The 56271-nt window shown below is 73.4% G+C and carries 49 protein-coding genes (1 of these 49 only partly in view); 16 read left to right on the top strand and 33 right to left on the bottom strand.

From position 1 onward, the window contains the following. The 3 genes from mqnC to ACIGZJ_RS18680 all read right to left on the bottom strand — a co-directional run. Positions 1-124, bottom strand: the 5' portion of a protein-coding gene (mqnC, locus tag ACIGZJ_RS18690) for a cyclic dehypoxanthinyl futalosine synthase (protein ID WP_396458229.1). 1100 nt of this gene lie to the left of the window's left edge; only the first 124 of its 1224 coding nucleotides appear in the window; its start codon is at positions 122-124; its stop codon lies beyond the left edge, outside the window. A 120-nt stretch (positions 125-244) separates the two neighbouring features. Continuing rightward, on the bottom strand, positions 245-1966 hold the full coding sequence (locus tag ACIGZJ_RS18685) for a serine/threonine-protein kinase (protein ID WP_396458228.1): 1722 nt from the start codon (positions 1964-1966) through the stop codon (positions 245-247). A 135-nt stretch (positions 1967-2101) separates the two neighbouring features. After that, entirely contained in the window at positions 2102-2998 is an 897-nt protein-coding gene (locus tag ACIGZJ_RS18680) for a menaquinone biosynthetic enzyme MqnA/MqnD family protein (RefSeq protein WP_396458227.1), read from the bottom strand. 389 nt (positions 2999-3387) lie between these two features. On the opposite strand from ACIGZJ_RS18680, the gene ACIGZJ_RS18675 reads away from it, so the two are divergent. Beyond that, positions 3388-3591 (top strand): cold-shock protein, encoded by a 204-nt coding sequence (locus tag ACIGZJ_RS18675; protein ID WP_057227626.1) that lies wholly within the window; start codon positions 3388-3390, stop codon positions 3589-3591. Positions 3592-3861: 270 nt separating this feature from the next. Here ACIGZJ_RS18675 and ACIGZJ_RS18670 read toward each other — a convergent pair whose 3' ends face one another. Then, positions 3862-5208, bottom strand: coding sequence for a dicarboxylate/amino acid:cation symporter (locus ACIGZJ_RS18670; protein ID WP_396458226.1), 1347 nt, complete (start codon positions 5206-5208; stop codon positions 3862-3864). A 419-nt stretch (positions 5209-5627) separates the two neighbouring features. Here ACIGZJ_RS18670 and ACIGZJ_RS18665 point away from each other — a divergent pair, with 419 nt between their 5' ends. Continuing rightward, on the top strand, positions 5628-6842 hold the full coding sequence (locus tag ACIGZJ_RS18665) for an MFS transporter (RefSeq protein ID WP_396458225.1): 1215 nt from the start codon (positions 5628-5630) through the stop codon (positions 6840-6842). A 194-nt stretch (positions 6843-7036) separates the two neighbouring features. On the opposite strand, the gene ACIGZJ_RS18660 is transcribed toward ACIGZJ_RS18665, so the two are convergent. The 4 genes from ACIGZJ_RS18660 to ACIGZJ_RS18645 form a co-directional block, all read right to left on the bottom strand. Beyond that, positions 7037-8089 (bottom strand): LacI family DNA-binding transcriptional regulator, encoded by a 1053-nt coding sequence (locus tag ACIGZJ_RS18660; protein WP_396458224.1) that lies wholly within the window; start codon positions 8087-8089, stop codon positions 7037-7039. 110 nt (positions 8090-8199) lie between these two features. Continuing rightward, on the bottom strand, positions 8200-8541 hold the full coding sequence (locus tag ACIGZJ_RS18655; protein WP_396458223.1) for a DUF4229 domain-containing protein: 342 nt from the start codon (positions 8539-8541) through the stop codon (positions 8200-8202). Between the two features lie 132 nt (positions 8542-8673). Beyond that, complete coding sequence (locus ACIGZJ_RS18650) at positions 8674-9201, bottom strand: GNAT family N-acetyltransferase (RefSeq protein ID WP_396458222.1); 528 nt, start codon at positions 9199-9201, stop codon at positions 8674-8676. Between the two features lie 22 nt (positions 9202-9223). Next, positions 9224-10600 (bottom strand): MFS transporter, encoded by a 1377-nt coding sequence (locus ACIGZJ_RS18645; RefSeq protein WP_396458221.1) that lies wholly within the window; start codon positions 10598-10600, stop codon positions 9224-9226. Positions 10601-10723: 123 nt separating this feature from the next. Here ACIGZJ_RS18645 and ACIGZJ_RS18640 point away from each other — a divergent pair, with 123 nt between their 5' ends. After that, positions 10724-11695: a GlxA family transcriptional regulator gene (locus tag ACIGZJ_RS18640; RefSeq protein WP_396458220.1), complete on the top strand. Its 972-nt coding sequence runs from the start codon at positions 10724-10726 to the stop codon at positions 11693-11695. 398 nt (positions 11696-12093) lie between these two features. Here ACIGZJ_RS18640 and ACIGZJ_RS18635 read toward each other — a convergent pair whose 3' ends face one another. Then, positions 12094-12597, bottom strand: a complete 504-nt coding sequence (locus ACIGZJ_RS18635; protein WP_396458219.1) for an ATP-binding protein — start codon at positions 12595-12597, stop codon at positions 12094-12096. 578 nt (positions 12598-13175) lie between these two features. On the opposite strand from ACIGZJ_RS18635, the gene ACIGZJ_RS18630 reads away from it, so the two are divergent. Both ACIGZJ_RS18630 and ACIGZJ_RS18625 read left to right on the top strand, forming a co-directional pair. Then, complete coding sequence (locus tag ACIGZJ_RS18630; RefSeq protein ID WP_396458218.1) at positions 13176-13760, top strand: sigma-70 family RNA polymerase sigma factor; 585 nt, start codon at positions 13176-13178, stop codon at positions 13758-13760. Then, positions 13757-14935, top strand: coding sequence for a zf-HC2 domain-containing protein (locus ACIGZJ_RS18625; RefSeq protein ID WP_396458217.1), 1179 nt, complete (start codon positions 13757-13759; stop codon positions 14933-14935). The genes ACIGZJ_RS18630 and ACIGZJ_RS18625 overlap by 4 nt, the downstream gene beginning before the upstream one ends. A 42-nt stretch (positions 14936-14977) precedes the next feature. Here ACIGZJ_RS18625 and purU read toward each other — a convergent pair whose 3' ends face one another. Both purU and ACIGZJ_RS18615 read right to left on the bottom strand, forming a co-directional pair. Further along, the gene (gene purU / locus ACIGZJ_RS18620) at positions 14978-15844 is read right to left on the bottom strand and encodes a formyltetrahydrofolate deformylase (RefSeq protein ID WP_396458216.1); all 867 of its coding nucleotides are present in this window, start codon (positions 15842-15844) and stop codon (positions 14978-14980) included. Positions 15845-15967: 123 nt separating this feature from the next. Beyond that, positions 15968-16483 (bottom strand): hypothetical protein, encoded by a 516-nt coding sequence (locus ACIGZJ_RS18615; protein WP_392940826.1) that lies wholly within the window; start codon positions 16481-16483, stop codon positions 15968-15970. A gap of 173 nt (positions 16484-16656) precedes the next feature. Between ACIGZJ_RS18615 and ACIGZJ_RS18610 the strand changes: the two genes are divergently transcribed. Then, the gene (locus ACIGZJ_RS18610; protein ID WP_396458215.1) at positions 16657-17955 is read left to right on the top strand and encodes an ABC transporter substrate-binding protein; all 1299 of its coding nucleotides are present in this window, start codon (positions 16657-16659) and stop codon (positions 17953-17955) included. Positions 17956-18082: 127 nt separating this feature from the next. Here ACIGZJ_RS18610 and ACIGZJ_RS18605 read toward each other — a convergent pair whose 3' ends face one another. Then, positions 18083-19198, bottom strand: coding sequence for a hypothetical protein (locus ACIGZJ_RS18605; protein ID WP_396458214.1), 1116 nt, complete (start codon positions 19196-19198; stop codon positions 18083-18085). 174 nt (positions 19199-19372) lie between these two features. Further along, the gene (locus ACIGZJ_RS18600; protein ID WP_387942166.1) at positions 19373-20749 is read right to left on the bottom strand and encodes a transcriptional regulator; all 1377 of its coding nucleotides are present in this window, start codon (positions 20747-20749) and stop codon (positions 19373-19375) included. A gap of 306 nt (positions 20750-21055) precedes the next feature. On the opposite strand from ACIGZJ_RS18600, the gene ACIGZJ_RS18595 reads away from it, so the two are divergent. Then, positions 21056-21763: a bifunctional DNA primase/polymerase gene (locus ACIGZJ_RS18595; RefSeq protein WP_396458213.1), complete on the top strand. Its 708-nt coding sequence runs from the start codon at positions 21056-21058 to the stop codon at positions 21761-21763. A 512-nt stretch (positions 21764-22275) separates the two neighbouring features. On the opposite strand, the gene ACIGZJ_RS18590 is transcribed toward ACIGZJ_RS18595, so the two are convergent. Next, positions 22276-22968 (bottom strand): metal-dependent transcriptional regulator, encoded by a 693-nt coding sequence (locus ACIGZJ_RS18590; protein ID WP_396458212.1) that lies wholly within the window; start codon positions 22966-22968, stop codon positions 22276-22278. Between the two features lie 221 nt (positions 22969-23189). Here ACIGZJ_RS18590 and ACIGZJ_RS18585 point away from each other — a divergent pair, with 221 nt between their 5' ends. The 3 genes from ACIGZJ_RS18585 (at position 23190) to ACIGZJ_RS18575 (ending at position 25948) form a co-directional block, all read left to right on the top strand. Then, complete coding sequence (locus ACIGZJ_RS18585) at positions 23190-23954, top strand: SIS domain-containing protein (RefSeq protein WP_396458211.1); 765 nt, start codon at positions 23190-23192, stop codon at positions 23952-23954. A gap of 213 nt (positions 23955-24167) precedes the next feature. Next, positions 24168-25058 carry a DUF4231 domain-containing protein gene (locus tag ACIGZJ_RS18580; protein WP_396458210.1) on the top strand — a complete coding sequence of 297 codons (891 nt, stop codon included), beginning with the start codon at positions 24168-24170 and terminating at the stop codon, positions 25056-25058. A 23-nt stretch (positions 25059-25081) separates the two neighbouring features. Further along, positions 25082-25948, top strand: a complete 867-nt coding sequence (locus ACIGZJ_RS18575; RefSeq protein ID WP_396458417.1) for an alpha/beta fold hydrolase — start codon at positions 25082-25084, stop codon at positions 25946-25948. 7 nt (positions 25949-25955) lie between these two features. Here ACIGZJ_RS18575 and ACIGZJ_RS18570 read toward each other — a convergent pair whose 3' ends face one another. The 6 genes from ACIGZJ_RS18570 to ACIGZJ_RS18545 all read right to left on the bottom strand — a co-directional run bounded on the left by ACIGZJ_RS18570 (position 25956) and on the right by ACIGZJ_RS18545 (position 33665). Continuing rightward, positions 25956-26933, bottom strand: coding sequence for a 2-hydroxyacid dehydrogenase (locus ACIGZJ_RS18570; RefSeq protein ID WP_396458209.1), 978 nt, complete (start codon positions 26931-26933; stop codon positions 25956-25958). Between the two features lie 132 nt (positions 26934-27065). After that, on the bottom strand, positions 27066-31058 hold the full coding sequence (fxsT, locus tag ACIGZJ_RS18565; RefSeq protein ID WP_396458208.1) for an FxSxx-COOH system tetratricopeptide repeat protein: 3993 nt from the start codon (positions 31056-31058) through the stop codon (positions 27066-27068). After that, entirely contained in the window at positions 31055-32398 is a 1344-nt protein-coding gene (locus ACIGZJ_RS18560) for a TIR-like protein FxsC (protein ID WP_396458207.1), read from the bottom strand. The genes fxsT (ACIGZJ_RS18565) and ACIGZJ_RS18560 overlap by 4 nt, the downstream gene beginning before the upstream one ends. Positions 32399-32830: 432 nt before the next feature. Continuing rightward, entirely contained in the window at positions 32831-33061 is a 231-nt protein-coding gene (locus ACIGZJ_RS18555; RefSeq protein ID WP_396458206.1) for a hypothetical protein, read from the bottom strand. Beyond that, positions 33058-33306 carry a hypothetical protein gene (locus ACIGZJ_RS18550; RefSeq protein WP_392940801.1) on the bottom strand — a complete coding sequence of 83 codons (249 nt, stop codon included), beginning with the start codon at positions 33304-33306 and terminating at the stop codon, positions 33058-33060. The genes ACIGZJ_RS18555 and ACIGZJ_RS18550 overlap by 4 nt, the downstream gene beginning before the upstream one ends. Next, a complete protein-coding gene (locus ACIGZJ_RS18545; RefSeq protein WP_396458205.1) occupies positions 33303-33665 on the bottom strand; it encodes an ATP-binding protein in 363 nt (120 codons plus the stop codon). The genes ACIGZJ_RS18550 and ACIGZJ_RS18545 overlap by 4 nt, the downstream gene beginning before the upstream one ends. Before the next feature lie 358 nt (positions 33666-34023). On the opposite strand from ACIGZJ_RS18545, the gene ACIGZJ_RS18540 reads away from it, so the two are divergent. Beyond that, the gene (locus ACIGZJ_RS18540) at positions 34024-34218 is read left to right on the top strand and encodes a DUF397 domain-containing protein (protein ID WP_396458204.1); all 195 of its coding nucleotides are present in this window, start codon (positions 34024-34026) and stop codon (positions 34216-34218) included. A gap of 55 nt (positions 34219-34273) precedes the next feature. Here the strand turns inward: ACIGZJ_RS18540 and ACIGZJ_RS18535 are convergent, their stop codons facing one another. The 11 genes from ACIGZJ_RS18535 to pdxH all read right to left on the bottom strand — a co-directional run bounded on the left by ACIGZJ_RS18535 (position 34274) and on the right by pdxH (position 49069). Then, positions 34274-35743, bottom strand: a complete 1470-nt coding sequence (locus ACIGZJ_RS18535; RefSeq protein WP_396458203.1) for a glycoside hydrolase — start codon at positions 35741-35743, stop codon at positions 34274-34276. A gap of 185 nt (positions 35744-35928) precedes the next feature. After that, entirely contained in the window at positions 35929-36672 is a 744-nt protein-coding gene (locus ACIGZJ_RS18530; protein WP_396458202.1) for an aminoglycoside N(3)-acetyltransferase, read from the bottom strand. Positions 36673-36842: 170 nt separating this feature from the next. Continuing rightward, positions 36843-39233 carry an FxsB family cyclophane-forming radical SAM/SPASM peptide maturase gene (locus ACIGZJ_RS18525; protein WP_396458201.1) on the bottom strand — a complete coding sequence of 797 codons (2391 nt, stop codon included), beginning with the start codon at positions 39231-39233 and terminating at the stop codon, positions 36843-36845. Positions 39234-39296: 63 nt separating this feature from the next. Then, a complete protein-coding gene (locus ACIGZJ_RS18520) occupies positions 39297-39428 on the bottom strand; it encodes a hypothetical protein (protein ID WP_392940790.1) in 132 nt (43 codons plus the stop codon). A gap of 293 nt (positions 39429-39721) precedes the next feature. Continuing rightward, positions 39722-39931 (bottom strand): hypothetical protein, encoded by a 210-nt coding sequence (locus ACIGZJ_RS18515; RefSeq protein ID WP_396458200.1) that lies wholly within the window; start codon positions 39929-39931, stop codon positions 39722-39724. Between the two features lie 213 nt (positions 39932-40144). Next, on the bottom strand, positions 40145-41215 hold the full coding sequence (locus tag ACIGZJ_RS18510; protein WP_396458199.1) for an aKG-HExxH-type peptide beta-hydroxylase: 1071 nt from the start codon (positions 41213-41215) through the stop codon (positions 40145-40147). Between the two features lie 106 nt (positions 41216-41321). Continuing rightward, a complete protein-coding gene (locus ACIGZJ_RS18505) occupies positions 41322-42515 on the bottom strand; it encodes an FxsB family cyclophane-forming radical SAM/SPASM peptide maturase (RefSeq protein WP_396458198.1) in 1194 nt (397 codons plus the stop codon). A 71-nt stretch (positions 42516-42586) separates the two neighbouring features. Continuing rightward, positions 42587-46597, bottom strand: coding sequence for an FxSxx-COOH system tetratricopeptide repeat protein (gene fxsT / locus ACIGZJ_RS18500; protein WP_396458197.1), 4011 nt, complete (start codon positions 46595-46597; stop codon positions 42587-42589). Continuing rightward, the gene (locus ACIGZJ_RS18495) at positions 46587-47951 is read right to left on the bottom strand and encodes a TIR-like protein FxsC (RefSeq protein WP_396458196.1); all 1365 of its coding nucleotides are present in this window, start codon (positions 47949-47951) and stop codon (positions 46587-46589) included. Before ACIGZJ_RS18495 ends, fxsT (ACIGZJ_RS18500) begins: the two co-directional genes overlap by 11 nt. A 132-nt stretch (positions 47952-48083) precedes the next feature. Next, positions 48084-48281 (bottom strand): FxSxx-COOH cyclophane-containing RiPP peptide, encoded by a 198-nt coding sequence (fxsA, locus tag ACIGZJ_RS18490; protein WP_392940780.1) that lies wholly within the window; start codon positions 48279-48281, stop codon positions 48084-48086. A gap of 155 nt (positions 48282-48436) precedes the next feature. Next, the gene (gene pdxH / locus ACIGZJ_RS18485; protein ID WP_392940843.1) at positions 48437-49069 is read right to left on the bottom strand and encodes a pyridoxamine 5'-phosphate oxidase; all 633 of its coding nucleotides are present in this window, start codon (positions 49067-49069) and stop codon (positions 48437-48439) included. A gap of 417 nt (positions 49070-49486) precedes the next feature. Between pdxH and ACIGZJ_RS18480 the strand changes: the two genes are divergently transcribed. Continuing rightward, the gene (locus tag ACIGZJ_RS18480) at positions 49487-50587 is read left to right on the top strand and encodes a citrate synthase 2 (RefSeq protein WP_392940778.1); all 1101 of its coding nucleotides are present in this window, start codon (positions 49487-49489) and stop codon (positions 50585-50587) included. A 132-nt stretch (positions 50588-50719) separates the two neighbouring features. Next, positions 50720-51838, top strand: coding sequence for a phosphoserine transaminase (gene serC / locus ACIGZJ_RS18475; RefSeq protein WP_392940777.1), 1119 nt, complete (start codon positions 50720-50722; stop codon positions 51836-51838). Between the two features lie 189 nt (positions 51839-52027). On the opposite strand, the gene ACIGZJ_RS18470 is transcribed toward serC, so the two are convergent. Further along, positions 52028-52795, bottom strand: coding sequence for an SDR family oxidoreductase (locus ACIGZJ_RS18470; RefSeq protein WP_396458195.1), 768 nt, complete (start codon positions 52793-52795; stop codon positions 52028-52030). Positions 52796-52880: 85 nt separating this feature from the next. Here ACIGZJ_RS18470 and ACIGZJ_RS18465 point away from each other — a divergent pair, with 85 nt between their 5' ends. Both ACIGZJ_RS18465 and ACIGZJ_RS18460 read left to right on the top strand, forming a co-directional pair. Next, the gene (locus ACIGZJ_RS18465) at positions 52881-53477 is read left to right on the top strand and encodes a TetR/AcrR family transcriptional regulator (RefSeq protein WP_396458194.1); all 597 of its coding nucleotides are present in this window, start codon (positions 52881-52883) and stop codon (positions 53475-53477) included. Positions 53478-53588: 111 nt separating this feature from the next. Next, positions 53589-54833, top strand: coding sequence for a hypothetical protein (locus tag ACIGZJ_RS18460; RefSeq protein WP_396458193.1), 1245 nt, complete (start codon positions 53589-53591; stop codon positions 54831-54833). Between the two features lie 73 nt (positions 54834-54906). Here the strand turns inward: ACIGZJ_RS18460 and thpR are convergent, their stop codons facing one another. Then, complete coding sequence (thpR, locus tag ACIGZJ_RS18455) at positions 54907-55494, bottom strand: RNA 2',3'-cyclic phosphodiesterase (RefSeq protein WP_396458192.1); 588 nt, start codon at positions 55492-55494, stop codon at positions 54907-54909. A gap of 45 nt (positions 55495-55539) precedes the next feature. Between thpR and ACIGZJ_RS18450 the strand changes: the two genes are divergently transcribed. Further along, on the top strand, positions 55540-56058 hold the full coding sequence (locus tag ACIGZJ_RS18450) for a GNAT family N-acetyltransferase (RefSeq protein ID WP_396458191.1): 519 nt from the start codon (positions 55540-55542) through the stop codon (positions 56056-56058). Positions 56059-56271 lie beyond the last annotated feature (213 nt).

The raw sequence follows: 56271 nt of genomic DNA, 5'->3' as shown, positions 1-56271 counted from the left end.
GCGCCGAGCGGTACAGCTCCAGCGCCTCCTCCGGGCTGATCCGGCCGCCACCGGCGGCCCGGTCGAGGATGGCCTGCAGGTCGGTGCTGGGCGCATCGAGGGTGATCGCTGCGAGCTCGGACACCTGGCGGCCTTCTCTCTCTCGGGTACTGCTGCGTGTTCTGGAGGTACTGCTGAAACCACTGCTGAAACCACTGCCGGCTACGGCCGAACCAGCCTACGCCAGCCCTTGCGCGCGCCTGCGTCAGCCCGCGTGCCGCAGCGTCCCGGACGGGTTCCCGGCCGGCGGGTCGGCGGAGGTGAAGCGGATCGTGCCGTCCTTCTGCAGGGTGAGCGTCTCCGAGTTCGACCCGCCGGTGCACGCCCCGGGAAACGAGGAGCCGACCAGCCGCGAGGTGAAGACCAGCTTCTCGGGTGACACCGAGTCGAGCCTCCAGGCACCGTCACAGGTGACCGAGAGCGAACCGGCGATGACGACGGTGTTGTGGCTGGTGGTGTTCTCCTGGCCGATCGCGGCCGGGCCGATGGTGAGCGTGGTGACACCGGCGGGCAGCCGCTTCTCGGTGGTCATGTCCCCGCTCCAGGCGCCGAGGAACGCACTCGGCACCACACTCGGGCCGGACCCGCCCCCGGCAGCCGACGGGGGCGCCGGAAGGACGGTCGTCGAACTGGACGAGGACGTCGTCGACGAGGAGGTGACCGACATGCTGAACGAGGCGCTGACGGTCGTCGCCGTGGTGGGCCCGCTCTCCGGATCCGGGCCCGGGCCCGCGTTCGACCGCAGCCCCTGGTAGATCCCGTACCCGAGGGCCGGGACGACCAGCGCGGACACCAGAATGGCCACCACCCCGGACCGGGTGCGGCTGCCGCCCGAGGGCCGGGCTCCGGTGGGAATGCGGTCCACCGGCGAGGCCGCCCCGGTCGGGACGCGGTCCACCGGCGAGGCCGCCTCGGTCGGCGTACGCTCCACCGGCTCGGCCGACTGGTCACCCCCGGCACCGGACCCGACACCGGACCCCGCGCCAGACCCGGACCCGGCGCTCACACCCGCGGCGCCCGGCTCCCCCGCCTCCAGGTCCAGCAGCTGGACGGCGCTGCGCCCCACCGCCGCCGCCAGCGCGGGCGGCAGCCAACCGCCCCGCCCGAGCCGGACGGTGGCGCCGCCGCCGTCCAACCGCGCCCGCAACTGCTCGGGGGTCGGCCGGACGGCCGGGTCCTTGGCCAGGCAGCCGAGCACGACCGAGCGCAGCGGCTCGACCAGCCCGGTCAGGTCCGGCTCCTCGTGCAGCACCCGGTAGAGCAGGACCGCGACGCTCACACCCTCCCCGAACGGCTGGATGCCGGTGGCCGCGAAGGCGAGCACCGCACCGAGCGAGAAGACGTCGCTCGACGGCCCGGCAGACAGTCCGGCCGCCTGTTCCGGCGACATGAAGCCGGGTGAGCCGACCACATAACCGGACTGGGTGAAGCCGCTGGTCGCGTCCAGCGCGCGGGCGATGCCGAAGTCGATCAGCCGCGGCCCGTCCAGGGTGAGCAGCACGTTGGACGGCTTGACGTCCCGGTGCACCAGCCCCAGCGCGTGCACGTGCGCCAGCGCCTCGGCGAGCCCGACGCCGAGGGTCCGCACGGCCGGCTCGGGCAGCGGCCCGAACTCCCGGACGGCGGCGCCGAGCGCGGGCCCGGCGACATAGCCGGTGGCCACCCACGGGTGCTCGCCCTCGGTGTCCGCGTCCAGCACGGGCGCCGTCCAGGCCCCGCCGACCAGACGGGCGGCGGCGACCTCCTGCCGGAAGCGGGCGCGGAACTCGGCGTCCTCGGCCAGCTCCCCGCGGACCAGCTTGACGGCCACCGTGCGCCCGCCCGCCGTCCGGCCGAGGTAGACCCGGCCCATGCCACCCGCGCCGAGTCGGCGCAGCAGCCGGTACCGGCCCACCTCGCGCGGATCGTCCGACCCCAGTGCCTGCATCCCCCGCACGCTCCCCTCGCCCGCCCGGCGTCCACCGCCGAGGCCGTGTGCCGACGCTACCGGGCGGCCGGGGCCTGACGGAGGGTGGTTTGCCCCCGCCGCCGTCAGACCACCATCGCCGTCAGAGCACAGCCGTCAGACCACCGCCGGCACCGGCTCCAGCAGCCGCACCGCGACGTCGGGGGCGAAGCCGCTGTCGTGGCCGACCCGGCGGGCGAACTCCGCGACGCCCGCCAGCTGCCGCTCACCGAGCGAGAAGTCCAGCGCCTCGCTGAAGTAGCGCTCCAGCACCCCGGCGTCGAACTCCTCCCAGCGGGCCGCGTGCTCGGCGACCTCACGGGCCTCCACCAGCGAGAGGTCCCGGGACTCCAGGAAGGCCCGGTGCACCGCGGCCGTCAGCTCGGGGCTGCGCTCGACGAACTCGCGGCGGGCGGCCCAGACCGCGAAGACGAAGGGCAGACCGGTCCACTCCTTCCACATCTCGCCGAGGTCGTGCACCGCCAGCCCCTGCGCGGCCGCCTGCCCCAGGTAGGCCCGCAGCGCCGGGTCGCCGATCAGCACGGCGGCGTCCGCCTCGGCGAGCATCGCGTCCAGGTCGGGCGGGCAGCCGAAGTACTCCGGCCGGACCCCTTCGCGCTCCTCCAGCAGCAGCCGCGCGAGCCGGACCGAGGTCCGGCTGGTGGAGCCGAGGGCGACCCGTCGGCCGTCCAGCTCGGCGAGCGGCAGCTTGCTGACGATCACGCAGGACATCACCGGTCCGTCGCTGCCGACCGCGATGTCGGGCAGGACCAGCAGGTCGTCCGCGTGGCGCAGGTACTCCACGCAGGTGATCGGACCGATGTCCAGAGAACCGCTCACCAACTGGTCACTCAACTTCTCGGGAGTGTCCTTGGTGAGATCGAGATCCAGCAGATTGCCGGTCCTGGCCAAGCCCCAGTAGAGGGGGACGCAGTTCAGGAACTGAATATGTCCGACCCGCGGCCTGACCGGCGTCTCCGAGGTCTCCTGGACTACCGCAACCGGTTCTGCCACTGCCGTCACTCCCTTGCTGTTCGTGCCCTCCCCGCAGGGTATGCCCGGCTCTCCCGACGGCCCGCACCGGCCTTGCGACACGCCCTGCGAGCCCCTTCAGGGCACCGCTCCGGGGCCCGACAACCGGTCTGTACAGGCCTTACGACACGCCTTGTCCGGACCGCAAGTCACCCCTGGTCGTCACAGCGCACGCATGCTAGCGTTGCCCTCAGTTGCAGTTTGATTCCCCTTGCAGTACTTGAAGCCTGCGGAGCATGTAACCGCAGGCTTTTTGTAGTTTTTCAGCAATATCGAAAAACTCCGGACCCGTCCGGAGGCAGGGCGATCAGCGCAGCGGACCGGGTGCCACACGGTGTGGCCCCCAATACGTCCCTCGCAAGGAGAACGGCATGGCTCAGGGAACCGTCAAGTGGTTCAACGCTGAGAAGGGCTTCGGCTTCATCGCCCAGGAGGGCGGCGGCCCCGACGTCTTCGTCCACTACTCCGCCATCAACGCGAACGGTTTCCGCTCGCTGGAGGAGAACCAGGCGGTCAGCTTCGACGTCACCCAGGGCCCGAAGGGCCCGCAGGCGGAGAACGTTACCGCTATCTGATCATCCTCTGATGTTCTGATCGCTCGGGACCCCTCGGGTCCGCCGACGGCCCCCGCGGCCGTCACCATGAGCACAAGAGAAGTACCCAAGGGGGCCCGCCTGTCGGTGGGCCCCCTGCCTTGTGTCGGCAACCCCGCGCCCCTGCGCCCCCCGCGCCGCTGCGCCCCCGCGCCCGCGGCCCTGTGCCGACGACCCTCCGGCCCCGCCTCCGGCCACCACACGAGAAGGCCCGCCCCCCCACCGGGGACGGGCCTCTCGAAGCGTCGGCCGTCAGGCGGCGACGACCCCCGCCTTCCCGGTCTGCGCCGGGATGGCGGCCGCGGGCTGGTCCTCGTAGAGGTCGCCGGCCGGGTTGTTGTACGCGGCGAGGTCGAGGGTCTTCTCGCGGGCCGCGACCAGGATCGGCACGAGCGCCTGACCGGCGACGTTGGTCGCGGTGCGGATCATGTCGAGGATCGGGTCGATGGCCAGGAGGAGGCCGACGCCCTCCAGCGGGAGGCCCAGGGTGGAAAGGGTCAGCGTCAGCATCACGATCGCGCCGGTGAGGCCCGCGGTGGCGGCGGAGCCGATGACCGAGACGAAGGCGATCAGCAGGTAGTCCTTGATGCCGAGGTCGATGCCGTAGACCTGGGCGACGAAGATCGCGGCGATCGACGGGTAGATCGCGGCGCAGCCGTCCATCTTGGTGGTGGCGCCGAACGGGACGGCGAAGGAGGCGTACTCGCTGGGGACGCCGAGGCGCTCGGTGACGCGGCGGGTGACCGGGAGGGTCCCGACGGAGGAGCGGGAGACGAAGGCCAGCTGGATGGCGGGCCAGGCGCCCTTGAAGAAGTTCAGCGGGTTGAGGCCGCCGGCGAACTTCAGCAGCAGCGAGTAGACGACGAACAGCACCAGCGCGCAGCCGATGTAGATGTCCGCGGTGAGGGTGGCGAAGGGCTTGAGCAGGTCCCAGCCGTACTTGGCGACGGACTTGCCGATCAGGCCGAGGGTGCCGAGCGGGGAGAGCCGGATGACCCACCAGAGGGCGGTCTGGGTGAGCTCCAGGACCGACTCGCTGAGCTTGAGGACCGGCTCGGCCTTGGCGCCGAGCTTGATGATCGCGGCGCCGACCACAACCGCCAGGAAGACGATCTGAAGCACGTTCACCTGGGTGAACGCGTCGACGATGTTGGTCGGGAAGATGCCGGTCAGGAAGTCGATCCAGGTACCGGTGGACTTCGGCGGCTTGAGGCCCTCGGTCTTGAGGTTGGTGCCCTCGCCCGGGTTGGTGAGCAGGCCCAGGCCCAGGCCGATCGCGACGGCGATCAGCGAGGTGATCAGGAACCAGAGCAGGGTGCGGACGGCCAGCCGGGCCGCGTTGGTGACGTTCCGCAGGTTGGCGACGGAGACCACGATCGCGGTGAAGACCAGCGGCGGGACGGCCAGCTTCAGCAGCTGGACGAAGATCTTGCCGATGGTCTCCAGGGTGGTGGCCAGCCAGGAGATGTCAGCGGTGCGGGCCAGGTAGCCGAGGCCGACGCCGAACACGAGGCCGGCGACGATCTGGACCCAGAACGGGGTCTTGCGGATTCTGGCGAGCACGGACGGCGACGAGGTCGCCTCGGGCGCTGTGGACATGACGGTGCGGCTCCGGGGGAGGGCGTTGCTGACGGTGAGGTGAGGCGGGGAAGGCGGCACGGCGCGGGGGCCGGGCGGGGAGGGCTGGGCCCCCGGTCAGGGGCGTGCCGCCTGGATACAGCTCATGGCGCGACAACGGCGCGGGCTGTCCACAGCACCGGACAGACGGGACCCGCGGGCGGCGCCGGGCATCGAGCCCAGGCCGTGCATCCGGGGTGCGTCTGAGGTGGTCATGGCCGACACGTTAGCAGTAAAGGTTTGAGATGTTCAAAGTAGTTGTTTGAGATCCGGACAGTTCCGGACACGAACGAAGCTGACGCACCATCAGCTGCCCGGTGTCCGGCAATTGACCGCAGTGTGGTTATACGTATAACTTGGACTCGCCCCGCCCACGCCTGCCCAGAACCGGAGAGCCGTCCATGGGCTATCTCGCCCTGCTCCGCGCCCCCCACGTCAGCCGACTGCTCTTCGGCACCCTGCTCGGCCGGCTGCCCGCCGGAATGACCGCCCTGGTCATCGCCCTCGCCCTGCGCGAGGCCGGCACGCCGTACAGCCGGATCGGGCTGGCCACCGCCGCGTACGCCATCTCGGCCGCCGTCGGCGGGCCGGTGCTGGGCCGGATCGTGGACCGCACCGGGCAGCCGCGGGTGCTCCTCGCCTCCGCCGTGGTGGCCGGCGGCGGGTACGCGCTGCTGGCGCTCGCGCCCGGCTCCGCACTGGCCGCGCCGATCGGCGCCGCGATAGCCGGGCTCGCCATGCCGCCGCTCGAACCCTGCCTGCGCTCGCTCTGGCCGGACGTCGTCGAGGAGCGGCAGCTCGACACCGCGTACGCCTTCGACTCCGCCTCGCAGCAGATCCTGTACGTCGCCGGGCCGCTCGCGGTGGCCGGGATCGCGGGCGCGTTCAGCCCGGTCGCGGCGCTCTGGGTGGCGGCCGGGCTGGGGCTGGCCGGGGCGCTGGTCGTCGCCACCGCCGGACCGGCGCGGGCCTGGCAGGCGCCGCCGCGGTCCGCGCACTCCTCGGGGCTGCTCGGACCGCTGCGCTCCCCCGGTCTGGTGCTGCTGCTGATCGGGCTGGCCGGGGCGGGCTGGGCCGTCGGCGCGCAGAACGTGCTGTTCATCGCCTACGCCGAGGCGCACGAGGGCGGACTGCCGGGCGGGGCCGGGACGCTGCTGGCGCTGGCGGCGCTCGGCGGACTGCTGGGCGCCCTCGCGTACGGCGCGGTGCGGTGGCGCAGCAGCACGGCGACCCGGACCTGGGTGATGGCGCTCGGCATGGCGGCCGGTTACCTGCCGCTGGTGCTGCTGCCCGGGCCGTACGCGATGGCGGGGCTGGCGTTCCTCTCCGGGATCGGGCTGGCGCCGCTGCTGGCGGCGGCGTTCGTCCTGGTCGCCGAGCTGGCGCCGGTCGGCACGGTGACGGAGGCCTTCGCCTGGCTGGTGACCCTGTTCGCGACCGGCAACTCGCTCGGCTACGCCGTCTCCGGCAACCTCGCCGAGGACTCGCTGCGGCCGGTGGCGCTCTGCGCGGCGGGCGGGATCACGCTGGGCGGGCTGCTGCTGTTCGGCGCCCGCGGGTGGTTCCGGCCGGCGGCGGCCGTCCGCGCGGTCGAGCAGCCGGTCCCGGTCGGCTGACCGGGCCGATCAGGCCCAAGGGGTCGCGGGGATGAGGGAACCGAGGGGAACGAGCCCCTCCTGAAGACGTGGCTGCGCCCGTCGGACCGGGTGGTCTGGACGACGGGCGCAGTCGCACACCCGGCGACCACCGGCGTCGATCGACCGGTTCGGAGCGCACCACGCGCCCACGCGCACCGGAACCGGGCCCAGGCCTAAGCCGAGCGGCCCCCGCCGGAAGCGGCGGGAGCGGCGGGAGCCGGGGCGGTCGAGGACCGCAGGACCAGCGAGGTGGCCAGCGGCGGCACCGGAGCGACCGGCGCACCGCGCAGCAGTCCGGCCAGTGCCGCGACCCCGGCCCGGCCCAGCTCCTCGCCGGGCAGGTCGACGGTGGTCAGCGGCGGGGCCAGCAGCCCGGCCACCGGGATGTTGTCGATGCCGACCACCGAGAGGTCGACCGGCACCCGCAGCCCGAGTTCGGCGGCCGCCTGGTAGACGCCGGAGGCGACCACGTCGTCGTCGCAGATCACCGCGCGCGGATGGTCGGGGCGCTCCAGCAGTCGGCGGGCGGCGCTGCGGGCGGCGGGCTGGCCCTCGTTGAGGCTGACGCCCAGCTCGACCACGTCCAGGCCGAGCGCCTCGGCGGCCTGTTCGAACGCGGCCTGGCGGATCCGGAAGGTGTACGCGGAGTGGGTGGAGCGCAGCCGCCCGACCCGGCGGTGGCCGAGCCCGGCCAGGTGCTCGACGGCGGCGCGCATCCCGCCGGCCACGTCCAGCTCGACGGTGGGGCGGGCCCGGTCGGTGCCGGGGTCGGCGTCCAGGAAGACGACGGGGGTGTCGGCGGGCAGTTCGCCGAGCTGGCTGTCGTCCGGGGAGCAGATCAGCAGGCCGTCGAAGCGGCTGGTGGTGGCGGCGTCGGCGAGGGTGGCACTGCCCCAGCCGGAGCTGACCACGACGGCCAGCCCGTGTCGGCCGGCCTCCTCGTGGACGCCCTCCAGGACCCGGCCGAAGAAGGGGCCGAGGATGTTCGGCACGGCCAGCAGGATCATGCCGCTGCGGCCCAGCCGCAGCTGCCGCCCCGCCGCCTGCGGGCGGTAGCCGAGGCTGCGGGCGGCCTCCCGGACCCGCTCCCGGGTGGCGTCGGAGACCCGGCGGCCGGCCTCGGCGCCGGAGAACACCAGGGAGACGGTGGCCTGCGAGACCCCCGCGAGCCGTGCCACGTCCCGCCCGGTGGGCTTGCGCACGGCGGCCGGCCAGGTGCCGCTCACGACGCCGGAGCCCTCCGCGCCATGAGCACCGTCAGCACCATCGGCGCCGGGGGTCGGACCGGCCGCAGTCCCGTGCGGCGGTCCCGGGTCGGGGGCGTCGGACACGGTGGTCAGTTCGGCAGGACCGCCGCGCGGGCGGCGTCGTCGGCGGCGTCCTCCTCCGCGTTCTGGGCGGCGATCCGCTCGGCCGTCCGGTTGCGGATGCCGTTGACCTTGCCGGAGATCTGGGCCGACATGTCGTCGCGCTGCCTGCTCAGCAGGACGTAGCTCAGCGGCGCCGAGATCACCGCGGCCAGCAGGAAGAGGAAGATCACACCGGCCTGGCCCGTGACGGGGATGACCCCGAAGTGCCCGAGCAGCAGGGCGACCAGCAGGCAGCCGAGGAAGATGCTGACGCGCATGGAGGTGTAGCGGAGCGTGGCGTGCGACTTGTTGCTCACAGGGCTGCTCACGGGGACACGTCCTTCTCTGCGCGGGGCTGGGCCGGTCTCCCAGTGAAGCATGCCCAACGGGTGGCGCGGGGAACGGGTCTCCCGATCCCCGCGCGTGGTCCGCCCGCCCGCACGGGCCCGGACCGGACCGCCTCAGCGCAGGTCGAGCCACATGGTGATGTCGTCGCGGTCGTCCCCGGGGGCGACCCGGATCGCCCCGGGCACCCGGCCGACCTCGGCGTAGCCGCAGCGGCCGTAGAAGGCCTCCAGCCCGAGGCCGCCGCGCGCGGTCAGCCGCAGGCCGGCGAGGCCCCAGGCCCGGGCGACCCGCTCGGCCTCGGCCATCAGGTCCGCGCCGTAGCCGCGGCCCTGGAAGTCGGGGTGGACCATGACCCGCTTGAGCATCCGCCAGTGCTCCATCAGGCCGAACCGCATGGACTCGAAGAACAGCAGGCCGACGAGCCTGCCGCCGTCCTCCTCGCGGGCGATCAGCAGCCGGTCCGGCCCGTCCGGCCCGAGGCCGGCGAACTGCTCGTCGGCCGTGTCCCAGACCGCGTCCTGCGTCACCGGCGCGACGAAGCCGACGGCACCGCCCGCGTTGGTGACGTCCGTCCAGAGCCGCACGATCTCGGTGCGCAGGTCGGGGTCCGGCTTGGGGTCGAGGGTGAAGACCAGTGTCATGATCCCCGAGCCTACTGGCCCCTTACGACAGGGCCGGAACGGAACGGTCCGCTCGACCCCCGCGCAGCGCCAGGCAGAGCAGCACGGCGACCGCGCAGAGCCCGCCGGCCGCGTACCAGGCGAGGTCGTAGGTGCCGAGCGCGTCGCGGGCCAGGCCCGCCAGGCCGGCCACCACGGCGGCGCCGATCTGGTGGCAGGCCAGCACCCAGCCGAAGACGATCGGCGCGTCCTCGCCGAAGTGGCGGCGGCAGAGCGCGACGGTCGGCGGCACGGTGGCCACCCAGTCCAGGCCGTAGAAGATCACGAAGGCCAGGATCGGCGGCTCCAGCGAGCCCTCGAACAGCCGCGGCAGCAGGAGCAGCGAGAGTCCGCGCAGCGCGTAGTAGACGACCAGCAGCCACCGGGAGTCGAAGCGGTCGGTGAACCAGCCGCTGGCTATCGTCCCGACCACGTCGAAGACGCCGACCAGGGCCAGCAGGCTCGCCGCCGTGGTGACGGGCATGCCGTGGTCGTGCGCGGCGGGGATGAAGTGGGTGCCGACCAGCCCGGCGGTGGTCGCGCCGCAGATCGCGAAGGAGCCGGCGAGCAGCCAGAACGCCCGGCGGCGGGAGGCCTCCCGGAGCACCCGCAGCGAGCGGGCCAGCGCCCGGCCGTCCGCCTTCGGGGCGGGCGGCGCCTCGGTCGCGCCGTACGGGAGCAGGCCGAGGTCGGCGGGCCGCTCGCGCATCAGCAGCAGGACGGGGACGGCGACCGCGCTGGCCGCCAGCGAGACCACGACCACCGCCGAGCGCCAGCCGTGCTGGTCCACCAGCCAGGCGCCGAGCGGCAGGAAGACCAGGTTGCCGGCCGCCCCGGCGGCCGTGAGCACGCCGGTGACCAGGCCCTGGCGGGCCTGGAACCAGCGGCCGGTGATGGTGGTGGCGAAGGCGCCGGCCATCGAGCCGCTGCCCAGGCCGACCAGCACACCCCAGCAGAGCACCAGTTGCCAGGGCTCGCGCATCAGCATGGTGAGGCCGGAGCCGACCGAGATGGTCAGCAGGGCGCAGACCACCACCAGCCGGACCCCGAAGCGGTCCATCAGGGCGGCGGCGAAGGGGGCGGTGAGGCCGTAGAGGGTGAGGTTGACCGAGGTGGCGCTGGAGATCGTCCCCATCGACCAGCCGAACTCGTTGTGCAGCGCGTCCATCATCAGGCTGGGCGCGGAGCGGAACCCGGCCGAGCCCAGCAGGACGACCAGGGCGACGGCGGCGACCACCCAGGCGTAGTGCGGCCGGGCGGCGCGGCGCCCTCCGGGAGCGGGCGCATCGGCGGCGGGGGTAGCGGCGGTGGAGGGGGCAGGGGTACCGGCGGCAGGAGTGGGGCTGCCGGTGGCGGGTGCGGGGGTGGTCCGTTCGTTCACCCGGCCGAGTCTCCCGGTCGGGTCGAACGGCGACGAGTGGCCTGACTGCCAGGTTCCACAAGGATCGGGCCACCACCTTGCGTACCCTGGGGCGACCAACCGGACGCAGGAGAGGGGTGCGCGGTGGCGCACAAGGTCGCGGTACTGGCGCTCGACGGGGTGATCGCCTTCGAACTGGGCATCCCCTCAAGGATCTTCGAGTCGGCCAAGGACCCCGCCGACGTCCCGCTCTACCAGGTGGCCACCTGCACCGTGGACGGTCGGCCGGTCGCGACCAGCACCGACTTCCGGATCGCCGTCGACCACGGGCCCGAACTCCTGGAGCGGGCCGACACCGTGGTGGTCCCGGCCGCCAGGACCCCGGGGCCGAAGGCCGACCTGCTCGACCCCGCGGTGGCCGCTGCGCTGGCCCGGATCCGGCCCGGCGCCCGGCTGCTGTCGATCTGCACCGGCTCCTTCGTGCTCGCCGCCGCCGGCCTGCTGGACGGCCGCCCGGCCACCACCCACTGGCGCTACACGGACAGCTTCGCCGCGCTGTTCCCGAAGGTCCGGCTGGACCCGGACGTGCTGTTCACGGACGACGGCGACGTGCTCACCTCGGGCGGGGTGGCGGCCGGGGTCGACCTCTGCCTGCACGTGGTGCGCCGCGACCACGGCAGCGCGGTCGCCAACGCGGTGGCCCGCACCTGCCTGGTGCCGCCGTGGCGCGAGGGCGGCCAGAAGCAGTACGTGGAGCTGCCCAGCCCGTCCCCCGAGGCCGGCTCCGGCACCGCCGCCGTCCGCGCCTGGGCGGTGGAGCACCTGGACCAGCCGATCTCGCTGCGCCAACTCGCCGCCCGGGCGGGCATGAGCGTGCGGACCTTCACCCGGCGGTTCCGGGAGGAGACGGGCGCCAGCCCCGGCCAGTGGCTCACGGTGCAGCGCACCGAGCGGGCCCGGCAGCTGCTGGAGCGCACCGACATGACGATCGACCAGGTCGCGCGGGAGTCCGGGTTCGGGACGGCCGCCTCACTGCGGCTGCAACTGCGCGAACGGCTGGACGTGGCACCGAGCGTCTACCGGCGGACCTTCCGGGCGGTGGAACAGCCGGGGTGACGAGTGACCGGGGTGACCGGGCGGCAGCGCCGAAAGGCAGGTCTTCGGCAGGTGGCCGGAAACCGCCTCCCGCGGCGAACGGATTGGATGGCGGCAGGCCGCACGCACCCCGAGCACGGCACGGCAGGCCGCCATCCAACCTCGACGCACGGGCCCTGAACCCGCGTCGCCGCCCTCCGCACTCGCCAAGGAGCCAGCGCACGACCGGCAGACCACGGCCCCCCTGCTGACATGATCCCCCTGGACAGCAGCACCGCAGCGGCGTTCGGGTGTTCCCTCGGCGTCCCCTCGCAACGGAGAGCTGCTCCCAAGAGTGATCAGTCGGATACGTCACGTCAATGGGTTGTCCGAAATTCGGAATGGTTGCGTCAGGTTTCGGCCCGTTGATCGTCCGGACCTCACTGCGCCAGCGCGGCCCAGTCCACCGCGGTCAGCGGGTCCACCACCGGGGCTCCCGCGCCGATCTCGCACCAGACCCGCTTGCCCGAACCGTCCGGATACCAGCCCCAGCGATCGCAGAGCAGCTCGACCAGCTCCAGGCCGCGTCCGTTGGTGGCGTCCTCGTCCGGGCCGGCGTGCCGGGGGGCCGGCGCCGCCTGACTGGCGTCGGCGACCTCGACCCGCAGCGGGCCGACCGTCGCCGCCTCGCGCACACCCTCGCCTCGGCCCGCCGCCCCGCACCCCGCCTCCTCCACCGGGAGGCAGAGCCGCAGTACCGCCGGACACCCGGTGTGCACCACGGCGTTGGTGACCAGTTCGGAGACCACCAGCACCACCGTCTCGGCGAGCGGCGCGTCCGGGTCCACGCCGTGGTTCAGCAGCCGTGAGCGCACCCAGCTACGGGCCCGGCCGACCTCGGCGGGGTCCGCCTGCACCGCCAGCTGTACTTGAAGAACCTGCACCGCTCCACCACCCGCACTCGCAGTTCGGCCATCGTCTCGATCGGGCCGGATCGTCCTGCCGGGGCCCTGGAGACGCCCTGGCGCTCACCGAAGACCGGGCCACCGCACACCTCGCCCGCGTCATCTCGTCCGTCGCGCACTGGCTGCGACACGAATACGCCTCAGGATGATTCGGCGGACGGACCGCAGCAAGCGCTTCGGGCATATTCCAGCGATCGGGGGACAGGGCAGTGCATACTGTCCCGTTCACTCATCCGAGCCTCGTACCGGCGATCGTCCGGCCGGGCCCGACCTGCCGGACACGCAGTGGCGAACCTACCGCCGGACACCCCCGACACCGCGCCCGCCACTCGCGAACCACCCGTGCGACATATGTCCAACGGCCTTCGAACAGCGGCTTCGACGGCAGATCCCATGGACGGCACATCCCATGGACGACAGATCCCATCGGCGGCAGATCCCACGATGTGACGATCCGAAACTGCGCGTTCCATTCTGCACGGAATCCGCCCGTCCCCCGAAGGCCGCAAGATACCGTTGGGTAAGCCAGCGAGCCCACGTCGGAAGGGTGGTTGACGATGGCCACCCCCGGCAGCGCCCCGCGCTGGGACGAGCAGCTGCAGCGGCGCCTCGCCCGGGGCGAGGAGACGGCGCTCGGCGAACTGTACGACCAACTCGCCCCGATGGTGCACGGTCTGGCCGGGCGGATACTGGCCGACCAGGCCGCCGCCGCCCAGCTCACCCGCGAGATATTCGCCCATGTCTGGGAGCACCCCGAGTCCTTCGACCCCGCCCAGGGCTCGCTGCGCTCCTGGCTCGGCGCCCTGACCCACCGCCGCGCGGTGGACCGGCTGCGGGTGCGGCGCGCCCGACAACCCGGCGCCGAGGGCCCGGTCGAGGAGGAGATCCGGGCCGTCGCCACCGCCGCCCGGGTCCAGTACGTGGTCGACTCCCTGCCGCAGACCCTGCGTGAGACGATCGCCGTGACGTACTACGACGGACGCACCTACCAGGAGGCGGCCCGCCGGCTCGGCATCAGCGAGCAGACCGCCAAGCAGCGGATGCGGCTGGGTCTGGAGCTGCTGGCCACCGAACTCGCCGAGGAGCGCGCCCGCCAGCGGCAGAGCGGGGAACCGGGCGGGAGCGAGGACGGGGGCACGTGACGATCACCGAGGAGCAGCACGAGGCCCTGCGCTCACTGCTCGGCGCCTGGGCCCTGGGCGCCTGCCCGCGCCGCGAGGCCGCCGAGTTGGAACGGCACCTGTCGGCCTGCCCCTCCTGCGCCTCGGAGGCCGCCCGGCTGCGGGACGCGGCAGGCTGGCTCTCCGTGGACGAGCCGCTCGACCAGCCGGGCGCGCTGCGCCAGCAGGTGATCGACTGGTGCCTGTCCCGCCGCCCGGCCGAACTCCCCGTCCCCGGCTGGGGATCGCCCTACACCGCCGAGACCGCCAAGCTGGACTCGCTGCTGCGCGACCTCGGCCCGGAGGAGTGGCAGGAGGTGGCCGAACTCCCCTGGCACGGCGGCACCGACCGGCTGCGCCCGGCCGAGGTGCTCTGCCATCTCACCGCCGTGGACGGCTATCTGGCCCGCGCCCTCGGACTGCCCGACCCCGTCCCCGGCAGCCCGCCCGTACCGGCCGCCGCCCGACGGGTCCCGCCGCAGGACGGCGAACCCGCCCCGTCCGCACCCCGGGTCCCGCCGCAGGGCGGCCCGTGGGCCGGCATCACCGAGCGCACCGCCCGGATGATCGCCGAACAGGCCGGCCAGCCCCCGCAGTCGGTGCGGGCCCGGTGGCGCCGGCTGACCCACGAGCTGGTCCGCAACGCCGCACTGGCACCGCAGGGCAACACGCCCGTCGACTTCGGCTTCGCCACCGTCCCGCTGCGCGACGCCTTCGTCGACCGGGCCTTCGAGTGCTACGTCCACGGCGAGGACGTGGCCCGCGCGGTCGCCTACCCGTACGACCCGCCGGCGCCGCAGCACCTGCGGCAGATGGTCGACCTGGCGGTGCGGATGCTGCCGCTGGCCCTGGCCGGGCTGCGCGCGACCGCGCCCGCCGGGTCGTCCCAGGAGCCCCGCAGCGGCACCCGACAGGGCCGGCGGCTGCGGCTGGTGATCGACGGCCCGGCGTCCGGCGAGTGGCTGATACCCCTGGACGGCCCGGAGAGCGGCCCGCCCGGCGGGGAGCCGGTGGCCTCGATGGTGCTGGACGGGCTGGAGTTCTGCCAGCTGGCCGCCGCCCACCGCGACCCGGACCGGGTACCCGTCGGCGAGCACGGCGACCGGGCCGCGATCCGCGAGGTGCTGCACGCGACGCCGCTGCTGTCGCGCCCCTAGGGTCCGCAGGACCGGCCCCGGGGCGCGACAGCCATGTGCCGGTCAGGCGAAGACGACGGTCCGGGTGCCGTTGAGCAGCACCCGGTGCTCGCTGTGCCACTTCACCGCGCGGGCCAGCGCCTGGCACTCGACGTCCCGGCCGAGCGCGACCAGCTGGTCCGGCGTGATGTCGTGCGTCACCCGGGCCACCTCCTGCTCGATGATCGGGCCCTCGTCCAGGTCGGCGGTGACGTAGTGCGCGGTGGCGCCGATCACCTTCACACCGCGGGCGTGCGCCTGGTGGTACGGCTTGGCGCCCTTGAAGCTCGGCAGGAAGGAGTGGTGGATGTTGATCACCTTGCCGGACAGCGCGGTGCACAGGTCGTCCGACAGCACCTGCATGTAGCGGGCCAGCACCACCAGGTCGACGTCCTCCTTGGCCACCAGGTCCAGCAGCTGCTGCTCGGCGTCGGCCTTGTTGGCCCGGGTGACCGGGATGTGGTGGAACGGAATCCCGTAGCCCTCGGTCAGCTCCTGGAAGTCCGTGTGGTTGGAGACCACCGCGGCGATCTCCACCGGCAGCGCGCCGATCCGGGTGCGGAACAGCAGGTCGTTCAGGCAGTGCCCGAACTTGCTGACCATCAGGACGATCCGCATCTTCTCCTCGGACGGGTGGATCTGCCAGTCCATCCCGAACGAGGCACCGATCGCGGCGAAGCTGGCCCGCAGCTTGTCCACGGTGACCGGCTCGGCGGCGGAGAAGTGCACCCGCATGAAGAACAGCCCGCTGTCCCCGTCACCGAACTGCTGGCTGTCGATGATGTTGCACCCGGTCATGAAGAGGTAACTGGAGACCGCGTGGACGATGCCCTGCTTGTCGGGGCAGGACAGCGTGAGGACGTACTGGGCGCTGGCCGTCTGCTGTTCCACGGTGGGGTTGTCCCGTCCTGAGATCGTGCCGTATGGGTGGTCCAGCGTGTCACATCCTGGACAGCGGGCGTCCGCGGTGCCCGCACTGCGGGACGCCCTGCTCAGACCGGGCTCAGACCGGGCTCAGACCTGGGTGAGGATCCGCAGGACCTCCAGCGAACGCGGCGGCGCGTCCGGATCGTCGCCGTCGTTGAGCGCCAGTTTCAGGTGCGCCTCGCGGGCGGCCCGGACGGCCTCCGGCCAGCCGTGGTGGCCGAGGTACTCGGAGGCCGGGGCGTCCGCGCCGACCTGGTGCAGGATCCGGAGCACCCGGAGCACCGCGACGTCCACCACGGCGGCCTCGGCCGAGTCGCGGAAGATCGTCCCCACGTACTTCTCGGCCGACCAGCGGTCCAGCCAGGTGTCCTCGACCAGCCGGTAGACGGCGTCGGTCACGTCGCCGAAGCCCTCCCGGCCGGACAACCAGGTGTCCTGCTGGAATCCGGGGTCGGACAGCATGTGCAGCGCCGAGCGCAGTCGGGCTCGCCAGCGCCACCAGGGCAGGTCGTTGAGCGGCATGCCGCCCATCGTGCTGGAGCGGTGCCCCGGACGAGAAGGGTTTCGGGCAGACCGATACGAAGAATCTGTGCTGGCGGACATGGAGAAAGATCGTACGTTCCCCGACCGTTAGCCCTCTACTCCCGATCTACACGCGTCCCCACCCGGAGTTCGCCCGGCGTTGGCCGTTCGTTTGGTTTTCGTCCCTCTCTCCTTGTGGCATGCGGGCTTGGCTGGTTCCAGTGCGCGCATAGGGCGCCCGGGAGGGAAGACCGATGACCAGCCGAAGGGGCTCGTCCCAGGATCAGCACCCGATAGCGGATCGGCGCCGCCGGCGCCTGATCGCCGCAGCGGCCACCGCGGTGGCACTGCTCCCAACCCTCTTCTCGGCCTCCGCGTGCGGCGGACCGGCCGACGCCTCCACCGGCAGTGGCGAACTCACCGTGATGACCTGGGCCCCGGCCGGGACCGGCACCGCCGACCGGCCCGGGATGACCGCGCTGGCCGAGGCGATCGGCCGGGACATCAACTCCAAGGGCGGCCTGAACGGCCGCCGACTGCGGGTCCTGACCTGCAACGAGCACAACACCCCCGGCGGGGCGACGGCCTGTGCCCAGCAGGCCGTGGACGCCAAGGCGACCGCCGTGATCGGCTCCTACAGCCAGTTCGGCGACAACTTCATGCCGGTCCTGGAGCGGGCCGGCATCCCGCTGATCGGCGGCTACGGGCTCTCCACCCCGGAGTTCAGCAGCCCGCTGTCGTACCCGGTGGACGGCGGCATGCCGGCCCTGATCGGCGGCAGCGGCCGCCAGCTGGTCGACGCCGGCTGCCGGACGGTCTCGCTGGTCCGCCCGGACACCCCGGCCGGCGACAACCTGCTCGGCTACCTGGCCAACGCGCTCAAGCCCGCCGGGATCAAGCTGCTGGACGTCAAGGCGCCGGAGCAGTCCACCGACTACTCGGCGGTCGCCCGCAAGGCGATCGGCAAGGACGAACCGGCGAACTGCCTCACCAGCGCGCTCGGCGCCGAGCCGACCGGCAGCCTGCTGGACTCCTACCGCCGGCTGGGCCCGAAGAACACCCGGATCGCCTCGGTGATCGGCAGCGTCCAGCAGTCGGTGGTCGACTCCACCGGCGGCGACAGCGGCCCGCTGGCCGGTGCGTACGTGACCAGCTGGTACCCGCCGGAGTCGGCGAAGATCTGGGACGCGCTGCGCTCGGTGGCCCGCACCGACAGCGCGGGCGTCGCGATCGACGTGGCCGACCCCGGGGTGCAGACCACCTGGGTCGCGTACGAGGTGTTCCGGCAGGCCGCCGAGCGGCTGGCGGCGGCCGGGCGGACGCTCGGCGCCAAGACGCTGACCGCGCTGCTGGACAGCGGGGACCAGATGGACGTCGGGATCACCCCGCCGCTCAGCTGGGGCACCACCAACATGCTGGCCAGCACCGAGTCGCCGCGGCTGGTGAACACCTGGGTCACCTACCAGGTGGTCAAGGGCGGCCGGATGACCCTGCAGCAGCCCGGCTTCGTGGACGTCCGCTGGGTGCTCACCGGGAGCAAGCCACCGGCCTGACCTGCACCGAAAAGGGTGCCGAGCGGTGCCGAGCGGCACCCGAACGACGCGGGGCCGGACCACCCTGGTCCGGCCCTCGGCGTTTGCGCGGCCCGGCCCGGGTGCCCCTGAAGGTACGCCCCCGGGCTCAGAGGTCGCCGTCGGTCCTGGTCGGCAGGCCGGTCTGGCCGGCCACGGCGTTCCAGAGGCCGGCCGCCTGCTTCTTGGCGGTGGTGGCGGTGCCACTGGCCTGGACGGCGTTCTTGTAGTGCTGGTTGTCCAGCTTCTTGGGGTCGCAGCCGGCCTGCGAGTCCCCGGCCCAGGCCGCGTACTCGTCGTCGGCCGTCGCCGAGGCCTGCCAGGCCTGGTTGAGCTGGTCCACCAGCTGCTGGCCGCTCGGCAGCTGGTCCGCCTTGAGCTTGGCGAGCTTCGCCTGGAGGTCCCGGCGCTTGCCCGCCGCCTCGGTCAGCACCTGCTGGGATTCGGGCAGCTTGTCGCACTTCTGCACCGACCCCACCGCGCCGATCACCGCCTGGCGGCTGTCGTTGGCGGTGCCGAGCAGGTCGGAGAGCGCCTGCGCCTGGGCCTTGGCCTCCGGGCTGACGGCGGAGGCCGCCGAACCGCTCGCGGTGGGCGCGGCGCCGGTGGTGGCGCCGGTGGTCACGGGGGCGGCCTGCTTGCCGTTGCCCGGCTTCTCGTCGTCGCCGCTCATCAGGACGGCGACCAGGATGCCCGCCGCCACACAGCCGGCCACCACACCGCCGATGACCAGCTTTCCGGAGGAGCGCCCGCCGCCCTGGCGGGTGGGGGCCTGCGCGCCCGGGTACTCCCCCGCCGGCGGGTACTCCTGGGCCTGCGGGTAGTCCTGGGCGGGCGGCTGGTAGGCCGGGTACGCCTGCTGCTGCGGCTGCGGCGGGTAGCCGGGCGCCGGGGCGGCCTGCTGCGGCATCGCCTGTGTCGGGTAGGCGTGGCTCTGGTCCTGGTACCCCTGCTGCGGGGCGCCGCCGGGGTACGGCGGGAGGTACTGCGTCGCCGGGGCCGGGTCGGCCGCCGGCTGCCCGCCGTAGGGGCCGCCCTGGGCCGGGATCCCCTCTCCCAGGTACTCCGGCTGGCCCGTCGGCGCACCGGGCGGCAGCGGCTGCCCGTGCGGGCCCGGCTGCACCGGCTGCCCCTGGGACGGCTGGGGCTGCTGACCGGGCTCCGGGCGAAACAGATCGTCCAGGTTGAAGTCACCCGAGTTGGGGTACGAGCGGCGCTGGCTCAACGCGTTTCCTCACCTGTGCACGACCGCGCGCTGACGGCGGACCACATCTCGTCGGTTCTTGGGAGCATCACAGTTCCTTGGACGTCGCGCCCACGCTACCGGTTCACCGAACCGGGTGACCACGTGGGCGGGACATCCCTCACCGGCCCCGCACGTACCGAGCCCCGGCGCTGATCAGGCGGCCTCCGCCTCCGCCCTGGCCTGGAACTCGCGAACCACCCGCTGCTCCCGGAACGGCTCCAGCCGACGGCGGAACTCGTCCAGGTACTCCACGCCCCGGTTGGAGCGCAGCCCGCTCAGCAGCCGCACCGCCTGCGCACCCGTCTCACAGGCGCGTTCCAGGTCCCGCTGCTGGAGCTGGGCCGTCGCCAGCAGGACGAGGTCCACCGCGCGGCGCCGGACCCTGGTCGGCGGGTGCAGGTCCAGCGCCCGCCGGGCGTAGTGCTCGGCCGGACCGGCCTGCTCCAAGTCCCGGTGGCAGTGGGCCAGCTCGTCGGCCAGGTAGGCGTCGTCGAAGTGGACGATCCAGTCCGGGTCGTCCTCCGGGCGGCGCCGCTCCATCGCCTCCAGGGCCTTGGCCGCCACCGCCTCGCAGGAACGGGCGTCCCCCAGCAGGGCGTGACCGCGCGCCTCGGCCGCGTAGAACATCGCCATCGCCGTCGGGGTGGCCACCGAGCGGGCGCCCTCCTGAGCGGCGCGGGCGAGTTGGGCGATCTCCCGCGGGTTGCCCAGGGTCGCCGCCAGGTGGCTCATCGAGGCGGCCAGCACGTACCCGCCGTAGCCCCGGTCGTCCGCCGCCTGGGCCAGCCGCAGCGCCTGGATGTAGTAGCGCTGGGCGAGGCCCGGTTGGCCGGTGTCCACCGCCATGTAGCCGGCCAGCTCCGTCAACCTGGCAACCGCCGCGAAGAGTTGCCGACCGGTCTCCTCCCGGTAGGCGCCGCCGAGCAGGCTGGAGACCACGCTGTTGAGGTAGTGGACGACCACCGGTCGGACGTGGCCGCTGCCGAAGCGGTGGTCCAGGTCGACCAGCATCGCGGTGGTCGCCTTGATCGCCGCGACATCGGTCGGGCCCACCCGCGGGCCGCCGGTCCGGGCCACCACCGGGTCCGGCGGGGTGATCAGCCAGTCCCGGCTGGGCTCGACCAGCGCGGAGGCGGCGACCGTGGCACCGGTCAGGAAGTCCCGCCGGCCGACGTCGCTGCGCCACAGCTCGCAGACCTGCTCCAGCGCGGCGTTCAGCGTCGGCGCGAACTGCAGCCCGATCCCGGAGCTGAGGTTCTTGCCGTCCGCCATGCCGATCTCCTCGACCGACACACCGCGGCCGAGCTTGCGGCCGAGCGCCTCGGCGATCACCGCCGGCGCCTGGCCGCGCGGTTGCTGGCCACGGAGCCAGCGCGCCACCGACGTCTTGTCGTACCGCAGGTCCAGGCCGTGCTCGGCCCCGCACAGATTGACTCTCCGTGCCAGACCGGCGTTCGAGCAGCTGGCCTCCTGGATCAACTGCTGCAGGCGCTCGTTGGGCTGTCGTGCGACAAGTGGTCTCGCGGCCATTGGGCTTCGCCTCCCCACACCCTCCGGTCCCGGCCGGCGGGCGACGATTCTGCTGATCTGTTGCCGACTGTCCGACCGTCCAAGGAATCTGACACCAGGTTAGCGATCAGCAACGCCAGCGGGATACCCACGGTGACGATCCCCACCCCCCACGCGCCCTGGGAAATGCTCCCGTGCGCCCCCACTGCGCCCGCCCCCGCCCACCCCAACTCGGTTGCCTCACCGGTTCGGGTGACATTGGCGCCAGGCTGAAGACCGGCTCCCGCGCGGCCGTAACCAGCCTCACGCACGGTAGTTGAGCAGCGCGTGGAAGACATCCCAGGAGCCCCCGACCAGGGCGGCAATGCCGAACTGCCCCCGCTGCTCATCGAAGCCGTCAGCTACGCCGAGAACCGCCACTGGGAGGTCGCCCCCGGCGCCTGGCTGATCGACGGCGACGGTCCGGCCCGCTGCTCGTGCGGCGACCTGCGCTGCCCACTGCCCGGGGCCCACCCACTGGACGCGGACTGGGCCCGCAAGGCGAGCGCCGGCCCGGGTGCGGTGCGCCGGTGGTGGACCGAGCGCCCCGCGGCGTCCATCCTGCTGCCCACCGGCCGCTCCTTCGACGTCCTGGACGTGCCGGAGGTGGCCGGCTGCCTGGCCCTGGCCCGGATGGAGCGGATGGAGCTGCAGCTCGGCCCGGTGGTCGCCGTCCCGGCCGCGCCCGGACGGGTCGGCCGACGGCTGCACTTCCTGGTGCTCCCCGGGGTGGCGGCCAAGCTCCCCGAGATGCTCCGCAAGCTCGGCTGGCCGCAGGGCCGACTGGACCTGGTGGCCCGCGGCGAGGGCGACTGGACGGTCGCCCCGCCCTCCCGGGTCGGTCCGTGCGGCTTCGCCCAGTGGGCCCGCTCGCCCTCCGCGCTGAACCGCTGGCTGCCGGACGCGGCCGAGCTGATCAGCCCGCTGGCGTACGCGTGCGGACGCGAGGCCCCCTCGGCGCAGCCCCAGGCGGCCCAGCCGGCGGCGGTGCACTGAGCCGACCGGTCCGGGGCCGACGGTGTGATTCACCGTCCCGTGGACGGCCGCCCTACGCCTATCGGGTGAGGGCGTGCACCGCGCGACACCCCGCGCGCGACTGACGGGCCTTGCCTCCCACCGGAGGCGGGGCCCGTCACACGTATGTCCGGATAAGGCTTCGGTGTACCCGCTGGTCAACGGCGAAAGCCCCTCGTACGAGTGACAACGCTCAAGGATTGCCATGATCTGCCGAGGGGAGAAATTCCACCGTGAGGGGACGCCGGAAGGGGCGCTCGGACGGGGAAGCCGGGCGGGGCGGTCGGGAGGGAACGGAGGGGACAGGAGGGGAACGGAGGGGAACGGAGGGGACGGAGGGGAGCAGGAGGGGCCGCGGGGGCGGTCCGCGGTACCGGCCGGGTTCGGGGTGGCCGGTGCCGCGGAGCGGGAGGGACGGGGAGGACGAGCAGGGCCCGGTACTGGGGAGTACCGGGCCCTGCTCGCGTCCTGCGCCGCGTCACGCCCGCGACGGGTCAGACCTGCGCCACGAACACGTGCGCGGCGATCTCCTTGCCCAGCTCCGCGGCGTTGTCGCCGCTGCCCACCAGCACCCCGCCGATCCCGGCGGTGACCTTGACCGTCGAGCCCGGCCGGATACCGGCCCGGCGCAGCGTGCGCATCAGGTCGCCGTCGGTCTGGATCGGCTCGCCGATCCGGCGGACCACCACGCTGGCGCCCGCGGCACCCGGCTGCACCGAGTCCAGCGAGATGAGCGCGGCGTCGAAGCCCTCGCCCTCGGCCTTGGCGTCACCCAGCTCGTCCAGGCCCGGGATCGGGTTGCCGTACGGGGACTGGGTGGGGTGGCCGAGCATCGCGAGGACCTTGCGCTCCACGGTCTCGCTCATGACGTGCTCCCAGCGGCAGGCCTCCTCGTGCACCTGCTCCCACTCCAGGCCGATCACGTCGACCAGCAGGCACTCGGCGATGCGGTGCTTGCGCATCACGCGCACCGCGAGCCGGCGCCCCTCCTCGGTCAGCTCCAGGTGGCGGTCGCCCGCGACCTGGAGCAGCCCGTCACGCTCCATCCGGCCGACCGTCTGGCTGACCGTGGGACCGCTCTGCTCCAGGCGCTCGGCGATCCGGGCGCGCATCGGGGTGATGCCCTCCTCCTCCAGCTCCAGGATGGTGCGAAGGTACATCTCAGTGGTGTCGATCAGCCCAGACATCGCCGCTGGCTCCGTTCCTCGGTGTCCTCACCGCCAATTCTGACGTACTGCGCAGACAACCGAGTCCGCGCCGGGGCCCCCGGGCCCGGTTTTCGTTCCTGTTGACAGCGGAGCCGCCGAGGCACCACGGTGCTCGCCGTAGCTTTCTCCACTGGCGGTCTGGACCACCCGGACCGCCCCACCCGGCCGGATCCCCCACCGGCAGAGAGCGAAGGCAACAGATGAGCGACCTGGTCGGCCGGTACTTCGACACCGCGATCGCCCACCTCCAGCGGGTCCGCACGGAGGAGGCGGAGAACATCGAGGCGGCCGCCGCACTGCTCGCGGAGGCGGTCTCCGAAGGACGCCGAATCTTCACCTTCGGCTCCGGCCACTCCTCGCTGGCCGCCCAGGACGTGGTCTACCGGGCCGGCGGCCTCGTCCCGATGAACCTGCTGAACGTCCCCGGGATGGCCGGGGTGACGGTGATGCCCGCGCCGCTCTCCAGCGCGCTGGAGCGGGTCTCCGGCCTGGCCACCACCACCCTGGACCTCACCCCGGCGACCAGCGGGGACCTGCTCTTCGTCATCTCGCTCTCCGGCCGCCAGGTGATGCCGGTCGAACTGGCCCAGTACGCCCGCTCGCGCGGCCTCAGGGTGATCGGCGTGACGTCGTTGGCGTACCCCGCCGAGGTCGCCTCGGCGCACCCCTCCGGCGGCTACCTCAAGGACCACTGCGACGTGGTGCTGGACAACAAGATCGCGGTCGGTGACGGCGAGCTGACCCACCCGGCCGCCGAGACCACCTTCGGCCCGGTCTCCACCATCGTCACCAGCGCCCTGATGCAGGCCGTGGTCGCCTCGGCGGTCGGCCGGCTGGCCGATGCGGCGGCGGCCGGCACCGGTGCCACCCCGCCGCTCTTCCGCTCCGGCAACGTGCCCGGCGGCACCGAGTGGAACGCCAAGCAGATGGCCGACAACGCGGACCGGGTCTTCTACACCTACTGAGACCGGTCACGGGGCGCGTACCGAGACCGGCGGCGGGGCGCGCCCCGCGGCCGACCGGCGCGAGTACCGCGATATGGGACAACCTCCGGGCCTTCCCGGCCATTGCGGCCGGACCGGGGGCGTACCGGCGGGCGGGCCGGGGCAGGACAGCGGTGCGACCGGAGCGACGGGTGGGGGCCGAGGATGGCGTCGGGTGCGGGGCCGATGGGGTGGGTGCGCGAGCGGGAGCTGCTGCCCGAGCTGTTCTGGGCCGCCGACTCGGCCTCCCAGCAGGGCCAGCGCCGGGCGGTCCTGCTCTCCGCCTGGGAGCTGGCGCTGCTGGTGGTCGCCGCCGCGGCGGGCTCCGCCGACGGCGGCCCCTGGGCCTGGCTGGCCGCCGTCGCCTACCTGGGCGCGATCGCCCTGGCCGTGGTGGTCAGCCGGCAGAACCCGCAGGGCCTCTGGTACGAGGGCCGGGCGGCCGCCGAGTCGGTGAAGACGCTGGCCTGGAAGTTCGCCGTCCGCGCCGACGCCTACCAGCCGCCCCCGCGCAGCCTGCCGGACGCCGAGGGCCTGTACAGCTTCCAGCTCGGGCGGGTGCTGCAGGCCTTCCAGGGCAGCCGCGCGGTGGGCTCCCCCGCCGGTGCCGAGATCACCGAGGCGATGCGCGGCCTGCGCGCCCAGCCGCTGGCGGTCCGCCGCGAGGCGTACCTCCAGGAGCGGATCCAGGTGCAGCACGACTGGTACCAGGCCAAGGCCCGGTACTGCGCGCGGGCCGGCTTCTGGACCGGGGTGCTGGGCGTGGTGCTGCCGCTGCTCGGCCTGGTGCTGGCGGTGCTGCGGGCGATGGGCGGGTTCGGCTACGACGCGCTGGGCACCGTCTCGGCGGTGGCCGCCTCGGTCACCGCCTGGTCCCAGCTGCGCCAGTACCGCCCGCTGGCCGCCGCGTACTCCCTGGCCGCCGACGAGTTGGAGCTGATCCGGACCCAGCTGACCCGGCTGGACGTGCGGGCGGCCGACGCGGAGGAGGTCTGGGCCCGACTGGCGCGGGACGCCGAGGACGCGGTCTCCCGCGAGCACACCACCTGGCAGGCCCGCCGCGAGGTCCGCGGCCGGGAGCACTGAGGAGGCCGCGCGTGGCGTTAAGGATGATCAAGACGGCGGACGGCCGCGCGCTCGCGGTCGAGATCCTGGGCGATCCGCGCGGGCGGCCGGTGTTCCTGCTGCACGGGACGCCCGGCAGCAGGGTCGGCCCGCACCCGCGCACCACCGTGCTGTACCGCCTGGGCGTCCGGCTGATCTCCTTCGACCGGCCCGGCTACGGGGACTCCAGCCGGCTGCCCGGCCGCCGGGTGAGCGCGGCGGCGGCGGACGTGCGGACCATCGCGGACGAGCTCGGGCTCACCGACTTCGCGGTCCTCGGCCGCTCCGGCGGCGGACCGCACGCGCTGGCCTGCGCCGCGCTGCTGCCCGACCGGGTCGCCCGGGTGGCCGTCCTGGTCAGCCTGGCGCCCCGGGCGGCGGTCGGCCTGGACTGGTACGCCGGGATGACCCCGTCCAACGTGCGGGCCTACCGGGAGGCCGAGCGGGGCCACGACCGGATCGCCGACGCGATGCAGTTCCGCTCCCAGCAGATCAAGGACGACCCGGTCAGCCTGCTCAAGGGCCTGCGGCCCGAACTGCCCGCCACCGACCGGGAGGTGGTCGCCGATGCCGGGCTGCGCCGGATGCTGCAGAGCAACTACGTCGAGGCGTTCCGGCACAGCGCGGACGGCTGGATCGACGACGTGCTGGCGTTCACCGCCGACTGGGGCTTCAAGGTGGAGGACATCGCGGTGCCGACCTGGCTGTGGCACGGCGCGGACGACCAGTTCTCCCCGGTCGAGCACTCCCGCTGGCTGGCCGACCACGTCCCCGGTGCCAGCCTCTTCCTGGAGCCCGGCGCCGCGCACTTCGGCGCCTTCCGGGTGATGACGGCGGCGCTCGGCTGGGCCGCCGGATCCGACAACCCGTAAAGCCGGGTCAGGCTGGGCCGGGGGTGCCGACCGGTGTCACCGGGGCGCCGCCGGCCAGCACCGCGAGGACGTTGTCGACGGCCAGGCCGCCCATCGCCTGGCGGGTGCGGACGGTCGCGCTGCCCAGGTGCGGGGCCAGCACGGCCCGTTCCTGGGCGAGCAGCTCGGCGGGGACGGCGGGTTCGCGCTCGAAGTTGTCGACGGCGGCGGCGAACAGCGCCCCCGACTCCAGGGCGGCGGCCAGCGCCACCTCGTCCACCACCCCGGCGGTCATGCTCACCACCACCGCACCGGCCGGCAGCAGGGCCAGCCGGTCGGCGTCCAGCAGGTGCCGGGTGGCGGCGCTCAGCGGGCAGGTGACCACCAGGACCTGGGACTGCGCGAGCAGGTCGTCCAGCGGCAGCAGGCGGGCGCCCTCGGCCTCCTCGGGCGGCAGCTCGCGGCGGTTGTGGTAGGCGACCGGCATGTCGAAGGCCCGGGCCCGGCGGGCGACGGCCTGCCCGATCCGGCCCATGCCGAGGACGCCCAGCGGGGTGCCGGACAGCTCCATCCCGAGCAGGAAGGTCGGCGCCCAGGCCCACGGGCGGCCGGACCGCAGCCACCGCTCGCCCTCGCCGAGCCGGCGGGTGGCGGCCAGCAGCAGCGCCCAGGCCATGTCCGCGGTGGAGGCGGTGAGCACGCCGGGGGTGTTGCTGACCAGCACTCCGCGCTCGGCGCAGGCCGCCAGGTCCACGTTGTGGTGGCCGACCGCGTGGTTGGCCACGATCCGCAGGCCCGGACCGGCCGCGTCCAGGAACCCGCCGTCCACCACGTCGTCCAGGGTGGTGATGACGGCCGACCGGCCCCGGACGGCCGCCAGCAGCTCGGCGCGCGCCATCGGCAGCTCCGAGTCGTGCAGGGTGGCCGCGTGGTGCGCGGTGAGCCGTTCGACCACCCCGGGCGCGAGGCGGCGGGTGACCAGGACCGGAGGCAGGGGCTCGCTCATAGGGCCCGAAGCATACGCGGCGTACGCCCCGGGCCCCCAGGCCGCGTCCGGGCCGCGTCCGGGCCCCGCTCGGCCCGCTCTCCCCGTCCTCCCCGCTCGGCCCGTCCTCCCCGCTCGGCCTGCCCGCCCCGCTCACACCGGCTGCGGCTCCAGGTCCCGGTTGATCCGCTTCCAGCCCCGGGCCGAGACGGTGTTGGGGTGCTCCTCGCCGAACTGGCGGATCAGCTCGGCGACCGACCTGGCCCGCAGCTCGGCGGCCTGGGTGTGTCGGCCGGCCGAGCGCAGGGTGACGGCCAGGTTGGCCTCGCAGGCCACGGCGTCCGGGTGCCGGGGCGTGTACCGCTCGCACAGGCCCGTGTAGGCCGCGCGCTCCAGCTCCTCGGCCCGGTCGAACTGGCCGTCGTCGCCGTAGGCGTTGGCGAGGTTGATCATCGCGTTCAGGGTGAACGGGTGCTCCGGTCCGACCGTGTTCATCAGCGAGTCGACCGTCGCCAGCCCGCGGTCGATCGCCTCCCGGACGTCCCCGCTGCCGCGCAGGTAGATGCCCAGGTTGTTGGCGCAGGCCAGGGTGAACGGGTGCTCGTCGCCGAACAGCCGCCGGTGGCCGTCGTACACGGTGACGGCGAGGTCGCGGGCCGCCTCCTTGTCGCCGGAGGCGCTGTAGTCGGCGGCGAGGTTGAGCGCGCAGGCCAGCGCGTCGGGCGCGTCGGCGCCGTACCGCTCCAGGTAGCGCTCGTAGGTCTCCTTGGTGATCCGGCGGGCCTCGGCCAGCTGTCCGGCCTTGCGCAGCGAGACGGCCAGCGACTTGGCGTTGCGCAGGTTCTCCGGCAGGTCCGGCTCCAGCACGTCGCCGAAGTCGGCGGTGACCTCCTGGAGCAGGTCCGCCGAGCCCTTGTAGTCGCCGAGTTCGCGCAGGTCGCGGGCGAGGTTGGACTTGGTGGACAGGGTGTACGGGTGGCGCGGGCCGAGGACGGCGGTGCGCCGGTCCAGGGTCTCGCGGTCCAGGTCGCGGGCGGCCTCGCTGTCGCCGACCAGCCGGAAGTCGATCGCCAGGTTGTTCGCCATGGAGAGCGTGCGCGGGTGGTCCTCGCCGAACAACTCCCGGAACTGGTCGAGAATTTCACGGTCCAGTTCGAGCGCCTCCTGGAACCGGCCGAGCGCCCGGCGGTCGGCGCCCAGCGAGCCGGCCGTCATCAGGGTGTACGGGTGGTGCTCGCCGAGCAGCACCCGCTGGCGGGCCAGGGTGGACTCGTCCAGCGCCAGGGCCTCGGCGTAGTTGCCCTGCGAGCGCAGGACGTTGGCGAGTTGGAAGCGCAGCAGCAGGGTCTGCCGGTCGTCGATGCCGAGCTTGCGGCTCCACTCGGTGTCCAGCGCGTGGCCGAGGTCGCGGGCGCGCTCCAACTCGCCGCGCTTCCACAGGTAGCGGACCCGGTCGATGAGCAGCTGACGGGTGTCGGCCTCGTCGCAGTTGTGCGCCTTGGAGGGCGAGAGGTGCGGCCAGATCTCGTCGAAGGCGGGCCAGTTGGCCGGGTCGTCGGTGTCGCCGAGCACCGGCCGGGCGCCGGTCAGGATGCGGTGCACCTCGTGCACGGCGACCTCCTGCTCGTCCTCGGTCATCTCGGAGCGGATCACCGCCTGGACCAGCCGGTGCACCTGGAAGCTGTTGCTGCCGGCGTCGACCTTGGCGAGCGCGTACCGGCCGATCGCCTGGATCACCTTGCCCAGCATGAACTTGTCGTTGAGGTCCTCGTCGTACTTCACCAGGGCGCGGATCATCTGGTCGCTGTAGAAGAGGTTCATCGAGATCGGCTCCGGCGCGAAGAACGCGCAGAGCTGCAGCAGTCGGACGGCCGCCGGGGACTGCGTGCGAAGCCGGGCGATGGAGACGTTCCAGGTGGCGCCCACCGGCGTCGGGTAGTCGGCCGGGCGGGCGACGGCCAGCGCCCGGGCGGCCTCGGCCTGCAGCTGGGAGACGTAGGTGTCGACGGGCGTTCCGGTGGTGTCCAGCCAGGCCGCGGCGACCTCGACGGCCAGCGGCAGGTCGCCGACCGCCTCGGCCACCCGGTCGGCGTCGGGGCGGGAGAGGCCGCGGGCGCGCCGGCACAGGTGCTCGACGCTCTCGCCGCGGGTGAAGACGTCGACCTCCAGTGCCTCCGCGTGCCCGGACCAGGCCTGGTTGCGGGAGGTGACCAGGATGTGGCCGGAGCCGCCGGGGAAGAAGCGGCGGATCTCGGCGGGCTCGTCGGCGTTGTCGAAGATCAGCAGCCAGCGCGCGGTCGGGACCCCGCGCCGCAGCGCCTCCCGGGCGGCCTCGGCGGCCTCGGTGACCGAGTCGCCGACCCGCAGGCCGAGCCGGCGGGCCAGTTCGGCCAGCGAGGGGGCGACCAGCTCGGTCTGCTCGGCGTCGATCCACCAGACCAGGTCGTAGTCGGACATGAAGCGGTGCGCGTACTCCAGTGCCACCTGGGTCTTGCCGACGCCGCCGAGCCCGTACAGGGTCTGCGGGGTGGGCAGCACGGCGGCCATCCCGCCGCGCAACTGGTTGCGCAGCTGCTCCAGGACGGCGGCGCGGCCGGTGAAGGAGGGGTTGCGCGGCGGCACGTCCCAGACCTGCGGCTTGCTGCCGGGGAACCGCGGGCCGGTGCCGGTGGTCTCGGCGAGCGGGACGTCCGCGCGGCCGAGCGCCCGCAGCAGGGTCTGCACCGACTGCGTCTCGTCCCGGCCGACCAGGTCGACCGGGTTGCGGTTGCTGAACGGCGCGGTGAGCCGGACGTCGCCGACCCGGACGGGCACCAGCTGGCGGCGGGTGCCGGACGGGTCGGAGCTGACCACGGACTCCCAGAGCGCGCGGGCCTGCGGCGAGCGCTGGTAGGCGGGCGAGAGCACGGCGACTGTCCGGTAGGCGGCGTCGATGCCCCGCTCGGTCTCCTGGCGGGGGTCCGAGCCGGCGCTCAGGTCCCGTGGCAGGACCCGGAATCCGGCCCGGGTGAGGACCGACTCGATCCAGTCCGCCCACATCCGGTCCTCGGGCACGTAGGAGAGGTAGAGGTCGGCCGGGACGGACGGGCGGCGGCGGGTGAAGGCGTCCACGTAGCGCAGCCGCACCTCCTCGTCGACGGCCGGCAGCGAGTTGGCCCGGCCCTCCGTGATCATGCTGGTCAGCCGCTCGCAGGCGGCCAGCATCGAGGTCGGGGCGCCGCCCTGGTCACCGAAGGTGGCCAGGATCTCCTCGTAGGCGTAGAACGGCCGGTACGGGATCTCCACCGAGCCCCAGTAGTGCGCGAGGTCCTCGCCGGCCAGGCCGGCCGGCAGCCCGTCGAAGCGGATCCTGGCGAGCGCCCGGCCGGCGTCCGCCTTCTCCTTCTCGCCCTCGTCGATGCGCATCGGGACGGGCAGGATGCGGATGCCGCGCTCGCGGTAGCGGTCGTGGATGTGCTGCGCGATCCGGGAGGCACCGTCGATGGACTGGTCGCTCAGGGTGAAGCAGACCACCAGGTCGTCGGGCATCTGCACGGTGCAGATCTCGGCGATGTCGGAGAGGCCGGTCCGGGAGTCGATCAGGACGTAGTCGTAGCGCTTGCTCATGTCGGCCCGCAGGGCGTCGAAGAACTGCCCGCCGTCGAACCGGTCGTAGAAGATGTCCCAGTCGAGGTGGGTGACGGCCTCGGAGTAGTCCCGGTTGAACTGGCCGGCGGAGAGGAAGTCCAGGCTGCCGCCGGCCGGGAAGAGCGGCCAGGCCAGCGAGAGCGCGTGCGGGTGCACCCGGGCGAAGTCGAGGTGCCAGCCCTCGGCGTGCTCGACCGGCCGCAGCGCCTCCTCCCGGTACTCGGCGATCAGGTCCATCATCCCGGTGGTGCCGGCCAGCACCGCCGGGTCGAGGAACGGGTGGAAGAACTTGGCCAGGCCCGGCGCCTCCAGGTCCCAGTCCACGGTGAGCACCCGGAAGCCGTTGGCGGCCAGGATCCAGGCGGTGTTGGCCAGCGCCATGGTGCGGCCGGTACCGCCCTTGTACGAGTAGAAGGTGATGATCCGGCCGTTCCGGTCCTGCTCCGCCTCCCGCTGGGCGACGAACTCGGCGGCGCTCAGGCCGCCGACCCGGAGGTTCCTGGTCTTGTTCTCGCTCATGTGATTCCTCCCCCGGGCGCCCCGTCGTCCGGGTGGTCGCCTCCGTGGCGTTCTGGGTGGTCGTCATCGAACGGCGCGGGCCCGTCGTGCCCGCGCCGGAAGGCGTCCCGCAGGTTGGGTCGGGGCGGCGCCGGCTCCTCCGGCTCGGTCCTGGTCCGGCCCTCGAAGGCGTACTTGGCCTTCATCGCGGCCCGGGGAAGAGCGTCGTCGAACTCCTCCAGGCTGGTCAGTCCGGGCGACCCGCCCATGGCGCCGATGAAGCTCGGCCGGCCCGCGCGGCGGGTGATGCGCAGCGCCTGGTCGCTCAGACCGCCCAGCTCGCCGTGCCGCTCCTCGCACTCCGGGTCGTCCAGGTTCCACGGCTCCAGGACGCTCACCCAGGTCGCGTCCGACCGGTCGAAGCGCCGGACCAGGTCGCGGCGCTGCTCGTCCCGCAGCGCCCAGCGGTCCAGCAGGAGCAGTCCGGGCGCGGCGGCCTCGCCCCCGATGATCGCGTCGGCCTCCTCCTCGAACTCGTGCACGGTCGGCTGGAACCCCAACTGCCGTGCCAGCCGGACGGCGTGCTGCGCGATCGGGGAGCCGGCCGGGCGGTAGGGGTGCCAGTCGGTGCGCTTGGCGCCGTAGTAGTCCGGGTTGCGGTCCGCCGGCACCTCGCCCTGGTGGTAGGAGAGCACGGAGATCCGCAGCTGCTTGGTCGGCGCGGTCACGTTGAACGCGCTCGGCAGCCCGTTGAACTCCAGCCGCCGCCCGACCGGGATCACCGTCTCCTCCGCCACCTGCACGATCCGCGCCGCCAGCCGGTGCACCGCCAGCTCGTACGCGGACCGGAAGTAGGTGAGCTTCATCAGCGCGTAGAGGCCCTCGGTGGCGTAGTCCGGGCCGAAACTGGCGTGGTTGAACTGGAGTTCGCTCGCCACCTCGGGCAGCCGGTAGCGGCTCATCGGGGCCCACAGGACCGGGACGATGCCGCTGGTCCGCTCGGAGTCGATGTTCGCCGGGTAGACCGGCCGCCGGGTGAAGGAGTGCCACTCCTGGCCGCACGGAACGCTGTTGAAGTAGCGCGGCGAGTACAGCGGCACGAACACCCGGCAGGTGGCCAGCTCCTCGGAGAGCCGGTCGGCCCACAACTCGCCCTGGTGCATGGACTCGTCCATGAACCCCACCTGGACGCCCGCGGGCACGGTGGTCAGCTGGAGCACCGCCTCGCACAGGTCGCGGTACAGCTGCCGCACCCAGTGGTTCGGGTCACCGGCCCCCCGTGCACCGGCCTTCGGGGTGTGGGCGTAACTGAGGAAGAAGTACGGCCGGGCTGCGTCCTCGTCCCAGCCATGGTCGTTCACACGCGCCTCCCCCTGGCCCGCCGGCAACCTGATTCCCGCAGTCCCCGCACGCGGGGCTTCAGTGTAGGAACGACTGAGGGGCTAATGGAATAGCACATCGACCCGGGCGAGTTGACATGGCTGTAACGATCGGGGGCGCACGGCCTGCACCGGTAGCCGCCCCGGCGCACGCGGCAGCAGCCTTCACTCCGGCCGGCGAGGCCCACAACTCCTCACCCGTTCGAATTGCGCGGCGCGAGGGCAGTGGTCGAACGCCCCCTCGGCCATGGGCGTGGTGGCGGGCCTCGCCGCGGTCGGCGAGGCCCGCAGGTCACCCTCCTCCGGCGCCCTCCGGCGGACCGGGCGGGTCGGCCCGCTCGCGCACCGACCTCGTCAGCACCTGACCGGTCCCGCCGACAACGGCCGCCACGATGATCAGGATCAGCAGCCCCGTCACGCCGCACCGCCGGACGCGAGGGGCTTCCCGCATCGCCATCCGAGCCGCCAGGCGAGGCCGTGCATCAACTCCTCCCCCTGCGCCCGGGTGAGCCGGAACAGCAGTTCCCCGTCCGGCTCGGCGTTCACGGGCTCGTCGACCGCGAGCCGCACCTGCACCGGCAGGTCGCAGGACGGTTCGACACCGAGATAGGGGACGGTCGTGGTGCTGCCCGTGGTGCTGCTCACTGCCGACCACGCTCCCGCCTGAACTCGCGCAGGAGGGCGAGGAGGTTGATCACGGTGCTGGTCGGGCCGTTGCCGAAGGAGACCAGCACCCGGCCGTCGACGACGCTGTGGGTGGTGGCGGAGGGCAGCAGGATGCCGAACTCCCGCCCCTCGGCCTGGAGATCCGCGATCATCTCGGCCACCTGGCGCTCGGTGAGCAGGCGGATCCCGGGGTCGGCCGGCTCGACCGGCTGGAGGGCGCTCACGCGGCGCAGTCCAGCTCGAACCAGATGTCCTTGCCTCGCTTGCGGGGCTCGGCACCCCAGCGGTGGGTGAGGCCCTCCACCAGCTGGAGGCCCCGCCCGGACTCGGCGAGGTCGGCGGGGGTCCGCCGTTCGGGGAGCTCGGAGCTCTCGTCGGAGACGGAGACCCGCAGCGTGCCGCCGAGGAGGACGACCAGGACCACCGGGGAGGCCGTCCGGCCGTGCCGCCAGGCGTTGACGATCAGCTCGGCGAGGGCGAGTTCGGCGCCGAAGATGGCGTCCTGGTCCCAGCCGCCACGCGTCATGGCGTCGCTCAGGGCCCGCCGGGCGAGGGTGAGGGAAGGGGTGTTGAGGTTACACACGGGGAATCTCCCTGCGGTGTAGAGGGGGCACACCTGGAGGGTCTGTCGCCGTGAGCAAGCTCGGGGCGGGGTTGGAGGCGCCGCATACGAGTGCTCTTCGGTGCCCGGGCAGCCGGTACCAACTGCCTTGATCCTGGACGTTACTGACAATCCGTCCGATGAATGGCGTACGAGGACTGTAGCGATATGGGGTCGTCGGGGATCCTGAAGCACTAGCCTCGTTCCGGCGGAAGTTCGACCAGCTCAGGAGCTTGGCACTTCCCCCGCTGAACGCGACCGCCGCCTCACCGTCGCCGGCCTTTCGGGACTCATGGGGCCTGATCCAGCACATCCGCTACAAGGTTCAAGGAAGGTAGCCGTGAATCAGCTCAACTGGCAGAAGTCCAGCTTCAGCGGCGAGAGGGCCAACTGCGTCGAGATCGCCACGGACGGTGACCTCGTCCATATCCGCGAGTCGGACGACCCCTCGAACGTTGTAACGACCACCAAGGCGAAGCTCGACGCCTGGATCCGCGGCGCGAAGGCCGGCGAGTTCGACCACTTCGCGCGCTGACCCCTCGCGCCGGCGGCTCCCGTGCTCTCACGGGAGCCACCGGTGTCGTTCCTGGCTACCGGTGGATTCCGGAGACCTCGAAGGTCTGCACCGAGCGCGCCGGGAACTGCGACCAGAAGCGGCGTCCGCTGATCCGCGTGTCCAGGCGGTGCTCGTAGCGCCTGCCCCCGTCAAACTCGGTGCACCACCGGTCGACCATGGTCCCCTCCGCGGGGATCACGCCGAACCGGGAGAGGTGGACGTCGATCCACTGGGTGTCCCCGCTGTTCACCACGACCACGACCAGCTTCCCCGCGTCGTCGTCGTAGGCCGCCACCACGTCCGGATGCCCCGCGTCGATGATCCGCATGCCGGGCCGGATGTGCCGGGTGTAGTGGGCCAGGACGAAGAACTTGGTGTTGACCGCGGAGACCTCCGAGCCGTCGAACCCGATCGCCCCGTAGCCGCCCGTGTCGAGGATCTGCCAGTAGACGAAGGCGGTCGCGTGGAGCTGCCGCAGCTCGCGGTGGATGTTGTCGGCGAGGAGGCCCCCGTCGGCGCGCCAGTCCGTGTACTCCGACTGCCAGATGCGCTTCCCGGCCGCCGCGGTGGCCGCGTACAACGGCTCGCGCGCCTGGCCTGGGGAGTAGCCGTGCACGTTGACCTTGTCGATCCGCTGCCGGGTGTCGTCGTCGAGGGCGTTCCAGGTGGACAGCGCCGAGTCGTAGTTGTACTCGTCCAGCCCGGCCACCTGCATCCAGCCGAGGCCGCGGACGTCCAACTGTGTCCGGGTGTGCGCGATGAGCTCGGCCTGCTGGGCCGGGGAGAAGTGGCAGCCCTCCTGCTGGTGGCCCCACGAGGAGTGGCCCCACCGCGCCCCGGGTTCGTTGACCGGCTGGACGGAGGAGAAGTCGATCCCCCAGTGGTCGTGCGCGTAGCGCGCCACCGTGGCGAGGTACACGGCGTGCCGCCCGAAGTCGCGGTCGTTGAGGTTGCAGTCCCCGTCGTCCGCGCCGAACGGGTCGTTGTTCTTCAGCATCCACCACATCGGCGAGTTGGAGAACAGTTCGAAGACGTCCGCCCCGCGGTCCCGGGCCAGCCACATCATGTCGCGCTGCCGGGCGTCGGCGTTCCAGTTCCAGCTCGACGAGCCCGGATCGTCGCTGTACCAGTCGAGTTGGTATCCCTCGATGTGCTTGTAGTCGTCGATCACGGGCGCGGGCGCCATCGTCCGGCCCTCGATGCTGTTGGTGCCGGAGGCACCAACGTTGTACCGCACGATGTTCAGGCCGAGGCCCGGCACGGTCTGGCCGAGGAGCTGCGTCTGACCGCGCCCGAACAGGGCGTCGGCGAGGGCCGGGTCGGGCCCCACGTGCTTGGCCCACCAGCCGAGCGACGTGCCCCAGCCCTCCCAGACGCCCCAGTCCGTCTGCGGGTCCACCATCGTGGCGAAGTCCGCGCGGGCCGTCCCGGCCCCCAGCGCCATACCCGCCGCACCCGCCGGCAGCGCCGCGAGAGCGCGCAGCATGCTTCGACGACTGATCATCGAACCCTCCCCAGGACTCCGTCGGCCCCTCCCCAGGGCGACGAAGTCGATCTTGCACCAACCGCACGGGAGACTCAATGGCTCCCGGGCACACCGCCGACCGGGCCCTCGCCGGCCGGGCCCGCCATCGGTTCAAACGGTGCGAACCGCACGCGCCGGACCAGCGCAGTGAGGCGGGTGAGGTGTCAGACCGCCGTACCGCGCCGGCGGTGGAGGATGTCGGTGGCCAGGTCGACCGCCTCGCGGACCGGCACGAGGCGGCAGCGGGCGCCGCCGATGCGGCGCTCGGTCACGCCCACGGCCTCCCGCAGCACTTCGCTCCCCAGCTCGGCGAAGTGGAGGTCGTCCAGGTCGGGGGCCTTGAAGGAGATCCAGCCCTGCGGGCCCGCGCAGCGGTACTCGCGCAGCGGGACGTCGGGCATCCGCTGGTCCGCCAGGTGGAAGGCGGTGAAGCGGGACATCGGGACGCCGATCATCACCACCTGCGCATCGAGGTCGTAGAGCCGGCCGAGCGGGGAGTCCGGCCCCAGGTGGGAGGTGAGCTCGTGGGTTCGGGTGATCTCCCGGGCGAGCGCGCCGAGCGCGCCGAACGAGGTCTGCGGGTGCGAGCTGCGCCGGGCGCCCGCGCGGGTGCGGATGTGCTCGGAGAGCGCGCCCATGGTCTCCGAGCAGGGCGTGGTGGCCGGGTCGAAGGGCGGCATCCCCGAGCGGTAGGCGTCCACTTGGGACGGGGAGAGGCCGGCCGTCGCGGCCGCGTGGATCCGGGAGGTGGCGGAGTTCTCGGGGGTGGCCGTGTAGGCGACCAGGGTGCCGCGGGCGGGGGCGTCGAGGGCGTGCAGCAGGGCGTCCACCACGGTCGCGGCGCCGCCGGGGACGGGGCCCAGGGCCCGCAGGGAGGCCTGGACGTGGACGACCGCGCCGGGGCGCACGCCGAGTTCGGTGAAGTGCTCGGCCAGTTCGGTCTTTCCGAGGACGCGGGGTTCGGTGAGGATGACGGTTCCCCAGGGTGAGGGCCCCGGGTGCGGGGGCCCGGGGCGGGTGGGCGGTCAGCTGCGGTGCTGCGGCGCGGTCAGCAGTGGCGCGTTCAACGGTGGTGCGGTCAGCCGTGGACCACCGCCGTCGCGCGGGCCGCCCGTTCGGCGGCCGCCGGCAGCGGGACCTCCAGCCAGGGGGAGATCGTCCCGCGCATGCCGTCGGTGAAGCGCAAGCCGAGCGCGGTCAGCGAGCCCGACCCGGCGAGCCGTTCGACGGCCTCGGCCGTGTAGCGGCGCCACAGGGCGAACTGCAGGCGCGCATGGTCGGCCGCCGCGCCCGGCAGGCCGTCGTAGGCCAGGGTCCGGGTGCCCCAGAACTCGGTGACCGCCAGGTGCGCGTAGGTGCCCTGGAGCAGCCCTTCGAGCGGCCGCGGGTCCGGGCGCCAGGGGGCGAGGTACAGCGAGTCGTCCGCCGGGTCGTAGAGGTCCATCAGGTCCAGCACCGCGCCCAGCTTGACGTGTTGGAACTCGTGGGCCAGCAGCAGTCCCAGGATCGGCGCGGTGGCGGGCCTGGCGATGCCGACCGCCCCGAAGGCCTGCCGGGCCGCCGCGCTGAGGTCCCGCCCGGCCGGTCCGGGCCGCAGCGGGGTCACCGTGGTCAGGCCCGCCCGGACGCCCTCGGCGTAGCTCGGCAGGTGGTGGCCGAGCAGCTCCCAGGCCTCGCGCAGCGCCCCCGTCCAGTTGAGGCGCTCGGCCTCGGACAGCCGCTCCGCGACCGGGTGGTCGTGGCTGTCGCGCTGCGGGTCGGTGTCCTCCAGGGCGACCGTCCAGCCGTCGGCCAGCCGGACCCGGTGGACGGGCTGCCAGCGCGGGTCGGCCCGGGTGATCATCTCGCCGGAGGCGGTGCGGACCGTGAAACCGCCCGCCGCCCCCGTGACGACCGCGTCCCCGTCCGGGAGTCCCGTCAGCCGTCCCAGGGTCGGCAGTGCCAGCACCCCGCCCCGGACGGGCACGGCCAGCGCGTCCCCCTGCCCGGCCCGGACGGCCGCCGCGGCGGCCAGCGCGGCCAGCGGCCCGAGGCCCGAGCCGAGGTCCCCCGCGAGCCGCCGGGCCGCCCAGGCCCGCGCGTACGGATGGGCCAGGACGGCGTCCAGGGCCGCGGGTGCGGTGCGGTCGAGGGTGGACAGCTGGTCCCACGCGGCCGAGTGGCGCAGGCCCGTGGCGCCCCAGGCGGCGGCCAGCATGGCCCTGGTCAGGGCGAGTTGGGAGCGGGCCAGGGCCAGGACGGTGTCCGCGGCGCCGTGGCCGCGGGCCAGTTCGTCGAGCTGCTGCCCGGTGAGCGCCGCCGGCACCACCGGTTCGGTTCCCTGCGCGGGCACGGCGGGCAGCGGGTTTCCCCGGCCGGCGATGCCGTTGATGAGCGTCATGAGGTCCCCGCAGTAGACGGAGGGATGGTCGAAGCCGCCGCCCTCATCGTCGTCGCGGTAGCGGTGGGCGTACAGACCGCCTCCGCAGGACCGCACGACGGGACAGCCGCGGCAGGTCTCGCTCAGGCCGTCGAGCCCCGCCTGCCGGACGGCGATGCCGGGGTGCCGGGCGACCTGGTCGAGGCTGTGGGTGAAGACGTCGAGGCCGGTCGCGGGCGCGCCGTCGTAGGCGGTCTTGAGGCTGTCCGCCTGTTCGAAGGTGCCGTCCGTCTCCAGCACCACCAGGTCGGACGGCTCCAGGCCGAGCGACTCGGTGAGGCTGGTCAGGCCGCGGAGCGTGCGGTGGACCGATTCGAACGTGCGGACGGCGAACGGGCGCCCGTCCGCCTCCCACCGGTCGTAGACCGCCAGCAGCCAGTCCGCGTAGGGAGCCTCCCCGGCGTCGGCGGGACGTTTCGGCGGCTCGTCCCAGGTGGCGTGCGGCAGCAGGAAGTCGACGGCCGGGGGCTGGAGTTCGGCCAGCGCGCGGTAGACCGCGACCGGGTCGTTCTCGACGTCGATCGTGCAGAGCAGGCCGGCGAACAGGTGCCGGTACGCGGGCAGCCGCAGCAGGCCAACGGCCCGCAGCACCTGGGGGTGGCTGCTGCGGCCGTCGGCGTAGCGGCGGTGGCGGTCGTTGGCCGCGCGGTCGCCGTCCAGCGAGACGCCGACCTTCACGCCCAGTTCGCCGAAGAGTTCACAGAACGCTCGGCTTAACAGCACCCCATTGGTGTGGATGCGAACGTCCAGGGCGCAGTCGGGCGCGAGCGCCGAGCGGAACGCCTCTACCGCACGGCGCAGCCGGTCCGGGCCGGCGAGCAGGGGTTCTCCCCCGTGCAGGACGACCCGGACGGCGGACAGCCGGTGCGTGGCCGCGTGCTCGCCGATGCGTTCGGCGGCCTTGTCCAGGACCTGGTCACCGATGACCTTGGGCCGCCCGCGCCAACTGGTGTCCGCGTGCTCGTAGACATAGCAGTGATCGCAGGCCAGGTCGCAACGGCTGTGCATCTTGACCACGAATTGCGTTAATGGCTGCGGAATTCGCGTCATCACAGGATCTGATTCAATTGGATTCGCTCTGGGGAAACCCGGGCCGGTAAAAGAACGGGTCGGTCAGATCGAGGAATTGAAGGCCGCGACCGAGACCAGACCGGAGTCCGCCCCGGGCAGGGCGCGGCGCAGCCGGGCGGCGAGCTCCTCCGCACCCAGCGCGGCCAGGTCGGCGAGCGAGGGGCGATCCAGCATGTCCTGAGGGTCCGTCAGTTCGCTGGTTGGCCGGGTGCTGGTTACCGGTGTCATATTCGTTCCTTCTGGCGCGGTTAGGCCCTGGCGAGGATGGGTAGCCTCGGTCGACCAATCTAGCTCCAGCAGGGCTCGTGCGATGCCCATGCGCGGCAGCTTCGCCGGGCAAGTTGGCATCCGCCCAGGAACTGGGCGCCTCGTTGCCCAAAATTCACCCGTTCAGCGGTCGCGCACTCGCCGTTCCACGCGCCGAGAGGCCTTCCGGGCCGGTGGATCCGGCCCGGAAACCCCCTCACTCAGTGCTGGCCGAGGTATCCCCAGGCCTCGGTGACGAGTCGGCTTGCCAGCGTGCCGGCGGCTCCGGCGCAAGCCGCGAGGACCATCGCCTCGCTGATCCGGCGCAGCATCGTCGGCCGGCGCGGGCCGCCCGACGGCTCCGGGCCCGGATCCGGCCTCGAATCCGGCTGCGACTCCGATTGGTCGTCCTCGCTTGTACCCTGGTTCATTGGGGTGCCCCTCCTGGTAGAGACCGGTGCTCAAGGGGGGCCCTGTGGCTGTCAGGCGGCAACCTGACCAGTCGCCAACAGGGCTCCCCGTTCTTTTTCCTGACGGGAAATGAGCCACTATTTCGGTGACCGCGGCGCCGCGCTCCATCCCAATTATATCCGGGGAACCATGTGAACTGCCGGTCCGTCACCCGACCGGTGGACGACCGCCGCTCACTCGAACCCCTGTACCGTCCGCGCGAGTTCCGCGGTGAACTCCAGACCGGCGGCGGTGAGTTCCCCACAGCTCGCCAACGTGGCGGCGGCGATGCCCGTGTGCACCCGCCATCGGGCGAACTCCCGTTCGGCCCGGGCCCGGTCCGGCGTACCGGCGGCCAGCTCGCCCCGCCAGAAGTCCGCCACGCCCAGGTGCGCGTAGGCGCCCTGCAGCAGGGCCCCGACCGGGCGGAGGTCCGGGCGCCAGGGGGCGTGGTAGACGGCGGCTCCGTTGGGCTGGTGGAGCGGCACGAGGTCCAGCAGGGCGCCGAGTTGGACGTGCAGGAACTCGTGTACCAGGGCCAGCGCCAGCAGTACCGGGTCGGCCGGGAGCGAGGCCGCGACCGCGCCGTACGCCCGCCGGGCCGCCGCGCTGACCGCCGACCCGTCGGGAGCCGGGTGCAGCGGCACGAGGGTGCCGACGCAGGCCGCCACCGCCTCCGCATGCCGGCGGTGGCGGCGCACCAGGATGCGCCACGCCTGCGCCAGCATGGCCTGCCACTCGGCGAGTTCGGCCGAGGTCAGCGGCCCGGCGACCGGTCGGCCGTAGCCCGCTCGGCGCGGTCCCTCATGGTCGATCACGGGCGTCCAGTGCAGCCCGTCGCACTCCAGCGCCACCGGCTCCCCCGCGGGCCCGCCCCGGACGAACTCGCCCAGTGCCGCGAGCGGTACGGCCGCACCGGCCGCCAGACCGCGCAGGCAGTCGGCCGCCCAGGCGTCCAACTCCGGGCGCAGCAGGGCCCGCTCCCAGCCGCCCCGGTCGCTCGACCGCAGGGCTCTGAGCTCGGTGTAGGCCGCCGCGAAGGCGTCCTCGCCGGGCGGCAGCGCCCGCCGCAGCGCCAGCAGCAGCAGCGCCCGTTTGCTCAACTGCCCGGCGCGCAGCAGCCGTACGGCCTCCGCTCCACCGCGGGCCGCCGCGATCGCCCGGAAGACCTCGCGGTCCACGCCGTGCCGCGGCAGCCCGGCCGCGGCTCTGGCGCCCGGCACCCCGGCCGCCACCGCCTCGCCCGCACCGGTGTCCACACCCATCGCCCGCTCTCCCGTCCCTCGCCCGTCCCGAATCAGCAGCCCGTTCCGAAGCAGCAGCCCGCCCCGAATCAGCAGCCCGTTCCGAAGCGGCCCGCACCGGTCCGGCTCACCCTGCCGCCCCCGCCGCCGGGGCGGCGCCGAGACCGGCCACATCCGCCCGGAGCCGGCCCGCGATGTGGCGGATCAGCCGGGCCAGGTCCGCGCAGTACACCGAAGGCCGGTCGAAGCGCCCGTCCCCGTACCGGTGGGCGTAGAGGCCGCCGCCGCACACCGCCGCCAGCGGGCAGCCGGCGCAGACCGGGCCGAGGCCCGCCAGCCCGCGCTGGCGGGCCTGGAAGGCGGGGAGGGCGGCCGCCTGCGCGAAGCCGTGCCGCCAGACGTCCAGGCCCGTCCCCGGCGCCCCGTCGTAGGCGGCCTTGAGGCTGTCGGCCTGCTCGATGGCCCCGTCCGTCTCCACCACCACCAGGTCGACCGGCGCCAGCCCGACGGACTCGCTGGCGGCCCGGCCGCCGAGCAGCAGCACGGCCAGCTCCTCGAAGAGCCGGATGCCCGTCTCCCGCCGCGGCGCGCCGTACCAGCGGTCGAAGGCGGCGATCAGCCACTCCCCGTACGGGGCCGCCTCGGCACCCGTCGGGGGCGCCGGCGGCGGTGAGCGCCGCACACCCGGCGGCTGCGCCTCCCAGGTGCCGTGCGGCAGCAGCAGGTCGATCCGGGGCGGCGCGAACTCCAGCAGCGCCTCGTAGGTGGCGACCGGATCCGCGGCGAGGTCCACCACGCAGAGCAGTCCGGCGAACAGCTCCCGGTGCCCGGCCGAGCCCAGCAGCCGGATCGCCTCGGCCGTCCGCGCCCAGCTGCCGGCGCCGGACGGCAGGCGCCGGTGCCGGTCGTGGTCGGCGGCGGTGCCGTCCAGCGACACCCCCACCGCGACCCGGTACCGGTGCAGGACGTCCAGCAGCGCGGGCTCCGCCGACAGCCGCAGCCCGTTGGTCTGCAGGCTGAACCGCACCCGGGCCCCGGCGCCGCGGGCCAGCCCGCCGGCCAACTCGCCGAGCAGCGCGTCGAGATGGTCGGCGCCGACGAGCAGCGGCTCGCCGCCGTGCAGGATCACCCCGACCTCGTCCAGCCCGTACCGCTGCGCGTGCTCGGCGATCCGCCGGGCGGTCCGCCGGACGGTGGCCAGCTCCATCCGCCGCGGCCGCCCGCGCCAGCTCTGGTCCGCCGCCTCGTACATGTAGCAGTAGTCGCAGGCCAGGTTGCACCGACTGTGGATCTTCAGCAGATACTGCCGGAACGGCACCATGCCGGCGAGCCTAGCGTTCCCCTGACGGGCCGCCAGGGCCGCGTCACACGAACGGCGTCACACCGACGGCGTCACACCGACGGCGGTTCGATGTCCGAGTCCAGCCGCTGCCGCGCCTTCACCGCCACCGTGGTCGGGTGCTCCTCCCCCAGGGTCTGCCGGGCCCGCCGGACGCAGTCGGCGTGCAGCCGGGCGGAGCGCTCGCCCTCCCCCTCCGCGGCCAGCGAGAGGGCGAGGTTGGAGTTGATGCCGATGGTGTCGTAGTGGTCCGCGCCGAGGGTCGCGGCCATCATCGGCGCCCCCTGCTCCTCCAGCGCCAGCGCGGCCGGTCCCTCCCCCGCCAGCACCAGGTCGTTGGCGTGGTTCATCATCGCGATCGGGATGTACAGATGGCTGTCGCCGAGGACCGCCCGGAACTGCCGCAGGGTGCGCGCGGACAGTTCGCGCGCCTCCACGATCCGCCCGGCCAGCCGCAGGTAGACGGAGAGGTTGTTGGCGCCGGCCAGGGTGACGGGGTGGTTCTCGCCGAGGTAGTCCCGGTAGCGGGCGAGGGCCCGCTCGGCGAGCTGGATGGCCCGGTCGGTGTCGCCGAGCGCGTTGAGGTCGCTGGCCAGGTTGGTGGCGGCGGCCAGGGTGTCGGGGTGCTCGGGCCCGTTGATGTCCAGGTAGCGCTGGTAGATGTCCTCGTCGATCTCCAGCGCCTCGTTGTACCGGCCGGCCCGGCGCAGCGCGACGGCGAGGTTCTTGCGGGCGCGCAGGGTGTCGGTGTGGCCGTCGCCGATGGTCTGCTGGTAGATCCGGACGGTCTCCTCCAGCAGGTCCAGCGCCTCCCGCAGCCGCCCGGTCTCGCGCAGGTCGCGGGCGTAGTTGCTGGCCGAGGACAGCGCGTACAGGCTGTGCGCGCCCAGTGCGTCGCGCTGCTGGAGGTAGTTGCTGCGGTGCCGTTCGAGGGCGGCCCGGCGGTCCCCGGCGAGGTAGTCGGAGACGGCCAGGTTGTTGGTGATCATGAGGGTGCGCGGGTGGTCCGGGCCCAGGGTGCGCCGGGCGGCGTCCAGGGTCTTGCGGTCCATCGCCCTGGCCTCCTCGTAGCGGCCCAGGAAGCGCAGGTCGGCGCCGAGGCTGTTGGCGACGGCGAGGGTGTGCGAGTGCTCGGGCCCGAGGGTGGCAGTGAAGCGCTCCAGGATGTCCTTGTCCATCTCGTACGCCTCCTGGAGGGCGCCCTGGGAGCGGCGGATGTTGCTGAGCTGGGTGCGCAGCATCAGGGTCTGGGCGTCGTTCTCGACGTCGAACCCGGAGCCGCCGTACCCGTCCTGGCGCCAGTGTTCCAGGGTGCGCTCGGCGAGCTCCCGGCCGGACTCGTGCAGGCTGCGCTTCCACTGGTAGCGGACCGAGTCGATGATCCACTGCCGGACGTCCTCGTCGCCGCTGCTGGCGGCGCCGGACGGCCAGAGGTGGGGCAGGAGTTCGGCGTACTGCGGCCAGTTGGCGGGGATGTCCGGGTCGCCGGGGTTGGCGGTGGCCAGCGCGGCGTGCACCACCGCGCGGATGTCGGCGCGCTGGCCGCCGGCGACCTGGTCCCGGAGCACGGCCTGGACCAGCCGGTGCACGGTGATGGTCTCGCTGCCCTGGTCGGTGCGGGCCAGGCCGTACCGGTTGATGGCGCGCAGGAACTCGCCGATCGCCAGCTTGTCGCGGGGCGCGCGCGGGGGCAGCCGCAGCGCGTGGGTGACGGCCCGGCTGTACAGCAGCCGCATCGGGATGGCGTCCGGGCCGAAGAAGGCGCAGATCTCCAGGATCTGGGCGGCGGGGGCGTTGACCCCGCGCAGCTCCTCGACCGAGATCCGCCAGGTCGCGGCGGCGGAGTGCGGGTACTCGGCGGGGCGCAGCCGGGTGCGTTCGAGCATCTCGGTGAGCGCGTCGTCGAGCAGTTCGAGGTAGGTGGAGACCGGCATGGAGGTCTCCTGGAGCCAGACGGCGGCCTGGCCGACGGCGAGCGGGAGGTCCCCGAGCCGGTCGGCTACCTGGTCGGCGTCGGCCTGGGCCAGGCCGGTGTTGAAGCGGCGCAGCAGCCGGATGCTCTCCTCGCGCAGGAAGACGTCGACCTCGACCAGGCCGGCGTGCTTGGACCAGCCCTGGTTGCGGGAGGTGATCAGCACGTGTCCGCCGGAGGAGCCGGCCGGCAGCCAGGGCGCCAGCTCGTCCGGGGTCCCGGCGTTGTCGTAGACCAGCAGCCAGCGCCGGTACGGGTGTCCGCGGCGCAGCGCGTCGAGCACCGCGGCGGCGGTGTGCGCGACGTCGTCGCTGCTCTGGACCCCGAGCCGGGGGGCGAGCTCGGCGAGCTTCTGCGGGATGTTGGCGGCCTCCTCGGCGGGCACCCACCAGACCACGTCGTAGGCGGCCTTGAAGCGGTGCGCGTACTCGGCCGCGATCTGCGACTTGCCGGCGCCGCCGAAGCCGTAGAGGACCTGGCTGAGCACCGCGGTCGGCCCGGCGGTGAAGCGGTTGCGGAGCAGTTCGAGCAGTCGGCCGCGCCCGGTGAAGGAGGCGTTGCGCGAGGGCGCGTCCTGGACCTGCGGGGCGGTCCCGGGGAAGCGGGCCGGCGCGGCGAACTCGCCGCTCTCGGTGTCGGGTTGGCGACTTGCTCCGGGCGGTGGGCCGAGCTCGCTGTAGAGCTGGGACTCCGCGAGGACGGCGGAGGAGCGGACCAGGTCGGGGGCGGCCGGGCCGACGAACGGGCGGGGCACCGGCTCGTCCGAGCCCTGCAGCCGCAGGGCGACCAGCAGCGGTGAGCCGCTGGTGAGTTCGCGCCCGCCCAGGAGCTGCCAGACCTCCGCGGCGCGGGGCAGCGCGGTGTACTCGGGCGAGAGCAGGGCGAGCATCCGGCCCTGGCCGTCGAGCGGACCGGCGGCCTCGACGGGCAGTCCGCTGTACGGCTCGGCGGCGTTGTGCAGCGAGGCCTGGTAGCCGAACCCGGTGAGCGTGGCGGAGGCCCACTCGGCCCACATCCGGTCCTCGGGGGCGTAGCTGACGTACACCTGGCGGGGCATGGTGCGGGTGGCGCGCAGGTAGGCGCCGTACAGCCGGCGGCGGGCCTCGCCGCTGAGCGGCCGCAGCGCCCGGACCCGGCCGTCGGTGATCCACCCGGCCAGCCGCTCGAAGGCGTTGAGCAGGCTGCGCGCCTCCTGCGGCCGGTCGGCGACGGTGGCGGGCACCTCCTCGTAGGCGTAGAAGGGCTTGTACGGGACTTCGACGTCGCTCCAGTAGCCGGCCCGGCGCTCGGCGGGCAGCCAGCGGCCGAGGTAGGGGGCGAAGGCCTCGCGGGCGAAGTCCCGGCCGGCCTCCAGGCGCTCCTGTTCGGCGTCCTCGACCCGCATCGGGACGGGCAGCACCCGGATCGCCCGCTCCTCGGCCTCGGCGATGGTCCGGGCGGCGTCGACGCCGCCGCGGATGTTCTGGGCGCTGAAGGTGAAGCAGTCGACGACGGTGTCGGGCATCAGCACGGTGCAGATCCCGGAGGTGTCGCTGACCCCGGTGCGGCTGTCGATCAGCACGTAGTCGTAGCTGCGGGCCCAGCGTTCGCGCAGCTCGCGCAGGAACTCCCCGCCGCGGATGTCCCGACCGTGGTAGAAGCTGCGCCAGTTGAAGCTGGTGACGGCGGCGGAGTAGGCCGCGTTCTGCCGGCCGGCGGGCAGGAAGTCGAGCCGTCCGCCGGGCGGCAGGTCGAGGGCGAGGCCGCAGATGTAGCCGTCGAGGCGGCCGGGCTCGTCCAGCCAGGCGCCGGGGGTGACCCCGGAGGGACCGGCCGCGGAGGGCAGCGCCTGCTTGACGTAGGAGCGCAGCAGGTCGATCAGGCCGTCGGTGGCGTGCAGTTCCGGGTCGACCAGCAGCGGGTGGTAGTAGCGGTGCAGGCCGGGCGCCTCCAGGTCCCAGTCGACCACCAGGACCCGCAGGCCGCGGCTGGCGAGGATCCAGCCGACGTTGGCCAGCGCCATCGTTCTGCCGGTGCCGCCCTTGAAGGAGTAGAACGTGACGACCGAACCAGGTCCGGTCCGCTCCGACTCGACACCGGGCTCAGCGAACATCGTCCTGCTCCCCACTCAGCGGCACGGCAGCGCCGTCCGGGCTGCGGCGCGGGCCTGGCGGCCACGCCGGGATGGCCAGCCCGGGCATCACCGGGCCGGCTTCGTCACCGCCGGGGCCGAAGCCGAAGGCAGCGCCGTCGACATCGTCCCCCCAATCGAAGTTGTCGTCCATCAGCTTGTTCTGAGCAACCGTCACCATGATGGTGAGCTGGTCGTCGAAGCTCTCCCGGGGCACCGCGACCCGGAACAGGTGCTCCGGATCGCTCCGGCGCAGCCAGTTGCGGCGGAACACGCCGCGCACGCCGGCCCACAGCGCGTCGCGCTCCGGACCGCCGCTCGGGTCGTCGCTGCCGGAGGGCACCATCACGCCGGTGACCGGGTGGTTCTGGTCGTCGTACTCGCGCAGCGCCGACCGGTAGCGGTCGCTTCCGGCCATCCACGGGTCCACCAGCAGCACGCTGATCTGGTTGTCCTCGCGGGCCTGGTCGAGCTTCTCGCCGAGGCCGGTGCCGATCTCCTCCAGGGTGGTGGTGTGCCCGGCCGAGGTGATCACCTGCTGGGCGCGGACCACCAGGGACGGCTGGGTCGGCGGGTGGTAGGGCGCCCAGTGCCAGGGCTTGGGGCCGTACCAGCCCCCGCGGTGGGCACCGCCGCCCTCCGGCGGGCCGACGGCCTCGGGGGCCCGTGCGGCGGGCACGTCCGAGGCGCGGCCCGCCGCGACGAACAGCCGGACCATCCCGGCGGTGGGCGCGGGCCGGACCGGCGCCGCCACCGGGAAGTAGCCGCGGACCGCGCCGAGGTCGAAGTCGGGCAGCTCGGTGAGCCGGCGGGCGGCCGCGTCCCGGATCCGCTCGGCGACCACCCGGACCACCTGCCGGTACTCCGCCCCGAGCGGGTCGGTGCGCAGCAGGTCGCGCAGACCGGAGCGGACGTACGTCTCGCCCATGCCGAGCTGGACGTACTGGATCTTCAGGACCTCGTCGGGCAGTTCGTCCGGCAGGGACTCCCAGAGCACCGGGATCAGCGCCGGGACGATGTCGCCCGCCAGCTCCTGGTGGCGGCGGACCCGGCCGCGGAAGGCCGTCCACTCCTTGCCGCAGTACAGGCTGGCGAAGTACGCCGGGGAGTAGAGCGCGACCATCGTGCGGCAGCGGGCCAGCATCTGGGCCAGCTGCTGCTCCCAGTTGTCGCCCAGCCGCAGCCGCTCGGTGTCGCGGTACGCGAGCTCGTCGGCGCCCGCGACGGACTCGATCCGGCCGAGTTCGTCCCGCAGGTCGTTGAAGAACTGGTCGACGAAGGCGTCGCCCGCCTCGTAGTCCCGCCGCGCGTAGCTGAAGAAGAAGTACGGCCGCACTGCACCCCCCGGGCCCGTTCACGCTGCGACTGCGCTGCTGTCATACCCAGCATGTCGTGAAGTCAGCCGGTCGCGCCGGGGAGTTGGCGAAGACCGTGGCCAGTGCCCGGCCGCGGGGCCCGCCAGGACGTTCTAGAGCGCGGACTGGAACGCGGCGACCGGCTCCGCGCCGGGGACGAGGGCGTCGCCGACCACCCGGCGGAGCAGCTCGCCGAGGACGGTGTCGGGCAGCCCGTCGAGCCCGTCGAGGGGCAGCGCGGTGACGTCGACCAGGTCGGAGCCGAGCCCCGAGCAGGTTCCCGAGCCGATTTCCGCATCGGTGACGCCCATCAGTCCCTCACTCGGTCTCGCGGCCCAGCGGGCTCGGTTCGGATTCGGCCCGGTCCGCGACGCGCATCCTACACCTGACCGATCCTCAGAACCCCTGTCGCGCCGCGCTGCTGTCATCCGTCCAGCCGTCTCCTGCGCCGCTCCCGGGGCCCGGTTCACGGGCAGAGCCGCTCCACCCGCCAGCCCGTCGGGGCGGACGGGTCGGCGAGGTAGCGCAGCCGGTCGTGCAGCCGGTTCGACCGGCCCTGCCAGAACTCCACGCTGGCCGGAACCACCCGGTAGCCGCCCCAGAACGGCGGCACCGGAACGCCCTCGCCCTCCGGGTAGCGCCGCTCCAGTTCGGCGTACCGCTGCTCCAGCACCTCGCGCCCGCCGATCGGGCTGGACTGCTCACTGGCCCAGGCGCCGAGCTGCGAGCCGTGCGGGCGGGTGCGGAAGTAGGCGGCGGTCTCGTCCCGGCCGACCTTCTCCACCCGCCCCTGGACGATCACCTGGCGGGCCAGCGCGATCCACGGGAAGAGCAGCGCGGCGTGCGGGTTGACGGCCAACTCGGCGCCCTTGCGCGAGCCGTAGTTGGTGAAGAAGACGAAGCCCCGCGCGTCGAAGCCCTTCAACAGGACGGTCCGCGAGCTGGGCCGCCCCTCGGCGTCCGCGGTGGAGAGCACCATCGCGTTGGGCTCCACCACCCCCGCGTCGTCCGCCTCGTGGAACCAGCGGGTGAACTGGCCGATCGGCTCGGCGGTGAGCTGCTCCTCGACCAGGCCCTCATGGCTGTAGTGCTCGCGCATGACGGTGAGGTCCGGCCCGGGCCGGACCTCGTCGGCGAGGTTCCGGGTGGCGGGGCTCATGGGCGTCGGGTGGGCGCGTTCCGGGGTCTGCACGTCAACATCATCCCGTACGACAAGCAACCGGCACCGCTACGTCCGGACAAACCCCGGTGGGAGATAAGGTGTCTCGCCACCGCTCGACTGTCCGCCGTACGGTGAATTGTCCGGAAGCGCGCCTTTGGTTCCGGAGGATTCCCGGGCTCGACCGGCCCTCGACGGAAAAGTCAAGCGGGCCCCGGGGAAACATCACCACGGTGGTGTATGGCGCAATGCACCCCGTGCCTGTCACTCTGGCACCCAGTGCCAACCACCCGTCGGTCACCGGTGAACCGCCCCACCTAGGCGGCCCGCCCATCGCAGAACTGAAGGAGCCGTCGCATGTCCGACTTCGTACCCGGGCTTGAGGGAGTCGTCGCTTTCGAGAGCGAGATCGCCGAACCCGACCGGGAAGGCGGCGCCCTGCGGTACCGAGGAGTCGACATCGACGACCTGGTCGGCCACGTCTCCTTCGGCCACGTCTGGGGCCTGCTGGTGGACGGCAAGTTCAACCCCGGCCTGCCGGCCGCCGAGCCGTTCCCGATCCCGGTCCACTCCGGTGACATCCGGGTCGACGTGCAGTCCGCCCTCGCCATGCTCGCCCCGGTCTGGGGCCTCAAGCCGCTGCTGGACATCTCCGCCGAGCAGGCCCGCGACGACCTGGCGCGCGCCGCCGTCATGGCGCTGTCCTACGTCGCCCAGTCCGCCCGCGGCCAGGGCCTGCCGATGGTCCCGCAGAGCGAGATCGACAAGGCCGAGACGGTCGTCGAGCGCTTCATGATCCGCTGGCGCGGCGAGCCGGACCCGAAGCACGTCAAGGCCATCGACGCCTACTGGACGTCGGCCGCCGAGCACGGCATGAACGCCTCCACCTTCACCGCCCGCGTCATCGCCTCCACCGGCGCCGACGTGGCCGCCGCGCTCTCCGGCGCCGTCGGCGCGATGTCCGGCCCGCTGCACGGCGGCGCGCCGTCCCGCGTGCTCGGCATGATCGAGGAGATCGAGCGCACCGGCGACGCCACCGCCTGGGTCAAGAACGCGCTGGACAAGGGCGAGCGCCTGATGGGCTTCGGCCACCGCGTGTACCGCGCCGAGGACCCGCGCGCCCGCGTGCTGCGCCGTACCGCCAAGGAGCTCGGCGCGCCGCGCTTCGAGGTCGCCGAGGCGCTGGAGAAGGCCGCGCTGGAGGAGCTGCACAACCGCCGCCCCGACCGCGTGCTGGCCACCAACGTCGAGTTCTGGGCCGCCATCATGCTGGACTTCGCCGAGGTCCCGGCGCACATGTTCACCTCGATGTTCACCTGTGCGCGCACCGCCGGCTGGTCGGCGCACATCCTGGAGCAGAAGCGCACGGGACGGCTCGTGCGCCCCGCCGCGCGCTACATCGGCCCCGCCCCGCGCAGCCCCCGCGACATCGAGGGCTTCGACGCCATCGCGCACTGACACACCACCGCTGAGCAGCGGGTTCGGCCTTCCGCCGGACCCGCTGTCGGCGCGTCTCGCGGCCGTGGAGATCACATCTCAGCGGGCGGACTGCCGTTCCGCCCGCGCAATCGCGGCCGGTAGGCTGCGCCCGTGGCTCAGATCCAGATCCCCGCTGACATCAAGCCCGCAGACGGCCGTTTCGGCTGCGGCCCGTCCAAGGTGCGCCCCGAGGCCCTGAGTGCCCTCGCCGCGACCGAGACCTCCCTGCTCGGCACCTCGCACCGCCAGGCCCCGGTGAAGAACCTGGTCAAGCGCGTGCGCGAGGGCGTGAGCAGCCTCTTCTCCCTCCCCGAGGGGTACGAGGTGGTGCTCGGCAACGGCGGCTCCACCGCCTTCTGGGACATCGCGGCCTTCGGCCTGGTGCGGGAGAAGTCCCAGCACCTCGACTTCGGCGAGTTCTCGTCCAAGTTCGCCTCCTCGGTCAAGGCCGCCCCCTGGCTGGCCGAGCCGACCGTCATCAAGACCGCCCCGGGCACCCACCCGCTGCCGGTCGCCGAGGCGGGCGTGGACGTCTACGGACTCACCCACAACGAGACCTCCACCGGCGTCGCGATGCCGATCAGGCGCCCGGTCGGCGCCGACCAGGGCTCGCTGGTCCTGGTGGACGCCACCTCGGGCGCCGGCGGCCTGCCGGTCGACATCACCGAGACGGACGTCTACTACTTCGCCCCGCAGAAGTCCTTCGCCTCGGAGGGCGGGCTCTGGCTGGCGGCCTTCTCCCCGGCCGCCCTGGAGCGCGCCGCCGAGATCGCCGGCTCCGGCCGGTACATCCCGCCGTTCTTCGACCTGCCGACGGCCATCGACAACTCGTCGAAGGACCAGACGTACAACACCCCGTCGATCGCCACCCTGTTCCTGCTGGCCGACCAGCTGGAGTGGCTGAACGGCAACGGCGGCCTCGACTGGGCCGTCGCCCGGACGGCCGACTCCTCGGGCCGCCTGTACGGCTGGGCCGAGAAGTCCTCGTTCGCGAACCCGTTCGTGGCGAACCCGGCCGAGCGCTCCCAGGTGGTCGGCACGATCGACTTCGACGACGCGGTGGACGCCGCCGCCGTCGCGAAGGCACTGCGTGCCAACGGCATCGTCGACACCGAGCCGTACCGCAAGCTCGGCCGCAACCAGCTGCGCGTCGCGATGTTCCCGGCGATCGAGCCGTCGGACGTCGAGGCGCTCACCGCCTGCATCGACTACGTGGTCGAGCAGCTCTGACCGCGCCGCACACACGGCTGAGGGCCACCGCCTGCGGGCGGTGGCCCTTCGTCCTTTTTCGGCCGTCCTACCTGTTGATCAGCGAGCCGATCACCACGACGGCCAGCAGCAGCACCAGGGCGCCGGTCACGATACGCATGCGAGTCTTGGGGTCCACGGTCAACGAGCGTACCCGCGCCCCGGCCGGGGCTAGACGCCGAGGTTGGACCCGCCGGTGGCATCGAGCTGCTGGCCGGTGATCCAACGGGCGTCGTCCGAGGCCAGGAAGGCCACGATGTCCGCCACGTCGGCGGCCTCGCCGACCCGGTCGAAGGCCGAGTACCCGGCCGCCTGGGCCCGCGCCGCCGGATCCGCCAGCCAGGGGTTGATGTCGGTGGCGACGATGCCCGGCAGCACCGCGTTGACGGTGATCCCGCGCGGCCCGAGCTCCTGCGCGAGGGTCAGCGTGAAGGTGTTCAGCGCGCCCTTGGTCATCGCGTAGGAGACGGCCGTCGGGAACGCCACCCGGGTGACCCCGGAGGAGACGTTGACGATCCGGCCGCCGTCCCGCAGCCGGCCGAGGCCCTGCTGGACGATGAAGAACGGCGCCTTGACGTTGACCGCGAACACGCGGTCGTAGCCCTCCTCGGCCACCTCGTGGACCCGCCCGTTCAGGCCGATCCCGGCGTTGTTCACCAGGATGTCCAGCCCGCCCCCGGCGCCGCTGCGGGCCAGCCCCTCGTCGAACGCCGCCCAGAGCGCCTGGGCGTCCCCCGGCACGCCCAGCTCGGCCCCGATCGCGAAGGCCCGCCCGCCGGCCCGCCCGATGGCCTCCACCACCTCGGCGGCGGCCGCCGCGTTGCCGCCGTAGTGGACGGCGACCAGCGCGCCCTCGCGCGCCAGCCGCTCGGCGATCCCCCGCCCGATCCCCCGGCTGCCGCCCGTCACCAGTGCCGTCCTGCCCGCAAGCGCGCCCATGGCCACGCCCCCTCATTTCTGTAGCGGTCGCTAATGAATGGAACCGTAGCACGTCTTCTGTAGCGGCCGATATAAAATGATCCGCATGGCCACCAGCACCCCCCAGCGCGGACGACCCCGCTCCTTCGACCGCGACGCCGCCCTGGAGCAGGCCCTGCGGCTGTTCTGGGAGCGCGGCTACGAGGCGACCTCGGTCGCCGACCTCACCGCCGCGATGGGCATCCGCCCGCCGAGCCTCTACGCGGCCTTCGGGGACAAGCGCTCGCTGTTCGACGAGGTGGTCGCCCGCTACCGCGAGGGCCACGGCTCCTACGCGACCCGCGCGCTCGCCGAGGAGCCCACCGCCCGGGCGGGCGTGGCCCGGATGCTGCGCGAGGCGGCCGCCGAGGCCACCGACCCGGAGCACCCGTGGGGCTGCCTGCTGATCAGCTCGACGGTGAACTGCACCTCACCGGAGGTCGCCGACGCCGTCCGCCTGCTGCGCAACGCCAACGTCCGGGCCCTGGAGTCGCTGATCCGGGCCGACATTGCGGCCGGCCACGAGCCCGCCGAGGCGGATCCAGCCGCCCTCGCCCAGTTCACCGCGACCGTCCTCCAGGGCATGTCCCAGCGCGCCCGGGACGGCGCCACCCGCACCGAGCTGGAGCGGGTCGCCGCCGACGCGATGCGGGTCTGGCCCTGACCGAACACCTCCGGGAGGCCCCGGACTTATCCCGTTGACCGGCGCCGCGCGGGTGCCGCTAGCATGCCCCCACGATCTAACGATCTTCACAACATTGGGGGACCTCCACTCATGCGCGCCTCCCGCGCCGCGGCCTTCGCCGCGCTCATGCTCGCCGCAGTCACCGCCCTGCCCGCCGCGCCCACCGCCGCGGCCGCCACCACCGGCCAGGTCGGTCCCGCCGGCACCTGGTACTCCATGTCGAACTACCGGGTGCTGGACACCCGGGCGGGCAAGAACGTCCCGGTGGGGACGGTCGGCCCCGACAGCATCACCCGGCTCGACATCACCAAGGTGCTGTTCGGCATCACGCCGACCGCCGTGGTGATGAACGTGACCGCGGTCGACGCGACCGACAACAGCTTCATCACCGCCTTCCCCGACGGCCAGGCCCTGCCGACGGTCTCCAACCTCAACGCCACCCCGAACCACCGGGTCACCTCCAACCGGGCGACGGTGCAGGTCGGTGCCGACGGCGTGGTCAACATCTACAACCACGTCGGCCGCGTCCACCTGGTCGTCGACCTCCAGGGGTACTACAGCGACCGGGACGGGGGCGGCGACGGCGGCCGCTTCGTCGTCGGCGAGCCCACCCGCCTGCTGGACACCCGCACCACCATCGGCGGCCACCCCGGCAAGCTGGTCGGCGGTGCGGCGGGCGTGATCAACCTGGACGCCTCCTCCGTCGGGGCCCCGAGCGACAACATGGTCGTCCAGGCCACCGTCACGGAGCCGACCGAGAGCGCCCACGTGACCATGTACCCGGCGGGACAGTCCCCCTGGAACACCTCCGACCTGAACTTCGACCCGGGGCAGACGGTCACCAACCTCTCCTACGCCTACACCACGGGCGACCGCCGGCTCGCGCTCTACGCCAACAGCGGCGAGGCCCACGTCGTGGTGGACTACATCGGCGGCTTCTCGCGACGCGCCGACGACAGCGGCAACAGCGGCAAGTTCATCCCGGTGAGCCCGGTCCGCGTGCTCGACACCCGCGAGGGGCTGGGCGCCGCGGCGGCCAAGGCCGCCCCCGGCTCCACCACCCGGGTGAAGGTCACCGGCCTGAACGGCGTACCGGAGACGGTCGCCGCCGTCGTCCTCAACCTGACCGGCACCAACGCGAGCGAGGACGGCCACATCACCGCGTTCCGGGCCGGGGCCGCGCGTCCGTCGACGTCCAGCCTCAACTACACCGGGAACGAGGACACCGGCGCCATGACGGTCGTCCCGGTGAGCACGGACGGCTACATCGAGCTGTACAACCCGCACGGCAGCGTGGACCTGGTCGCCGACGTCCAGGGCTTCTACAGCAGCTGATCCGGACGCCCGCTGATCCGGACGCCAGCTGATCAGGGCGCCCCGGGGAAGGTCGCCACCTCCCCGGGGCGCCTCAGCTCCAGTCGGCCAGCGGCCAGGAGCGGACGGTCTCGTAGTGGGCGAAGCCGCCGTCGAGCTCGCTCTTCATCAGGTGCAGCTCGGCGGCGTCCCACTCCGGTCCGCGGTACTCCGCGAGCGCCGCGGCCAGGCCCTCCAGCTCCGCCGCCGCGACCCGCTGGACGGCCCGCCGGTGGCCCCGGGAGGAGCCGGCCCGGGCGAGCGTCAGATGCGGGTGGAAGGTGAACGCGTCCACCTCGCCGGTCAGCTCGGCGGTGGCCTCGCCGACCGCCTCGGCGAGCCGCCGCAGGGCCCACGTCCGGCCCTCCACCCCCGCCCAGAGCACCCGGTCGCCGAACCGCCCGGCGCCCGCCAGCCGCAGCCGGTGCACCTCGTGGACCTCCGCCACCGCGGCCAGGCCCGCCTCCAGCTCCGGCAGCCGCTCGACCGGCACCTCACCGAGGAACGCCAGGGTCAGATGCCACCCCTCGACGGTCGTCCAGCGCAGCCGGTCCGCCCCCGGCAGCCCGCGCACCGGCGCCACCGCGTCGGCCAGCCCCTGCAACGCCTCGACCGGCGGCAGTACCGCCACAAACAGCCTCATGAGGCCATCTTCCCGCGCACGGCGTCCTGGGCTACAACGGTTTTCATGAAGATCCGCAACGGTGGCCCCGACGACGCCGCCGACCTCCTCGCCCTGCTCGACGGCGCCGTGGCCTGGCTGGCCGCCCAGGGCCGCACCCGCCAGTGGGGCGACCAGCCCTGGAGCAGCCGGCCGAAGGCCGTGGAGAAGGTCCACGACTACCTCGGCGAGGCCTTCCTGGTCCGGCTCGCGGTGGACGGGGACGGCCGGACGGTCGGCTCCTGCGTCCTCGCCGAGGAGCCGCCCGCCTACGTCGCTCCGGCCGGCGAGCGCGAGCTCTACGTGCGCAACCTGGTGACCGACCGGTCCCGCTCGGGCTCGGGGATCGGCGCCGCCCTGGTCGCCGACGCACTGGACGAGGCCCGCCGCCGCGGCATCGGCCTGGTCCGGGTGGACTGCTACGCGGGCGGCGACCGCCGACTGGTCGGCCGCTACCGGGCGCTCGGCTTCACCGAGACCGAGTACTTCGAGGCCGAGCAGCCGGACGGCGTCTGGGAGGGGCAGATCCTGGCCATCAGGCTCTGAGAGCCGGCCCGCCCCGTCGGGGGGGGGGGGGGGGGGCCCCCGGCCCGCCGCGGCGGGGGGGGGGGGGGGCCGGGGGGGGGGGCGGGGGGGGGGGGGGGGGGGGGGGGGGGGGGGGGGGGGGGGTGGGGGTGGGGGGGCGGGTGCGGGGGCGCGCCGGGTCTTCGGGCTGCACAGGGCGAGGGGCCGCCCGCCGGCCCGTTGTGCGCCGGCGGG

It is taken from the genome of Kitasatospora sp. NPDC052868 (genome assembly GCF_044547105.1).
GTDB lineage: Bacteria > Actinomycetota > Actinomycetes > Streptomycetales > Streptomycetaceae > Kitasatospora.
The sequence above is the reverse complement of the archived record's forward strand: the minus strand, read 5'-3'. Positions and strand labels throughout refer to the sequence as shown.

Excerpts from the sequence above, each read along its gene's own strand:
- ACIGZJ_RS18685 (WP_396458228.1), bottom strand. The coding sequence starts at position 1,966 with ATGCAGGCACTGGGGTCGGACGATCCGCGCGAGGTGGGCCGGTACCGG.
- ACIGZJ_RS18675 (WP_057227626.1), top strand. The coding sequence starts at position 3,388 with ATGGCTCAGGGAACCGTCAAGTGGTTCAACGCTGAGAAGGGCTTCGGC.
- ACIGZJ_RS18670 (WP_396458226.1), bottom strand. The coding sequence starts at position 5,208 with ATGTCCACAGCGCCCGAGGCGACCTCGTCGCCGTCCGTGCTCGCCAGA.
- ACIGZJ_RS18665 (WP_396458225.1), top strand. The coding sequence starts at position 5,628 with ATGGGCTATCTCGCCCTGCTCCGCGCCCCCCACGTCAGCCGACTGCTC.
- ACIGZJ_RS18650 (WP_396458222.1), bottom strand. The coding sequence starts at position 9,201 with ATGACACTGGTCTTCACCCTCGACCCCAAGCCGGACCCCGACCTGCGC.
- ACIGZJ_RS18630 (WP_396458218.1), top strand. The coding sequence starts at position 13,176 with ATGGCCACCCCCGGCAGCGCCCCGCGCTGGGACGAGCAGCTGCAGCGG.
- ACIGZJ_RS18615 (WP_392940826.1), bottom strand. The coding sequence starts at position 16,483 with ATGTCCGCCAGCACAGATTCTTCGTATCGGTCTGCCCGAAACCCTTCT.
- ACIGZJ_RS18610 (WP_396458215.1), top strand. The coding sequence starts at position 16,657 with ATGACCAGCCGAAGGGGCTCGTCCCAGGATCAGCACCCGATAGCGGAT.
- ACIGZJ_RS18600 (WP_387942166.1), bottom strand. The coding sequence starts at position 20,749 with ATGGCCGCGAGACCACTTGTCGCACGACAGCCCAACGAGCGCCTGCAG.
- ACIGZJ_RS18590 (WP_396458212.1), bottom strand. The coding sequence starts at position 22,968 with ATGTCTGGGCTGATCGACACCACTGAGATGTACCTTCGCACCATCCTG.
- ACIGZJ_RS18585 (WP_396458211.1), top strand. The coding sequence starts at position 23,190 with ATGAGCGACCTGGTCGGCCGGTACTTCGACACCGCGATCGCCCACCTC.
- ACIGZJ_RS18575 (WP_396458417.1), top strand. The coding sequence starts at position 25,082 with ATGATCAAGACGGCGGACGGCCGCGCGCTCGCGGTCGAGATCCTGGGC.
- ACIGZJ_RS18570 (WP_396458209.1), bottom strand. The coding sequence starts at position 26,933 with ATGAGCGAGCCCCTGCCTCCGGTCCTGGTCACCCGCCGCCTCGCGCCC.
- fxsT (WP_396458208.1), bottom strand. The coding sequence starts at position 31,058 with ATGAGCGAGAACAAGACCAGGAACCTCCGGGTCGGCGGCCTGAGCGCC.
- ACIGZJ_RS18535 (WP_396458203.1), bottom strand. The coding sequence starts at position 35,743 with ATGATCAGTCGTCGAAGCATGCTGCGCGCTCTCGCGGCGCTGCCGGCG.
- ACIGZJ_RS18525 (WP_396458201.1), bottom strand. The coding sequence starts at position 39,233 with ATGACGCGAATTCCGCAGCCATTAACGCAATTCGTGGTCAAGATGCAC.
- ACIGZJ_RS18520 (WP_392940790.1), bottom strand. The coding sequence starts at position 39,428 with ATGCTGGATCGCCCCTCGCTCGCCGACCTGGCCGCGCTGGGTGCGGAG.
- ACIGZJ_RS18515 (WP_396458200.1), bottom strand. The coding sequence starts at position 39,931 with ATGAACCAGGGTACAAGCGAGGACGACCAATCGGAGTCGCAGCCGGAT.
- ACIGZJ_RS18510 (WP_396458199.1), bottom strand. The coding sequence starts at position 41,215 with ATGGGTGTGGACACCGGTGCGGGCGAGGCGGTGGCGGCCGGGGTGCCG.
- ACIGZJ_RS18505 (WP_396458198.1), bottom strand. The coding sequence starts at position 42,515 with ATGGTGCCGTTCCGGCAGTATCTGCTGAAGATCCACAGTCGGTGCAAC.
- fxsT (WP_396458197.1), bottom strand. The coding sequence starts at position 46,597 with ATGTTCGCTGAGCCCGGTGTCGAGTCGGAGCGGACCGGACCTGGTTCG.
- fxsA (WP_392940780.1), bottom strand. The coding sequence starts at position 48,281 with ATGGGCGTCACCGATGCGGAAATCGGCTCGGGAACCTGCTCGGGGCTC.
- pdxH (WP_392940843.1), bottom strand. The coding sequence starts at position 49,069 with ATGCGCGAGCACTACAGCCATGAGGGCCTGGTCGAGGAGCAGCTCACC.
- ACIGZJ_RS18480 (WP_392940778.1), top strand. The coding sequence starts at position 49,487 with ATGTCCGACTTCGTACCCGGGCTTGAGGGAGTCGTCGCTTTCGAGAGC.
- ACIGZJ_RS18470 (WP_396458195.1), bottom strand. The coding sequence starts at position 52,795 with ATGGGCGCGCTTGCGGGCAGGACGGCACTGGTGACGGGCGGCAGCCGG.
- ACIGZJ_RS18465 (WP_396458194.1), top strand. The coding sequence starts at position 52,881 with ATGGCCACCAGCACCCCCCAGCGCGGACGACCCCGCTCCTTCGACCGC.
- ACIGZJ_RS18460 (WP_396458193.1), top strand. The coding sequence starts at position 53,589 with ATGCGCGCCTCCCGCGCCGCGGCCTTCGCCGCGCTCATGCTCGCCGCA.
- thpR (WP_396458192.1), bottom strand. The coding sequence starts at position 55,494 with ATGAGGCTGTTTGTGGCGGTACTGCCGCCGGTCGAGGCGTTGCAGGGG.
- ACIGZJ_RS18450 (WP_396458191.1), top strand. The coding sequence starts at position 55,540 with ATGAAGATCCGCAACGGTGGCCCCGACGACGCCGCCGACCTCCTCGCC.